Raw genomic sequence first — 57,671 nt, 5'->3', positions numbered from 1 at the left:
AAACCAAAAAAACAATCCTTACCAGGCTGACCCATACCATAGATATGATTTCAAACCAAATGCAAGTTTTTTCACCTTTCAAACTGTATTTGCTATTTAAGATTAATTAAGATTTGGGATTTGGATTGAATCCATCCAGGATTAAGTCCAACCCAAATTCAAAATCATGTTTTCCATTATATTTCTTAGTTGCCACATCTTTTGTTAGTTGGTAAAAGTATGGCAATTGATCCTTTGGGATCATTGGTAAGTATTCACTCGCTTTTTGCGAATACTCTTCAGTTTTAAATGGAAAATTCAATTCCTGTAGTGTAAATCCATAAATATGTGCATCAATGGCATTGATCATTTGGTCTGCTTGTTTATAGGAAAATCCTGCTTTCACCAAACAACCTAAAGTATCATTAAAATATTGGAGTAAATTTTCTCCAACATTCACTCTTGAAACAAGTAACATAGTCAACCATGGATGTAAAAGGAGGATTTTTCGTACAGATTTTGCACGTTTTTTCATCTCTTTTCGCCAATAACCACCTATCTTTGGATAGGCGATTTTTTTTACACAATCCTCAACCATCCCGTCTAACAACTCATCTTTATTTTGAATATGATTGTACAAAGACATGGCTTCAACACCTAACAGATTTGCCAAATTTCTCATGGATAGGGAATTGATCCCTTTTTTGTCAGCAAAAGAGATTGATGTCTCAATCAAAATTTCTTTCGAAAGTGACTTCTTCGGTTTTTGAATCTTTTTTTGGAAAGCCAAACCACTAATCTCCCTTTTTCATTTCAGTTACTAGAATAAATTTTAATCTACATTTATCATAAAATCCACTACTTATTAAAATTTTCATCCTTTCATTGGAAATATATTTTCTTGACAGACTTACACTGTAAGTTAATTTCATAGGAAGGAGTTTTCCCATTGAGAGTCATCACAAATAGAAAGTATGGACCACCTGAAGTATTAAAATTAGAAGAATGGGAAATCCCAATACCAGAAGATGATCAAATATTGATCCGGATTGTGAATACCTCGGTCAATTCTGCTGACTGGAGACTCCGAAAACCGGATCCAAAAGTAGTGCGTTTGTTTTTCGGAATCTTCAAACCTAGATCTGTTGTATTAGGCATAAGTTTTTCGGGAATCGTTGAAGCCGTTGGCAAGAAGGTTACAAAATTTCAGGTTGGAGACAAGGTACTCGGTTCACCGGGAATGAAGATGGGAACGTATGCTGAATATATTTGTGTATCTGAAAAATCCACGATCACAAAATTTACATCTGGAATCAGTTTTGCAGAAGGAGCAACTCTTTCCTTCGGTGGTCTCACTGCCATTGATTTCCTTCAAAAATGTAAGGTTCATACCAAACAGACAATCCTTATCTACGGAGCGTCAAGTTCTGTGGGAACATCTGCAATTCAAATTGCAAAACATTTCGGTGCAATTGTTACGACGGTTTGCAGTAAAGAAAATATACCACTTGTAAAATCATTAGGTGCTGACGAATCCATTGATTATGATCAATTTTATTCTCTACCTGATACTAACAAATATGATATCGTATTTGAATGTGTTGGTAAAACAACCATTGATAAAAATTTAAAACATTTAAAGGGAGGTGGTAATTTAGTTTTAGTAGGTGCTACATTTCGTCAAATGTGGGATGCATTTTATTTATCTCTTTTTAAGAGAAAAAAAATTCACTTTGGTCCCATTAAAGAAACATTAGAAAATTTGAATTTCCTTGTTTCCCTTGCCAATCTTGGCAAATACAAAACCTACATTGATAGGCATTATCCTTTAGAAGAAATGGTATTAGCCCACCACTATGTAGAAGCTGGCCATAAAAAGGGAAATGTTGTGATTGATGTTACAAAAGGTTGAACTGAATTTAGTAATCCCACCTAATTCAATTTAGGTAGGATTACAACCAAATCAATTGATCTTTATTTGTGAATGGTTTACCTGTTTTTTATTTCCACCGAATGTCAAATCAGTATACACTCGCTCTGATTTACACACCTTCACATTTGCGGCAGTCGAACAAGAAGCTGTTCCTGAGATTTTACATCCTTTGGCTTCACAAGTCTTGCGGTCTTTTCCCCGGCATTGTTGGCAACCATTTGTGCTTCCATTCCCACACAAAAAACAATCCTCCGCGAAGATTGCCGTTGATGAAAACAAAACCATCAAGGCAAAACTAAACGTGACCAATGTTCTCATATATTCTCCTACTTTTCCACCGTATGGCAGAGAAGAAGGGAAATTCTATGTTTCCAAAATATTTTGACAAACCAATTTTTTATTTTGGTACTGTTGGAATCACATAAAATAAAATCGCAAAAAAATGACAAACGCTCCCAGAAAGAACGAAGAGATGCCATATCGCATGATTCATTGGAAGACGGTCCCAAAGATAAAAAATCACACCAAACGTATAACTTAGTCCGCCGGCGACTAACCAAGACATACCACCAACTCCAATGGCAGCTCGGATGTCTTTCATCACAAAAATTGCAAGCCAACCCATGATGATATAAACTGCTACACGAAGGCCACTATACTTTCCAGGGAACAATAATAATAAAATAACCCCAATGAGTGCAAGGATCCAAATCACACCAAATAATACCCATCCCCATTCAGAATTTTCACGTAAACTAACAAGCGTAAATGGAGTATAAGTACCAGCGATTAACAAATAAATGGATGCGTGATCGATCACTTTAAATATTTTTTTTGTAGCAGTATGGTAGATACCATGATAAAGAGTAGAAGCTAAGTATAAAATGATCAGCGTTGCTCCATAAATGGCAGAACTTACGACATGCCAAATATCTCCATATAATACTGCCATGGTTAATAACAAAGAAAGACCAGCAATGCTTAAGCCCCCTCCAATTCCATGAGTCACTGCATTAGCAATTTCATGGCCGATGGAATATTCATGAACCGAATCAATCAGTTCTTTCATGGGATGAAGGTTTTCCTCACTTGCAGATTTTGTTTCAGAAATGGGCGGAGGATTGGTTCTATTTTTTTTCGAATTCACATGCGAAGTAGAAATAGATTTTTGATTCGAAAGTTTTTTGGATGTTGGTTTTTGTTTTTTAGGAGAAGGTTTCTGTTTTGCTTTCGCTTTTTTGACTTTCATTCGTTTTGACTGCTTGTATCACACTCTTAAATTGTAAGAAGGTCAATCCAAAGAAAGGTTTCAAAAAAAATGAATGAAAGGGAACAAATTGGTTTCTTTTTGCAAATACGAATCGTTTCGAATTCCAAAACTCCAGAATAACGGATATTTGGCTTTCATTCCAATGGAGAACCGTTTGACTCATTGTTTCCCCTTTGGAAAATTCCATAGGTAACAAATAAACGATCCTCCACGTAAAAGGCTTAAATCACTCTGAATCTTTGGTTTGGTCTTTTTCTTTCACTTGTTTTTTCTTTTCTTTGGCTTTATCCTTCATTTTCTCTTTTTGGTCCATACGTTTCTCTTTTAATTCTTCTAAAGAAACAGAACCGTCACCATCTTTGTCCAATTCTTGGAAAAAACCATCATGGAATTTTTGCCATTCTTCCTTTGACACTTTTTTATCGTCATTCGTGTCCATCTTTTTAAAATGTTCACCTGCCATTGGATGTTTTCCTTTGCCATCATGGTCATGGGCAAATACGGAACTTGTCACAAGGAAAGTTAGACAAACGAATAAGCTTAGAATTTTTTTCATAGAAAAACCTCTGCCGTATTGTTAAGCAGTTTTCCAACCAAGTCAACACCTTCATGAAAATTTTATGATATTCCTTTTTTTAAAATGATTCTATTTTTTTGATTTCCGAACGACAATTGTTTGTTTAAGCTTTTTCTAATGTAGTCATCGGCATTCCAAATGAAGTTCAAAAAATCTACCTTCCAAATCATTCTCTTCGCACTTACTTTCACTAACCCTAACATTCATTCGGAACCACCGAAGAGTCAAATTTGTCCGAAACCCATTTTAGATCGGGAGTGGCAAATCCTAACGAACATAGAAACAGAATTTGATCAAAATCAATTATGCGGGTATGTAAATGAAATTGCTTCCGAAGAAAGTGAATTCCATTCGTTTCTCATCGAAAGGCATGGGAAAATCGTAACTGAAGTATACAATACAAGACCAGATCATCCATTTAACAAACGCTATGGAACCAGGTTCCCATTTGACGGGGAAACTCAGTTTGATGCAAATACATTACATGATGTAAGGTCTGTTAGCAAATCCGTTGTTTCTCTGCTTTTTGGCATTGCTATCGATAAAAAAATAATCGATGGAGTGGATGTTTCAGTCCTTTCATACTATCCAGATTTACAAATTCCAAAAAACGATCCCAAACAAAACATTTCGTGGAAACACCTTCTAACGATGAGTAGTGGCCTTGATTGGGAAGAATGGAGGTATGGATTTTTATTCAGCGATGAAACACGACTTCTTTGGAAAAAAGACTTACCCCAATTCTTTTTTGACAGGGATTTGATCCATACACCAGGAACTAACTTCAATTATAATGGAGGAGGAACGTCTGTTATTTCTGATATCCTGACAAAAAAAACAAACAAATCCTTAAAAGAATTAGCGAAAGAATGGTTATTCAATCCTTTAGAGATCCACAACTTCGAATGGGTTGAGGACAGAAATGGAAGGGCACTTGCCCATGCAGGCCTTAGGTTAAAACCAAGGGATATGTTAAAATTAGGAAGGTTGGTCTTAAATGGAGGGAATTGGAAAGGAAAACAAATTATCTCAAAACAATGGTTAAATGATTCTTTCAAAAAACAAATCAATTCCCAGGTCAAAATATTCCGTAAGGATGGAAATCCCCTATTCTACGGATACCAATGGTGGCTTGGAGAAACCATTTTGGCAGAGAAAAAAATTCCGTGGTCAGTTGCACTTGGGAATGGGGGGCAACTTATTTTCGCCTTTCCTAGTTTCGATATGGTCATTGTCACAACCGCCGGTGGTTATGGAGATCCGACCACCATCCAAAGGATTTTGGAGGCGGTCGAAAAAATTTTAACCACCGTTAAATGATTTTCTAACCAATCGAATCAATCGAATCAATCGAAATATTGGATTCGATACAAGCAAGACTGAGCCGTAGCAGCACTATCAATTACATATGCACGGCAATCTTTTCGCCAAATTTCTTTGGTATCTGCATCTTTAATTTTTGAAATTGATTTTTCATATAACAAACTACAAAGGTATCTTGCCATTTGAATCATTAAGTTTTCTGCAACGGTTTCCTTTTTTACTTCTTCTTGGATGTTTCGCATCACTCGAATTGATTCTTCCAGTACACGTTCCTGTTCTAATAAAAAAGTAGATGGGGATACAATCTCTGCTTTAAGTGAATTCAGATACTTTCTAAAATTTCCATCACCTGCCATTCCTGCAAGGATTGCACCTGTTGCGATGCGCACATGAATTTGGGAAGTTCCTTCGTAAATGGTATTGATCCTTGAATCACGAAACATTCTAGAAATATCATAGTCTTCCGTATAACCAGCACCACCAAATACCTGTACAGCGATACTAGTATTTTTATGGCCTTCTTCCGAACTATAATATTTTGCGATAGGTGTTAAAATGGAAGCAAGTGTAGACCAGTATTTTACTTTTTCATCCTTTCTGATGTCACGATCTGGTTTTCCTTGTTTTTCTAAACGGATCTGATGGTGTTGGTACATGTCAATCACACGAGCGGTCTCAAGTGTCAGAAGTCGCATAGCGTTCGTTTCGCGTTTGATTTTATTCACCATCTCATAGACAGCGGGAATCTCATAAATTGGTTTTCCAAATTGGTTCCTTTCATTTGCATACTTCAAAGACTCATAATAAGCTGCAGCTCCTCCACCACAACCACCAGAGGCGCTAACAAGTCTCATAAAATTTGTCATTCCAGCGGTATAACGAGTGAGACCTAATCCTTCTTCTCCCAAAATTTCTCCGTAACTATTATCATAAACTATCTCGCAAGTTGGTGATCCATGGAGGCCCATCTTTTTCTCGATACCAGCAACGGAGATGTCAGAACTTTTGACTAAAAAAACAGAAAGTCCACGAGCACCACCATCAGGTTTTCCCGTTCTTGCAAGTGTCAAAAGAAGTGCTGGATACTCACCAAGACCACATCCTTGCGAAATAAATCGTTTTGTACCTGTTAAACGATAACTTCCATCTTCTTGTTTGACAGCGACTGTCCTGACACTATTTAAATCAGACCCAAAATCTGGCTCCGTGAGTGACATTGCGAATAAACACTCACCCGTTGCTGCCTTCGTGGCATATGTTTCGATTTGTTCTTCTGTACCAAACCTAGATACAATTTGTGCTAAATTTAAGAGTGTGGTTGTCATACAAAAAGCAACATCCGCACGAGCGATAATCATCGCATAAAATGCACCAACGGTTGCAGGGAAATTCAATCCACCTGCTTCTCTTGGAAGTGAATAACCCATAAGTCCCGTACTACGAAATTTTTCATAAATTTCTACAGTTTCTTTTGGGAAAATTACCTTTCCATTTTCATACTTTAATTCGTTTCGATCCATAATTTGAGATTTTTGAGAGACATCTTTGCCAAAAAAATCTCCCATTGCATCCAAACTGGAAGTGTATAATTCCATAGCTTCTTCTAAGGAAGAAGGTGCCATTTCGTATCGATTATTTTTGGTTTCATTATAAACTTTATGGTCAATAAAACCATCACCTTCTGTTTCTTTTACAATTGATTCCCAATCAATGAGTTGGTTATAAATTAATTGTAGGTCTTTATCATCTGAAAAATAGTTATTTGCGATCATATTTGTTTCCTTAAATGTTATAAGCTGCTTCTAGTCCTTCGAAAAATGCTCGTTTTGCATCGATGTTCTTAGCATCCTTTGCTCCACCGATTAAAATGATTTTTTGGTTTTGAGATTGTTTTACGTATTGTTCATACAATGAATCTTCTTTTTCCTGACCAACACATAAGATGATCGAATCACAAGGATATAAAAACTCTTCTCCATTTTTAAATACAACAACAAGTCCCTCTTTTGTGACTTCCTTATATGTTAAACCTTGGAAAAACTCAACCCCTTCTGATTCTAACTCTTGTTTTAATGCCCAGAATGTGGTTGGGCCTAATCCTGCGCCATGTTTTCCATTCCTACGAAAAACTCCTACCTTTCGTTTTGCTTTTACAGTTTGGATCACAGCATTTGTAAATGAATTTATATTGTATTTTTGATTGTATGATTCAATTGTCGGATCATTTTCTTCTGTTAAACGATGAGCAACGTCTACTCCAATTCCACCACCACCAATCACTGCAACCGCTTTTCCAGGAACTAATTTACCTGTTAAGTAATCTGCATAACTTCCATGAGGTAATAAATCTAATCCTTTTAAATGAAATTCACGCGGGATTACTCCACTTGCAAAGATAACCACATCCGAGTTTTTTGCTTTGATGTTTTCGATTGTTGCTTCGGTGTTTAAATGAATTTTGACTCCAATCGCATTCAGTTCATTTTTGAAATAACGAATGGTTTCATTAAACTCTGATTTTCCTGGAATATGTGATGCCAATTGGAACTGACCTCCAATTTGGTCTCTTTTTTCAAAGATGGTAACATCATGCCCTAATTCTTTTGCCACTCTTGCGGCTTCCAATCCAGCAGGTCCTGTTCCAATCACTAAAACGTTTTTTGGGTTAGTTGTTTTTTTGAAGTTATACTTATCTTCATTCATTGCCACAGGATTTACAATACAAGAAACATGTTTTTCTTGGAATGCATGGTCGAGGCATGCTTGGTTACAAGCAACACAAGTATTAATTCGTGCAGAGTTTCCATTTGATAATTTTTGAACAATAGATGGATCAGCTAAAAACGGTCTTGCCATTGAAATCATATCTACACTTTGTTCGGAAAATACTTTTTCAATTGTGGATGCATCATTTACACGATTGGAAGCAATGATCGGCACACCTGGAGTTTGTTCTTTGATACGACGTGCGATGGGAACCCAAGCTCCTCTTGGGACAAGTTGGCTAATGGTAGGGATTCTAGACTCATGCCATCCAATTCCAATATTGAGAGCGGTTACTTTTTCATCACGTAGGGCATTTGATAATCCGATCACTTCTTCGAAACTAGGATTCCCTGGTATCAGATCGATGCCTGACATTCGGAAAATAATCGGGAATCCTTCGGGAAGATTTTTTTTAACGACACGTAATACTTCGATCGAAAAGTTCATTCGGCGTTTGGCATCACCACCAAAATAATCATCACGGTGATTTGTCACTGGTGAAAAAAATTGATTTAATAAATAACCTTCACTCCCCATAATTTCCACAGCACCAAACCCTACTTCATGAGCGATTTTTGCGGAACGTCCAAAATCTTCGATGGTTCTCCAACATTCGTCTTCTGTTAACGCTCTTGGCACATAACGATTAATTGGTGCTCTTATGGCAGATGGAGCAACACAGTTTCGGTCAAATGCATATCGACCAGCATGAAATAACTGCGCACACATTACCCCTTTTCCTTTTAGGGCTTCGTTGAGTAGTTTGAGTTCATTTGCATGGAGTGGGTCTAAAAATTGAAAAAATGATTTTGATCCCTTCCCTTCTTCATTGACACTAATTCCGCCAGTGACAATCATTCCGACTCCACCATCAAAACGTTTGCCATAAAAGGTAGCCATTCTATGAGCAACTCCAGTCTCTCCTTCCACGCCTAAGTGCATAGAACCCATTAAAAATCGATTGGGTACTGTCACATTTCCTAGTTGGATCGGTGTAAAGGCTGTATTCATAAAACTCCCTCAAAAAACGAATTAATTTACCATCGGTAATATATTCAAATTTAGAAACAAGTATTAAATTACCAACGGTAAATAACTGGTAGTCATAAGATGGAAAACAATCCAAAATGGCAAAAAATGGTAGCAAAAAAACGAAAAGCGAAAGCTAAAACCATCACACGGGTTGGCCGCCCAAACAAAATGAACAGCGTTAATGTTCGTGAGGCACTGATCCAAGCGGGTGTCGAATTATTAGAAACCACTTCTCTGGAAGAAATTTCCTTACGAAAGGTTGCTGCAAAGGCAGGTGTCAGCCATGTAGCAAGTTACCATCATTTCGAAAACAAACATGCGTTATTTTCTGCAATTGCAGAGATTGGTTTTCAAAAATATTTTGAAACTTATCAAAAGGAATTAGAAAAAACAGAACAAGACTTCAAGGGTCGTTACCGAGCACTTGGTTGGACTTATTTTCAGTTCATCATGAATAATCGTCAATTCGCAAGGATTATGTTTGGTGGTATGGGAGTTGAATCTAACCTCAATCCCACATTGTCTTCTGTCTCAAGAAGAACCTATCGCCAATTACACGAAATCATCAGAATGGGACAAAACTTAGGTCATTTAGAAAAAGGACAAACAAGAGAAAAAACTTTAGCTTCCTGGGCCATGATCCATGGTATTGCTATGTTGTTTTTGGAAGGTCGATTACAATTGAAAAATGATATAAACGAGATGGAAAAGTTTATCCAAACTGTTACTGAATATGCATATAATGGAATGAAAACTTAATTATTTTCTTGGTTCACAAACTTCAGGAAAATAGTTTAATAAGTAAGATATTGTGGCTTTTTTTGCTTCTCCAACCATCCATGGCGTAAAGTCTCCGTATGTGCGATAAGAGAGTTTTAACAAAGAATCGGGAATCGAAATGGCGACACCAAATATTTGGTCAAGTGTATCTAAATTTGGTAACTGGAATCTATCAATTAAACCTTGTTTGGTGAGGTTTGCCAACTTTATATCTAACTCTTGGCCAACTAACCTCATTTCAGGATTACTCATTCTATACCCATAGATTAACCGAGGGAAGGCGATTTCAGAATTTGTTACTTCAATGGCCACATCAATGGATCTTTCAATGTATTCTTTCCAAGTTTTGAAAGTTTCCTTTTTTAAGGCAGTGAGTTTTTCGACCATACCTTCTGAATGTAACAATCGAATTCCATGGAAAATTGCCTCAACATTCGGGAAAAAATGGTAAGCGGAAGGCCTCGGAATTTTAGCTTTTTTGCAGATATCCGCAAAACTAATCTCTTCTGGTTTTTTTTCTTTTAAGAGTTCAAAAGCAATTGATAACAATTGGGCACGTCTGTTCCTTCCCTGTTTACTTGTGAATTTAAACGGCCTTGAAGCAAGGTCAGGAGAGAGGGATGCGTCTACCAATTTATCCATAGTACGATCATCTCTCGGAATCTCACCTAGTCAATCCCGTTGTAAAGAAAAAATCCTGACCCATTCCTGGGCCAGGCGAGGTGATTGTTCAGATATTCCTATTGGATCGTAAAATTGTTTGTCACTCCTTGGTAGGCACTGATGGCACCAGTCCAACCTGATTTCCAGTGCCCACGATGGCGAATGCGGTAAGTTCCTTTTGGATACGAAGTAGAATCCCAGGATGTTGTAATTTTCGAATATGCGATTCCATCACGTTGCCATCTATATGTGGTAGATGGATCGTTGTCTCGTGCAACAACTGTCCATGTGGAACCGTTTTGTCTTTCAATGTCAACAAAGCTACTTCCAATTAACATATTGTTTTTTGGATGAGCACCCCAGAAAACAGCCGTTACTTTAGATCCAATTGCATAACTAGGAGACGGTTGTGTGATCACATTTCCAAAACTTTTAAATAAAGGAACATCATCAAATACAACTCCAGTTTGGAATGTAGCTTGGTTATTTGTCAGATCGGCTGGGGTTGGACCATTCGGAACAGATACACCGTTTCGTAAAGCGGATGCTAATTTTCCAAATTCTTGTTCATACGCTTTTAGTGTATGTGGTCCAAATTGAGTAGAGGCACCTTCATACTGTTGGGAAGAATATTCTTCTCTTGTCGTGAGGTAGGAAGTGTATGAATTGGCTAATGCTGAAATGACAGTATAATCGTTTTGCATTATATTTTTTACAAGAGAACGAATCCTTCTCCCAGCCATCGTAGAGACCTCTGCAGGAATTGCTAAAATGGATAAATTTCCGATTTTGACAATTTGAATCGGAATGACAGGTGGTGTCCAAGGATTTCCGTCAAAACTTGCCACACCCGTTGGAATGAGAACTGGTTTTTCCGCATGACACAACTTATATGATTCACTCACTGAAGTTGGCCACAATACTCCTAGTGCTCCTCCAAGAAAACTCGCCTTAAATGCATCAGCAGTATTTGTATTCCAATCTAATGAATCTACAGTAGTTCCTTCATCAAAAAAATCGACTGAAACAGCATTGTCTTCAACACTACCAGCAGAAAAAGATGCACCCATACCTGCAGGACAAGTTGTGGTTCCTACACTACTAACATAAAGATTTGAAAAGTTAACAAATGTATGACGGAAATCAACGGATCCAGTCAATTGAGTATTTGCAGATTGGTATAAACTGACTGCTTTTTGGTATTGTTTATCTGCAATGATATTCTGCCTAATATAGTCATTCACACCATCAGCAGGTCCCCATAAATTTGGAGTTACATCACCTGCATTTGACTGAGCAAAGGCAGCAACAAAGGTTTGGTTTGCAGAATAGTTGGTTCCCTTTGTTTTCTCAAACAAATAAGAAGCCAATCCTTTGTTGTCTCCACCAATGAGTTTGTTTGAAGGTCCAACATTAGTTGGATGAACAGCAAACCAGTTCACCATCCCAAGTTCTCTTCCATCAGAAGCCACAAGTTTTAATAGAGTCATTGTTTGGTCGACATTGGATGAATAAAAATTACGTTCACTTGCAGGATTTTTATCATATGCCTCAACAGATCGGTTTTTACTCGCATCTGTAAGTTCTCCTTGGTTGATATAAACATTTCCTGGAACTAAATTCTGATGAGCCAATTTGATTGATTGGTAAATTCCATTTACGATGACATCAAAGTTTTCTTTAATGAAACCTGCAGTTGTAGCATTGTATAAAAAGTAATGAGAATAACCACCTGGCCCACTATGTGTATGTGTCGCAGATAATAAAACATTGGCTTCGGAATAATATGGTGCAAGTTCCCCATCAGTGGCAATTTTTTTGCTTACTGCTTGTTTGATGGATTGGAAAATCATTCCTAAATCAGCACTGACAAACACAACACGTTTGGATGCGTCGCCAATGATGTACGCTCTTGACCAAAGGCGCATATAAATCCCTTCCGTCTTTTGTGCAGTTTCTGCAAATCCCATCATACCAACTTCTGCTGCAGGCCCAGTAATGTCAGAGATTCCAACACCAACTAAGTAAGGAGAAGAACCGAGACTGGGAGCTACAGAACGACTGAGGCCAGAACCAGAATTAACTTCCGAATTCAAACCATTCGATTGTTCCAATTGGTCAGTTCCAACTAAACCAAGTATGGCGGACTGGGACGGCTTTTTATCTGAACAAGCCAGAACAAAAAGAAAGGACACGATGGATACACTCACGCGAACCAAGGGACTTATTTGGGATTTCATATACTCTCTCCGAATCTAAATTTCTCAATCATACATTTTTTCGCTTCTATCTGCCGAAGGAACCCTTGGGTCAAATCTGGGGATTAAGTCTAAATGGTGTTAAAAATATGGCAACAAATTAATCGACAATAGTCGGGTTTTATTTGACCAACGTTCAGAAATGCCTCTTTTCGCCGTTTTTGCGAGTCGATGGAATCTTTCCCGCTAATCTATGGTATTTCTATGTCATTTTTTACTCGACACATGTCGATTATTATGAAGGAACTGTCACCTAGTCACAATGAGGGATCAGAGGGGAAAGTATGGAACAACGAATCAAACGAAACTTTAAAAGGAGACAAATCATAAGTTACTTACTTGCAACCTTATTTTTGTTTTGTGCTCCAACGAGCGAAGGACCTAAACTCCTACTTCCATTTGTACAAACATCTCAAACGGAAACAAACTTTGGTGCTCAGACTTTCGGTAGTGGAAAGTCCATTACAGAACCTACAAATTTGATTCATGATCTAAATTATCTCAATTCCGCAGAAACTCGTGAGTTATTTGTATCCTATAAATCATTTGGAAATAACACGGATGCCATTTGGATTGATGGACTTGGACGTGAAACTACATTCAGAGGGTTTAATGTATCTGGTAATGTAAAATTAGTCGAACATGGATTCAAACCGTTTCAAAATGTAAATGATCTGGAAATTGCATTGAAAGGACTGACGAAGACAACTGGTTCCAATATCATTCGTTACACAATTGCATGGGAAGGTGTTCATCCTGATGTAGATAAAATTGATTATTCTTATTTGGATGAAGTGATTTCTCAAATTAAAAAAGTAACTTCGAAAAATATTTACGTCCTTCTTGATTACCACCAAGATTTGTTCTCAAGACACTTATTCAATCAGAACTCCTGGCATACAGGAAATGGTGCACCTTTATGGATTACTAAAAATGGAATTATCCAAAAGAATATTGTGGTATTGTATGTGCTAGTTGGAGTCAAAATAATTTAACAAACGAAGCAATTCGAAGAGCCTTTAGAAACTTTTGGAATAATGCTCCAGTGAATACTTCGTCTGGTGTCCGTTACATGCAAACAGAATACCTTTGGCAAATTGAAAAAACTGTTTCTTATATTAAAAATCAGTTATCATCAGAAGAGTTTTCTTACATCATAGGGTTAGATCCATTCAATGAACCAGTCGATGGTGGGATGGAAGGTTTAACCCCAAAACGATGGGATAATGAAAAACTCTGGCCCATGTACCAAAAAATTAGAACCATCCTCAATCAAAATGGCTGGGCAAACAAATGGGTATTTGCTGAACCACTTGTGTTTTGGAATACAAACATTGGTTCTGCGATTGCTCCTGCTACTGGTGGTGGGCATTTAAATGCTCCTCCCGGCCAAGGATTTGTCTTCAATTCACATTTTTATGATGCAGGGAGGATGGGAACAGATTTAACTGGAATCGACAATGCAACATATTTTAAATACTTAGATGAAATTAGAACAGATGCAAGGTTCTTAAAAATACCAATGTTTTTAAGTGAATTTGGCATGTGGTTAAAAGGAACTGGTGCCAAAGACACTCCTCGTATGATCAATGCAGTTTACCAAGCCATGGAAATTTCCGACAAAGAACAATCGACAAAAACCAGATTTGCCGATTTTTACAATCCGGTTGTTTCAGGTACTCAGTGGCATTGGGATTATTATTATGACCACCATGCTGAATACAAAAATGGGAATCCAAACAAACTCGTTACAACAAAAGATGCGTGGAATGATGAAGACTTCTCTGTGGTTGGAAATTATGGAACCAGTTTGAATGTTGATCCATTTGTCATCACAAGAGCCTATGTGCGTAAATCACAAGGCCGTCTATTCACCAGTCATTACAATGCCATTGGGTTTGATACTTGGAATAAAATGTTTTCTTGGGCATCAATCAAACCAGGAAACAATGAAGTCAAACAATTTGGAGACAAACGATTTTTAATCGTGATCTGGAGAGGAAGGTCTTCTGATGCACCTTCCGAATTTTATTTACCACCACATTTTGATCCTTCTAAAGTCATCGTGATGACTGAAAAAAAATTGTACTCTGGTGCGATACCAAATGTTCCAACAAACCAACCAAATGAAGTTGTGATTATGGCTGATCCAAAAAGGGAAATAGGATCTGGAAATGTTTTATACCTTTGGGATGATTTGGATTTAGATGAAAACCAATCTACTTCTTATCATTATGCACTCATTGTGAACAGGGAAAATACAACGTATCCAACTGCCACCTTACAAGAACTTCAATCTAAGTTAAACCAAAGGATTCTTGTTGAAGGAAAAAGTCCAATTTACCTCATCGGTAAGATGACTTACGGTGGATACCCGAACGAATGATACAATTCAAAATAGGAATGGTCTATCACCATTCCTATTTTATCCCAATGAAAATTACAAACTCCAAACTCCTGATTTTGCTGTTTCTTTTACATAATCTCTTAAATCTTTCGGTTTTCTTCCCATTGCAGATTCAAAATCATTTTGAATGAATTCATTTCTACCATCTAACACATTTTCAAACAAATACTGGATGAGCCAAATTGTATCCTTGGACAAACCAAGCTCACCTAACATCGAAATGTATTCTTCGAGTGGAATTTCCTCAAAAAGAATCGACTCCTTGATTTCATTTGCAATGATACGAAAGGTTTCCTCAAAATGATAAAGCGAAGGCCCAGTTAATTCATAAAGTTTTCCAACATGTTTCTGATTTACGAGAGCTTCAACTGCAAGATCTGTTATATCATCCAAATCAATAAATGGTTCTTTAAATTTGATTTTTGGAAAAATGATTTTCCTCTCTAAAATTGCATCCAGAAACATACCTTCACTGAAATTTTGAGAAAACCAACTCGAACGTAAAATTGTCCATTCCAATCCAGATCCCTGCACTATCTTTTCACAATTTATTGCCTCTGGTTCACCTCTACCTGACAGTAGTACAAGACGTTTGACCTTACATTTTTTAGCAAGATCAACTAATATTTGTATATGATGTATCGATTCTGGAACTGCTAAATCAGGTTGGTATGAAATGTAAATATGATCTACACCTTTTATCACTGCTTCCCAAGTTTCAGTTTTTTCCCAGTCAAAAGATGGATTGGTTTTTCTTGATCCCAACCGAATCGGCATTTCCAATTGGTTAAGTTTATTTACGATTCTAGATCCAGTTTTTCCACTGGAACCTAAAATTAAATTTAATGGTTTCATAACCATAGTTTACAAAAGAAAACAATTTAAAAATTGGACAAACCCGACATTGGATCGTTTTTTTCTCGAAATTGAAATGGTTTTTCTTTTGTAAAAGATTTGAACTGCCTGATAAAATGAGATTGATCTGCATATCCGATATTATATGCAATATCTGTTAACTTTGATTCCTTCTTTGCTTTCATTTCAAACAAACTAGTTTGGAAACGAATGATTGTTGCGAATTGTTTGGGAGTGAGTCCAACGTAATTTTGAAATTTCCGCTGTAATGTTCGTTCCGACATTTTTAGATCACTTGCGATTTTAAATATTTCACAGTTTCCGTTTGTATCGATGATTGTTTGTAAACAAGAATGTAAAACCAAATCAGGTAAAAAACCTTTCGACTTTTTGTGAAGATAATCTAAGATTGCTTCTTCTGCTATGATCGTTGAATTTTGTTGTATTGCCTTATGGAATTTTGTTTCACTTGTCCATTCTGATCTTTGAATCGTCCAACAGGAATTTGTTAGTTCTGTGATAGGAATTCCAAAGGATGATTCCACGAAACTTGGGAAGAGTTGCACCATCACAAAAAAATAAGGACCTTCAATTTCAATCTGAATTGGTTCTAAAGTTTGGCCGTAAATGAATACCGGATTCATAATTTTGGAAAGTTTGCCAACTATCACTTTTACAGGAGCAATCGAATGGAAAAAAACAAGTCCAGGAAAACCATCCGCAAAAAAAGGCAAAATTTCTTTTTTGGGAGTCATTGATTCAAAAACAAATATACCTTTTGCAATGAATTCTAAATCTTTTGGAATTTTTGGATTTGAAGCAGACATGAAACTTGTGGAATTATTGATCAGTTTCCTTTGTTGATTTTTTAAATGTCTTCTTAGACGAATTTAGAGAAACATTCGATTTTTTTTATTTTATTTTCCATAAAAAAACAAAGCCGGCTCACATAACAAGTGTATTTGAATTCTCTAATGAATCTACAATTCTAAATTTTCTACATTTACAGAAAATCACTCTTTCTGGGAATGTGATATCATACGTGAAACTTTCAATCTTAGATTTAGTTTTTATCAACCAAGGCCAGACAACAAAAGAAGCAATTCAAAATAGTGTGCGTGTGGCAAAGGCAGTAGAAACATTCGGTTATCATCGAATATGGATCGCAGAACATCATAATTTCCCTTCCATTGCGAGTGCTGCAACATCAGTCGTCATCGGCCATTTAGCGGAACAAACAAAATCCATCCGTGTCGGAGCTGGTGGCATCATGTTACCAAACCACTCCCCACTCGTGATTGCTGAACAGTTTGGAACATTAGAAAGTTTATATCCCAACCGCATTGATTTAGGGTTAGGCAGAGCTCCAGGGACAGACCAGCTCACCTTACGAGCATTACGTAGAGACCCGATGGCATCTCAACATTTCCCTGAAGATGTTAAAGAACTTTTAGAATATTTATCTTCTGACCGAAAAGAGGGAATGGTAAATGCAATCCCAGGTTATGGAACCAATGTTCCGGTTTGGATTTTGGGTTCTAGTTTATTTGGAGCACAACTAGCTGCGCTACTTGGTTTACCTTTTGCATTTGCATCTCATTTTGCCCCTACTCATTTAAAAGATGCTGTTACAATTTATAAAAAACAATTTCGTCCATCGCAATACTTACAATCTCCTTACGTAATGATTGCAATGAATGTTGTGGCAGCCGACACAGACGTAGAAGCGAATCATTTATTCACAAGTGTCGAACAGTCATTTCTTGGCATACTTAGAAATAAACGTGCTCCTTTTCCACCTCCAGTTTCTTCAATGGATGACTTATGGTCTGAACAAGAAAAACAAATGGCAAAACAAATGTTATCCGTATCAGCTGTCGGATCCAAAGAGACAATTGTCAAAAAAATAAACAAAATACAAGAAGAGATCCAAGCAAACGAATTGATTGTTGTATCTTCTGTTTATGACACAGATAAAAGGATCCGTTCGTTCGAAATCCTGATGGAAGTCCAAAACCAAATTTTTGATCCCTCTACCACGCGAGCTGTGAAAAATTAGTTTTGCTACCTTTCCCATTTGATAGTATTCTTTACAATCAGAGAAGATTCTTCTAACTTCGCCAGGGAGAAATATATGCCATTTCGAAAACGATTCTATTCATTGATTTTCATTGCACTTTGTGTTTTCACCATGGCTTCTTGTGAACGAGGTTTCATTCGTTCAACCCTCAAAGACAGGTTCCAGAAAAAAATCAGTGATTTGCCTGCTCCGAACGCGATAACTGATCTCACCCAACGCATTACAAATCCAGGTGATTATGTGTTTTCAATCATACACCAAGAGATTCCTCGTTATTATAAAATCCATGTTCCCATATCTTACAGTCAAGAGGCGACTGTCCCACTTTTATTTGTTTTTCATGGAGGTGGAGGTGATATGGAAATCCAATCAAAGGAAGAGTATTACCATCAAATTTCCAAATCAGAAGAATTAGGACACATCGTTGTATTTCCGAATGGATATAGTGTCTACAAATCAGGAAAGTTTGCGACCTGGAATGCAGGTAATTGTTGTGGAGAAGCAAAAAAGGCAAATATAGATGACCTTGGATTTGTAAAAGTTATCCTTGGCCACCTAACACAAAAGATGAACATCGACAAAAAAAGAATTTATTCCACTGGAATGTCAAATGGGGCAATGATGTCTTACCAAATTGCATGTTCAATGGCAGATCAATTTTCTGGGATCACTGCAGTGGCAGGAACTGATAATACAGTTGATTGCAAACCTTCCAAACCAATCTCCATTTTTCATATCCATGCTAAAAATGATGACAAGGTTTTATTTTATGGTGGAGCTGGTTCCAGTTTCACTGACAGAACACTCATAACGGATTTTGTTTCTGTTCCGAAAACTATATCCAAATGGGTACAATGGAACGGTTGTTATCCAACACCAAAAATTGTATTACAAAATAAAGATGTCACATGTGAAGAGTATCACGATTGCAAAGAAGGTGTGACAGTGAAACTCTGTGTGACGGAAGATGGTGGGCATTCTTGGCCAGGTGGGAAAAAACCTTCTCTACTGTTAGGTGGCGGACCACCGACAAAAGCGATCATTGCCAATGATGAAATGTGGGATTTTTTTAAATCCCATTCCAATCAGTAAACTATAATTTCTATATTCATATTTTCCAAGGTAAGTGAACTAACTTCTGGTTCACTCTGTATTCGAATGCCAATGTCTCCATACATTGGAAACACAAACAATCTGTATACTGAGTTGCCAAATATTCAGTTTCTTCTTTTGTCAATTGAACCTTCGTACATTGGCACAATTGAATGGAACCAACCTTACATTCAAAAATTCGCAAACAGTTGGGGCAAATTTTTTCCTCATGTTTCATCACTGACTCTTGGGAATTGTATACTGTTTTGATTCAGGCATTTGGTCTTTGAGTAATACTCCAGAGCGTTTTTGGGAAAAACTTTCTTGGATTAAATAAATTGTTTTATCACAGGCTAATGGTAATGGAAATCCAAGTGGTCTGACATTGGAAATACAATTTCTTGCTTCATCCGTTTTTCCTATTTTTGGTTCATATGTAAAGTAAAGTCCAAGGCTATCAGAGGAAGTAAGTCCTGGCCTTTCTCCAATGATCACTAAACACATTTTAGATTGTAAAATTTCGGATATTTCATCTCCGATCGCAACTCTACCCCATTGCACCACTACCAAAGGTGCAAGTTTAAGATGCAAAGTTTCAATTTTTGATAGAAATTCTTCTAAAAACAAAAGTAAGTTCTCATCAATTGCTTTCGCAGACAAACCATCTACACAAACAATACCTAAATCAAAACCTCTGTCCATTGCATCCAATTTGATTTTCGAATCTTCCGAAAGCCGTCTGCCTAGATCAGGTCTTAATAAATACTCTTGTTTAGAGGTTACTTGGCTTTTGACAAATTGGTGTTGGATACCATATAACTTTGTAAGCGATTTCAACTGATCAAAAATTGGATCCCAAGAGGGTTCCTTTACAACTGCATCTTTTGCCCTAGCATGGTCGAGCCGAAACTTTAACATATCTTTGGTGGAAATAGAAGCACCAAATCTTGTCAGGCCAATCCTTGCTTGTGTGAATTGTTTCCAGCGATCTAAATTTGACATATTTAATCCAACCTCATTTCTTTTTCAAACAGAGCAACCATTTGATTCTCAACAGGCAAAAACTGCTTTCCATTTGAAAAAATACCTTTCTGAACCAACCATTGCTCAAATTCAGGTGCCGGTTTTAATCCCAATACTTGTCTTAGATACAATGCATCATGAAATGAAGTACTTTGATATGATAACATCACATCGTCAGCACCAGGTATCCCCATGATAAAATTACAACCTGCCACTCCGAGTAGAGTTAATAAGGTATCCATATCATCTTGGTCTGCATCAGCATGGTTCGTATAACAAATGTCAACTCCCATTGGTAAACCCATTAGTTTTCCACAAAAATGATCTTCCAAACCTGCTCGAATGATTTGTTTTCCATTGTATAAATACTCAGGGCCGATAAACCCGACGACAGTATTCACAAGTAAGGGAGAAAATTTTCTAGCAACTGCATAGGCTCTCACTTCTAATGTTTGTTGGTCAATTCCATGATGTGCCCCAGCTGACAACGCACTGCCTTGCCCTGTTTCAAAATACATCACGTTATTTCCAATGGATCCTCTCTTCAAAGACAATGCCATATCTCTTGCTTCTGCTAATAGAGAAAGATTGATCCCAAAACTCTGATTCAAAGCTTCTGTTCCGCCGATGGATTGGAATACTAAGTCGAGTGGTGCTCCTTTTTGCATCACTTGCATTGAGGTGGTAACATGGGTAAGGATACATGATTGAGTTGGGATGGAATATGTTTGAATGATTTTATCTAACATTTCCAATAGTGAAATACAAGTGGGCACATGATCAGTGGCAGGGTTAATTCCTATCACAGCATCTCCACTACCAAGTAACAAACCATCTAAGATACTAGCTGCAATACCTTTCGGGTCATCGGTGGGATGGTTAGGTTGCAAACGAACTGACAACCTTCCGGGTAATCCTATTGTATTTCGAAACTTTGTGATAATTTTGATTTTTTGACTGACTAAAATTAAATCCTGATTGGACATGAGTTTCGAAACAGCAGCAACCATTTCTGGAGTAAGTCCCATACGAATGGATTCTAAAACAGATAGATCTGTTGTTTCCGATAGTAAAAAGTCCCGAAATCCTCCTACCGTTAAATGGGAAATCATCTTAAAAGCAGAAGGATCATGAGATTCTAAAATGAGTCTTGTCACCTCATCTTTGTTTGCCGGAATTAATTCGATATTTAAAAAATCTGATAAGTAAATATCAGCTAACACCATTTGGGCCGCAATTCTCTCTTCTTGGTTTTCTGCGGCAACTCCGCTCAAAATATCTCCTGAACGACGTGGAGATGCTTTTGCCAAAACTTCCTTTAAGTCACGGAACTGATATGTTTTTTTCCCGATGATGATTTGATAACTCACCCTTTTACTATACCTGATTTTTCTTTTAAGAATAGAACTTTTCCCAAACTTCGATTCTCATTTTTACAAACAGTTTTGTCTAAAAAATAGACAATGTATGAAAAAAGCCCTTCTCATCCTGGGAAACCAACTTTTCGATTTAGATTCGATTTTGCCCAAAGAAAAACGTTCCGAATACATAGTTTTTATACGAGAAGACAAAGAATTATGTACTTACTACCGCTTTCATAAACATAAAATTTTATTTTTCTTTTTAGCGATGAGAGCCTATTCAGAAGAACTAAAAGGATTAGGTTTTTTGGTTCACTACGAACCTTTTGATGTAAAATCCGAATCCTATGATGTGCAACTTTCAAATTTCCTTCTAAAGGAATCCATCGAAGAATTACATTACTTTGAAATCGAAGATCGTTTTTTTGAAAAAAGAATTCTATCGTTACTCCAAAAGACAAAAACAAAAGGGATCGAACATAGATCTCCTATGTTTCTCACAAAACGAAAAGATTTTGAATCCTATTTATTAACTCATAAAAAACCATTTATGAAAACTTTTTATGAATCACAAAGAAAAACATTAAATCTGTTAGTGAATGATAAAAAAGAACCTATTGGTGGGAAATGGAGTTTTGATACTGAAAATCGAAAAAAACTACCAAAATCCTACCAAGCACCAAATTTGCCCCAAATCAATTTTACAACCAAAGAGAAGGAAGTTTTTCATTTGGTGGAAACACATTTTCCAAACCATCCAGGAGAGACTGAAAATTTTTGGTTACCAACGTCTCGTAAGGGTGCCAAACATTGGTTAGAGAAATTTTTAAAAGAAAGATTAGATTTATTTGGTCCTTACGAAGATGCATTTTCACAAACCTTTCCCTTTTTGCAACATTCGGTACTCACACCCTTTTTAAATGTTGGTTTATTAACTCCAAAAGAAGTTATCGAAGCGACAATCGATCACGCAAAAAAAAATAAAATCCCAATTGAATCGTTGGAAGGTTTCATCCGACAAATCATCGGTTGGCGTGAATTCATTCGGGGAATCGATCAAAATTTTGGAGAGATCCAAGAATCAAAAAACCATTTTGGTCACAAACGGAAATTCACAAAACATTGGTTTGATGGTACTACTGGCATACCACCTCTCGATTTTGTCATAAAAAAGTGCAATCAATATGGATACGCACACCACATAGAAAGATTGATGGTACTTGGATCATTGATGGTGTTATTCGAAATCCATCCTAAAGAAGCTTACCGTTGGTTTATGGAGATGTTCATAGATTCGTCTGATTGGGTGATGGGACCCAATGTGTATGGGATGGCTCTCTTTAGTGACGGCGGAATTTTTGCCACCAAACCATACATATGCGGATCCAACTACTATCAAAAAATGGGCCAGTTCCCTAAGGGGGAATGGGAAGAAGCCGTGGATGGGTTGTACTGGTCGTTTATTGAAACGCATCAATCCGAGTTTTCCGAAAACCCACGAACCGCTGTCCTCGTTGGAAATTTACACCGAATGCAAAAAGAGAGGAAGGAAAAACTCTTTGAGACTGCCAAGATTTGGAAGGAAAAACTCACCTTAGGACCGTAAAAACTGGAAGAACGAAGGATTCGAAATAGGATCAGGACCCATCAGGTAGTTTCAGAACCAAAAAAAGGAGATTCACTGTATAAATTTAGAATGAATCTAAAAAATTTTGCTTGCCTCTGGGATTAGATTAAATCTAATTCTATACTAAATCTAGAAAGAGAAGGTTAGTATGAGAAATTTCAGACGTTTCACAATCGCTCTCCTTGTGTTGTTCCTTGGCCCAATCGGAGCCGCGGACACCAAAGAGAATCAAGGGATGGACCGCCAAAACACATCCAACCAATTTTGGTGGCCAGAACGCTTGGACTTGGCACCACTGCGCCAACACAGTGCAGAATCGAATCCTTTGGGCAGGCAGTACAATTATGCCAAAGAATTTCAGGAATTGGACATCCAAACCTTAAAACAAGAAATCAAAACCGTTATGACCACGTCCCAAGATTGGTGGCCAGCTGATTATGGACATTACGGCCCATTTTTTATCCGAATGGCCTGGCATAGTGCGGGAACCTATCGCATTTCCGATGGGCGTGGTGGTGCTGGCGGTGGACAACAACGTTTTGAACCACTCAATAGTTGGCCAGATAATGCAAACCTCGACAAAGCAAGAAGGTTGTTATGGCCGATCAAGAAAAAATATGGCAAAAAAATTTCCTGGGCTGACCTCATGGTTTTAACAGGGAACGTTGCACTGGAATCAATGGGATTCAAAACCTATGGATTTGCTGGTGGAAGGACTGATGATTGGGAAGCAGACCTAGTCTATTGGGGACCTGAAAAAAAATTCTTGGAAGACCAAAGATACAAAGGTAATCGCGAATTAAAAAACCCACTCGCTGCTGTTCAAATGGGACTTATCTATGTCAATCCAGAAGGACCTAATGGGAATCCTGACCCACTAGCAGCTGCTAAAGACATTCGTGAGACATTTGGTCGAATGGCGATGAATGACGAAGAAACTGTGGCACTGATTGCAGGTGGACATACATTCGGAAAAGCTCATGGTAAAGCAGATCCATCCAAACATGTTGGAAAAGAACCAGCAGCTGCTGGAATCGAAGAACAAGGGTTTGGTTGGAAAAACAATTATAAAAAGGGAAATGCTGAAGACACAATTACGAGTGGTCTTGAAGGAGCATGGACGGCAAACCCAACGAAATGGACAACTCAATACCTAAACAATCTATTTGGTTTTGAATGGGTTCAAACAAAAAGTCCTGCTGGTGCCATCCAATGGATTCCAAAAGATGGAGCAGGTGCAAACATGGTTCCAGATGCTCATGACAAATCTTTACGCCATGCACCTATCATGTTTACAACCGACTTGGCGTTAAAATTTGATCCAAGTTATAAATTGATCGCAAAACGATTCCAAGAAAACCCAAAAGAGTTTGAACTCGCATTTGCAAAAGCTTGGTTCAAATTGACTCACAGAGATATGGGTCCCCTCACCCGTTACATAGGAAAAGACCTTCCAAAAGAAGTATTAATTTGGCAAGATCCTGTTCCAAGTGTTTCTCACAAATTGGTAACTGCTAAGGAAATCGAAAGTCTGAAAGGAAAAATCCTTAAGTCTGGACTTACAATCCCACAACTTGTCAGAACTGCATGGGCGTCAGCATCTACGTTCCGAAGTACGGATATGCGAGGTGGTGCCAATGGTGCAAGGATCCGCCTAACACCTCAAAAAAATTGGGTGGCCAATGATCCAGAAGAGTTATCAAAAGTTCTAAATAAACTAGAACAAATCAAAGAGGACTTCAACAAGACTGGAAGTAAAATCTCTCTTGCTGACCTCATCGTTCTAGCTGGGAATGTTGCAATTGAAGAAGCGGCAAAAAAAGCAGGAATAAAAGTTTCTGTCCCATTTACTCCAGGTAGAACAGACGCCAGTTTAGAACAAACCGATGAGTATTCCTTCTCTGTATTAGAACCAAAAGCAGATGCATTTAGAAACTATTACGGACCAGGCAATTATATGTCACCAACTGAGATGTTAGTCGACAAAGCAAATATGTTGTCACTTTCCATCCCTGAGATGACTGTTTTACTTGGTGGAATGCGTGCATTAGATGCGAATACTGGTAAATCAAAACATGGAGTTTTCACTTCGAAACCAGGAGTTTTGACTAATGATTTTTTTGTGAACTTACTCGACATGTCTACCAAATGGCAAAAGTCAGAACAAACAGAAGGATTGTATGAAGGTCTCGATCGCAAAACAGGATCAAAACGATGGACTGCAACGTCTGTTGATTTGATCTTTGGCTCTCACTCAGAACTTCGTGCAGTTGCAGAAGTGTATGCCTCCGATGATGCCAAAGAAAAGTTTGTGAAAGATTTTGTTTCGGCTTGGAACAAAGTGATGATGTTAGATCGATTTGATGTGAAATAAAACATGAAGCCGTTCACGCGCAAACAATTTCTGAAACGTTCGATTGTTCTTGCGTCCACTCTCTTCCTTTTAGGGGGAGAGTGGAATTTATTTGCAAAAGGAACAAAAGAAGAAAAAATGACAGAGCCACCAGATGGCTTAAAACCAGTATCAGAAAATGATCCCACTGCACAGGCATTAGGTTTTCACCAAGACGCAAAGAATACCGATTATAATTTGTATCCAGAAAGAAAACACCCAAAAGCAAAAAACCAAGTTTGCCTCCAATGTGCCCAATTTACAAAACTCAATGAAGGTTGGGGAAAATGTTCTATATTGACGAATGGTGTTGTGGCAACAAAAGGTTGGTGTTCAGCGTTTTCTAAAAAAATGTAAGTTGAACTATGAACAGTTTTTGGTTCACTTCAATGGTTAAGCTTTTGGATTTGAACCAAAACTGGATTTTATCTCTATTGCCATTGGCACTGGCTGAGATCCACTCTTTCAAATGTCCATGGTTTATGTGCAAATTTTGCATTTTTATCTTCAATCAGATCAAAAGACTTTGATTGGGAATCCATACTCGTAAACACCAAATAAAATGGTGTGTCTTTCATTTTTGTCCGTTTCGGGCATAAGTCAACACCTTCCGATTTTAGGAATGGGTAATTGGTTCCCAACTCATCACGAAAAACCATTCCTTCCTTAAGAACACAAACTCGTTTCCAATCCTTTGTATGGAGTTTTAATTTTGTTTCAGTTTCACTCACACAAATTTGATCGAGCACCACGACTCCTAAAAACTCTGCAGAGAGTTTACAACACATCGGATTCACAGTCCAATTCCGTTCCATTACCTTCTCTTTTTCAAGTGTGGGAGAATCTGAGATTTGAGTAGGAGGAGAGGAACATGCAGAAAACAAAACAGAAAAAAACAGAATCCCGTAAATGATTGAACGAATGGATAACATGAACGCACCTAGTTACAAGAAATTTCAAAAAAATCCTGCATTTGAGAGTTTAAAATTCTATCTTTTTTTTCTGAATTTTTTCCCTTCCCCTCTATTTTGTCCTAGGTTTGCAGTAGGATAACCTTAATGAAGAGGTCAATTATGGATTACGTAGAATCACTTTTAGAAGAATACTTTGATGTTTCTAAGCAAATGGAAGATAGGACAAATGCAATTAGGGAATCAGAAAACGATCTTGAAAGTTTACTTGCCATTGAAGAAGAGATCTGCTTGGAATTTAATGTTCCACCTACTCATAAATTTAGAGATTTGTTTCGATTGATTCCAAATGGGATTACTAAAGAAAATTATGTAACCACTTCCGTTCAAAATCTTTCTAGGGAAAAAGCAAGATACTATTACAAACCTAGTGAGTTTGGTTTTGATCAATTTAAGGCAGCTTAAGTAGGTTAGTCGCTCATTAAACAAAGATCACAATTCCCACAAGAAATAAATGGGGAATCAAAATACTGGTGGATAAACTTTCTCCTACAATCATTTGTTTTGGTGTATTGGAGCATTTGGTAGAGTCGTTTTCCACCTTCCTTTTTTTTTGCTTCTAATTCTTCTCTTGAAAATAGAGAATCATCCCATTCATTTTCCAGTTGTAAGGTTCCTTGTTCTAAATCACCAGACACAAGACCCACACGCGATAATAAATTGATAGCGGTTTGAACTCTATGGTCTGACTTATTTTTATACGTCATGAAGGATTGGATTGTTTCGTAATCAAGGGCGGAAAGTTGGTCTTGTTTTTGGGATAACAACATATAGAGTTTTTTTAAGTAGGACACATCTGGATTTTGCCAATCTATAAAATCCATTTGGATCGCCAAATCGTCTTCCGTATAAAACAGTTTGCATTCAGAAGGTTTACCATCTCTCCCTGCCCTTCCAATTTCTTGGTAATAGGCTTCGATACTTCCGGGAATCTGTACATGGAAAACATTTCTGACATTCGGTTTATCAACTCCCATCCCAAATGCATTGGTAGCGAGTAACACAGCAGAATCTGATTTTAAAAATTTTGTGAGAGTCACACTTCGATCTTGGTTGGATCGTTTCCCATGATACACCAAATGAGGGAATCGTTTGGTATCCAACCATCGACTAAAATTTTCCAATTCCTGGATGAGACTAAAGTATAAAATAGAAACTCCATTTTTGGACTTTAATTCTTCTAACAACCGTTTGTATTTAGTTTCTACATCAAAACACTCTGCAACAGTCAAGTGCAAATTTGGTCGAAACAATCCATCATCAAAAATTTGGATTTCATGAGATTGTAGTCCCATTTGGTTCAAAATATCTTTTTGAACGCGACTCGAGGCAGTCGCAGTTAATGCAATTGTGGGTGGAAATTTTAAAATCTCACGGAACCAGTTAATTTTTGAATAATCAGGACGAAAGTCATGACCCCATTGGCTGATACAATGTGCTTCATCAATTGCCAATAGAGAAATTTGTAAATTGGACAGAACCTCTAAAAATTCTTTTTTTTGGAATCTTTCAGGAGAGACATATACAATTTTCAACTTACCAGCTCTTAGTGCTTCATACCGTTTTGTCCTTTCTGTGCGGTTTAAACTAGAATTGATATAAGTAGCCGAGATTCCTTTTTGCACCAAAGAATCCACTTGGTCTTTCATTAAGGCAATGAGAGGAGAGATGACAATACAAGTTCCTTGTAAAACCAAAGCAGGAATTTGGTAACAAATTGATTTCCCCATTCCTGTTGGCATAATGACCAAAGCATTCTTGCCACTGATTACGTGTTTTATGATCAATTCCTGATTCCCTCGGAATTCCGTAATTCCAAAAGTACCAAGCTGTAAGTCCGTTTTCATGATGATCCTTTCACCACAATCTAATTATGTTCATTCCATTGAGATCTTTTTTTCATACGATTTAGCTACTGATGAAATTTATTTGTAAAATGAATGGGAAAATTGATTCGTTAGTGATTAAAACCCAAACCAATAAAGCTAATTACTAATTAGTAATATACTTACCATTACTTCCATACATTCAAAACCTTACTCAATCCCTGAGTTTCCGTTTGACGATTCAATTGAAAAAATGAAATAACGAATGAAACTTTTAAGGATACTTGTATGAATCGAATCATTCACTCCATTTTATTCATCCTTATGTTTACCATACTAACTTGTGGCAAACATACAGGAGTCGTAGAAATTAAGTCCTATGTGCACCCACATGGACAACAAACAAAGGGAAAAATCCTAATGGTACTCAGTAGTCCAAGTGTATCCAAACAAACTGGTTGGCCCATTGGATTTTGGGCATCGGAACTCACACACCCAATGAGAGTCTTTATCGAATCTGGATACTCTGTTGAACTTGCTTCTACAGAAGGAGGAAAAGTTGAAATGGATTCTTATTCCAATCCAATCGATCCAAGTGGTTATTCTTCCCACGATGTAATCTCACTAGGTTACTTACAAAAAAAAGAATTCAAAGATTCCTTATCCAATACAAAAAAACTCTCCGATGTAAAGGCAGATGAGTATGTGGCGATTTTCCTAGTTGGAGGACAAGGACCAATGTTTACATACAAAGGAAATCAATTTTTACAAAACTTATTTGTTCAATTTTATGAAAACAATAAACCTGCTGTTGCCGTTTGCCACTCCACTACAATTCTTTTAGAAACGAAAAAGTCAAATGGTGAACTATTAGTAGATGGAAAAACTTGGACAGGATTTTCTGATGAAGAAGAAGACTATGCCGACAAAGCAGTGGGTCAAAAAATCCAACCGTATCGAATCCAAACAGAAGCAAAAAAATTAAAAAACACAACTTTCAAAGTCTCACCAGCTTTCTCGTCTTATGCGATCAGAGATGGTTTTTTGATCACAGGGCAACAACAAAATTCAGGAGAAGCAGCTGCAAAACTTCTCATTGATCTCCTAAATTAGTGATCCATTTCATAAAAACTACTTCTTCTAAAAATTGAAGAAGTAGTGAATCATCTATTTTTTCTTTGTTGTTTTTGCATTTGGAAATGAATCCAGATCTTCTGTATAAGCTCCCGAAGTTTTCATAAATGTAATGCCAAGCTCTCGTAACGAAATGATGATGGGGATTGTTTTTTTACCAAGTTCCGTAAGAGAGTATTCCGTACGGGGAGGGACAACCGCATACACCTTACGATGGACAAGACCATTTTCTTCCAGTTCACGAAGTGACTGTGCCAACATTTTATCGGAAATATGACTCAACGTTTTTTTGATTTCACTATACCGTAATGTTTTTTCTCTAAGTCTCCAAAGGATGGGCATCTTCCAAGCACCACCTATCCAAACTAATACAAATTCTACAGGATTATAGTACAATTTACCTTTATATTTAAATTCAGGCATATTCCTCCAATAACCTACCAATTGGTAAGTTTATTACCAAAAATGTTGGTATAGTCAAAAACTATTTATTTTCGATACAAATCGAATTGCAAATTCTAAAAATAGAACCCTTTATAGACTAAAAAAAGGAGTCTGGTGTATGAATATTGCGATCATTGGAACTGGAAATGTTGGTGGTGCCTTGGCGACGGGTTGGTCAAAAAAAGGGCATCAAATCTTTTTAGGTGTTCGTAACCCCGAGATTTTTAAAGGAAAAGAACTTCTCTCTCTTCCCAATATCTCTGCTTGTCCCATCGAAGAAGCCGTCAAACAATCTGAGGTGTTAGTGATTTGCACTCCAGCTAAAGAAACTTTGAATGTCATAAAATCGTTAGGTAGTACAACAGGCAAGATCATCATCGACACAATGAATACCATCCAAAAAAATAGTTCCAATTTGGACTCATCCACCTCAGAGACCATACTAAAAAACACACAATCCAAAGATGTTGTGAAGTGTTTTAATACAACAGGTGCCAATAATTTGTTAAATCCAAAATATGGTGAAACAAACCTCGATATGTTTATGGCTGGTGATTCCACAAGGGGGAAAGATATCGCAAAACATCTAACACTAGATTTAGGATTTACTAATTGTTATGATGTAGGTGGGAATGACAAATTTGCACTAATGGAAGAATTTGCTTTCTTTTGGATCAACATTGCTATGTTTCAAAAATTAGGCCGAGAAATTGGATTCAAATTACTAAAACGTTAAAATTGTATGATTATCCTTAAAAATAGAGTTAGATATTAACAATATCTATTAGCTCTCATACGCTTTTCATTTCCAGTAAGTGGAACGGAATCATAATGCAAACTGAAGCATTATTATCAAGGACTATCACTAACATTCTTTTTTGAGACAATCTCTATCAAAATACGGACTGCTTCAATTACATGTACACTTAGTACGCTTAACTCAACACAGCCCATTTATAACATCTGTTCAATAATAAAAGCAAAAAATAACATTAAAATAATTTAAATTATGAATTTACTATTTTTTTTGTACCATATAACATTGTATATACTATGCGGTTCATTTCCATCATCCTCGTTCTCTTTTGTTTCATAGGCTGCAGAAAAAAAGACAATTCTGATACAGAATTAACAATACTTGGCCTTTACCTTCTGACACCAAATGATGTCATCTTGGATTTGGGTTATCCTGGCTCCCAAAACCAATTACAAAACAGTGAACTTGTCGGGAAATTATCTGGGATAACTGTGAAAATTGGTGGAGTCACGGCAACGGGTGTTTCCGCTGTCTCTTCTGATACAATTCAATTCACCATGCCAAGCATTCCTGGGATCACAGAAAACCAAGCAGTCGATTTTGTGATCGAAAAAAGTGGGACCATACTCTTTTCGATTAAAGTACGGTATCGACCCATACTCAGTTGGTCAATTAACCAACCAGTCAACCTACTCCGTCCTATTGACGGAAGAGATAATAAAAGTTTTTTCCAAATCACTGCTACAAACGCAAACCATGTCTTTAATACCTTTGGTCATAATCTTTCCGACCTCGACCTTTACTACTTCACATCCCTAGGTGGTAATCCAATCCCATTTGCCGAAAAAAGAAGAACTGGTGCAGAATTTAACAAAGTATCATTAAATGCCGGGACTGTATACATAATGGTCAAACACATCAGTGGATTGGGTGGTACGTACAATTTACAAATTGCCAACAGTGGAGTTGTTGCTTCCAGTTCTGCCAAATTAACATACAGTGGTTGGACATTTAACTTATGTTATGATACAATGGGACTAGGACCTGTGACGGCTAATAACTGTGATGCGCAAATGGCAGCCTATAATCCAACAAGGACAGGACGATGTACCTATCCAAGTGACCAAGGATTAACAACACGTAATTATTATGATGAAGGTGGCTTTTCAACTGCTTACAGTGAAAACACTTGTTTAAATCCAGGAGGTGGATCACAAAACGAAGCAGAGTCAATCTTTATCCCCAATTGATGATCCAATCCATATACCATCTCCTCTTCTAAAAGATGTGATGGTAGGATTTTTTCCCTTCCATTCTTTTTCTCGTCAAAAAACAAACCTTTGTTTGGTTTTCTTTAGCTGAACGATATTCAGTCGTTGCACTAGCAATGAATTCAAATGGGAAATGAGTAAAATTTCCTATTTTTTACCTTCATTCGAAACAATGCTATACAAAAAGGGAATCTATTCCTCATTACGTTTGAATCCCATGCAAACATCAAAAAAATTCACATACTTCTTTGCTTTAGTAATCAGCGTTAGTTTCATCATCAGTTTCTTCTTATATGGAATTCAAAATAGTATCGCTGAAAACAATCCTCACGTAGAATTAAAACCCTTCTCCTATTCTAAAATCTTGTCTCGTACAACAACAGTCATCTTATTTATTTCTTTACTTTGGTTTCACAAAAGGATAGAAAAAAAACCAATTCGATCTCTCGGCTTGGAAAACATAAAAAAACGAAAGAAAGATTTAATTTTAGGATTCTTAGCTGGGATGGCATCACTTAGTTTTGTTGTTGTCACAAAGGTAATTTTTGGAGTGTCAACTTGGGCACCTAAAGAATTTTTAGCATTTGATTATTTGATCTCTCTATATTTTTTACTTTCTGTATTTTGTATTGCCTTCGTTGAAGAACTATTCTTTAGAGGTTATCTTCTTCAATCTTTTGTGGCCGAATGGGGTGAGAAAAAGGCAGCTATCTTTACTAGTTTGTTTTTTTCGATCACACATTTTATCCGGCCAATGTATGATATACTCATCTTGATTCCAGAATTCATAGGATTGTTTTTAGTAGGCTATGCATTGTCTTATGCTTGGATCTATACTCGATCCCTTTATCTGCCGATTGGGATTCATGCAGGTTGGGTGTATATTGTCAAAATGCAATCATTCTTTGTTTCTCCAATACCACACGACTATCATTGGTTATTCGGTGGTGAGAGACTAGTTACAGGTCTCATTTCATGGATGTTTATGTTTTTATTTTTAATTGGGCTCAAAAGTATTTTTGAACATATGTTAAAAAAAGACAAAATGCCAATTGGATAAGGGAATGTGGACGCATTTGAATCATGTTCATATATAGAATATTTGATTGAAAATCCAAACTTAAACAATTCAATTCAAATTATATTGACATAATCAATTGTATCAGCGAAAATTTTACAATTAGTCAATAAATTATCATTACTAAATTGTAATACTAAGTAAGGAATACAGCGAATTGAAAACCATCATCCCTTTATCAAAAACAAAACAATTCATTCAACTACTCGTTACTTATTTCATCATCTTCAATTGTAAGATGCCGGCTTTACATAACCCTTCTGATCCATTTTCTGATGAATACGGTAAAAATTTATTGTTATCGGAATTGGTAAGGTATTGGTTAAGAGATAAAGTTGTTCCAGATGGTCTCATTGTAGCTGTTTCCAAATCAGCTGTACCATACGAATCCGGAATTAGAATTTACAGAGTGGATCCTAATTTAGGGGTAACAACAGATTATGATAGTGATATCCGTTCTGCCAATGTAAATGCATTTCCTGGATGCCAACCAGTCAGGGTATCCGTTCCTCCTAACTCTAGAGACATCATTACATTTACAGGATCCGCTAGTGATCATATTGTTACTCATCGTTACGGAACTAATCGATCATTAATTCTTTTAAAAGATGAATTTTATTCTGGGATGATTCCCAGTATGGTGACTTTTAGTTCTGATAGTTCTACAATGTATGTTACTGATTTTTCGAATCCAAATAAAGTGCAGAGGCTCAATCGGGATCTAACGACTGGATCTACAAGCATTGGAAATGGAAGTGGTTATCCATTTGCTGTTGGATGTGCACCAATCTCTATCAAAACGAGTCATCTTGATAATCTGGTATTTGCGGTATCTAGTTCATATCTACCAATTGGTATCTATTCATTTAAAAATACTGGATCTGACTCAGGGGCAATCACAAGTGGGTCACCTTACAATTCAGGATCAAGTCCAAGCCAACAAAACAATTTATGTATATCAGAAAACGATAGGCTATTGTATATGACTTCAGTAAACGGAACCAATCCAATCTATGGAGTGAGGTATGATTCTGATGGGAATATGACTGCGCTACCTAACTCACCGTTTTCACCTGATTCGGGGTTCACTGCGCCAACAACAAATACGAATTATGCAACTTCATTGGTGATTGATCCACAGAATAAATTTTTAGCATTTCTATATTCTGCAGGTGGAACTTTCTACATACGACTTTTAGCAATTGATAAATCTTCTGGAAACCTAACACCAACTGACCAAAAAATTAGTGTAGGAAATTCTCCATTGCATTTAGATTGGGACAAGAGCGGAAAATTTATTTATCTCATTTCTGACACAGGTGGAACAACAAACAAATTCCAAATCGAATATTTTAAATTTACTTATGATGGAAAATTAACGAAAGGGACAAATTCTCCCATTACAATTGGAGCGATGTCTTCTGATTTTACACCTAGGCATATGACATCCATCCCACGTTATGATTAAATACGTTGTTAAACTCGATTGCAAAATTCAATCATACACAAAATTCACTACAGATTTAAAAAGTATTTAGGAAAATTCCGATTTAAGTTTATAGGGAAAACTCTAATCTTCAATTTTAATTGACAATTCTAGATTTTGATTTTAGAGTTTTAGATGTAGTCAAGAAATTGCACATACAAAAAGTATGTATTGTTCAAGTTCTAAGGACGAAACATACGGGCACATCAATGAATCACTTGATCAGAAATTTTTTACTCTTAGTATTCATATTCAGTCATTTGAAATGTTCAATGCCAGCTTTAAACAATCCTTCCGATCCATATTCAGATGAATATGGGAAGAATGTTTTATTATCAGAATTAGTAAATTACTGGCTTCGAGAAAAAATCGCACCGGATGGTCTTGTTGTATTACTTTCCAAAACTGCCGCGCCATATGAAGCAGGTTTTCGTATCTATCGAGTAGATTCCAGTTTAGGACTTACAACTGAATACGATAGTGATGTTAGATCCGCAGTAACCACTGCATTCCCAGGTTGTTCTCCGATTCGAGTGGCGATTCCGCCAAAATCCAGAGATATCATCACCATAACGGGAGCAGGCAGTGATCGAATTGCTGTCCACAGATATGGAATCGATCGTTCCTTATCACTGCTCCAAGATAAAAATGGGTATGGAGTTCCTACATTTATGAACTTCAATGAAAATGGAACAGATGCTTACATTACGAATACAGTAGCTAGTCCTAACGTTGTTTCTCGATTGATTAGGGACTCGACCAGCGGTGGTTTTACTGTAAACAATGGAACTAATTACCCATTTGGTATTGGTTGTGCACCAGTTTCGCTTAGAATTAGTAGCAAAGATGATATTGTTTTTGCTGTAAATGCATCCTTATCTCCAATTGGCATCAATGTTTTCAAAAATACTGGATCTAACTCTGGAATCGTAGTATCTGGATCACCATTTGGAACTGCAGACAATCCTAGCCAGCACAATAACCTCTGTTTATCGGAATCCAATAAATTAATTTATATGACTTCGAATAATGCGACTAATCCAATTTATGGTTATCGTTATGATTCGAATGGAAATATGACTATCTTACCAAGCTCCCCATTTTCACCTGATTCAGGTTATAGTAGTGGAGCCTCTAGCAATGACAATTTTTCAACTTCAATGGCAATTGATCCTAACGGAAAATATCTAGCGCATTTATACCAAGTAGGTGGAACTTATTTTATTCGCTTACTTTCGATTGATGTTACATCCGGAAATTTGACACAAACCGACCAGAAGTTAAGTGTTGGGAATGCACCGAAGATGATGGAGTGGGATGGTAGTGGGAGATTTATATATTTAGTATCTGATACAGGTGGAACGACGAACAATTACCAACTCGAATACTTTAATTTCTCAGCAGATGGTAAATTGGTTCGTGGTGTCAATTCACCGATTACAGTAAGCCCAATGACCAATGGATACTCTCCTCGTCATGTAAAAGCGATCCAAAGATATTACCAATAACGTTGCTTAGTTTTGAATCATTTTCTTTCCTTAAGTTGAAACAATTCCGCATTCCTCTCGTATTCGGAATTTCCATTTATGCTATACTCTTATTCGCATTTAACGGGGTTCCAGATGCGGATATCTTTTATCATTTTGCAATCGCAAAACTTTACCTAAAAGAAGGATTTGTATCCAAATTACCTTGGCCAGAAATCGCAATCCAATCTAAAGAATTTACTGATTATCATTTTCTATTTCACATCCTTCAGATTCCTTTTTTAATCTTACCTTTCGAAGAATCTATAGTAATCAAGCTATTCATTTTATGTTCGATTTCAGTTTTGTTATATACAGTATTATTGTATATACATTCCAAATCGCCGGAAACTTCTCCTTATTTGATTGTTACTTTTTTTATCCTAGGTTCTATCCTTTTCACGGGACGGATGTTATTTGGAAGAGGAAATTTAATTTTTTTTAGTCTTTACTTTTTATGTTTATACCATTGGCATCCAAAATTCATTTACCGAATATTTGTAATATCGTTTTTATCGGTATGGACTTATTCTGGATTCCCTTACCTAATTATTACCGCTACATGCATATTTTTTCTAGACCCTAATAAAGATAATTTCAAAATACTCATTTCAATTGCCAGTGGAATACTATTTGGCCTATTATGCCATCCATCTTTTCCCCATCAATTCAAAGGTTACTTTATCGAATTAGTTTTACAAACAATGCCTCCTAATGGTATTGAACCCATTGCGGAATGGTTGGCTCCAACTCGTGATATCATCATCCTTGGATTTGTTTTTATATTTCCGCTTCTTCTCCTTGCTTTTAAAAACTTACTTCAAAACAAATGGGAACCAACAAGTATCGTATTCTTATTTTTAGGAATCACCAATTTAATTTTTGCTGGCTCATCAATGAGAGTCTTTGAAATCAGCTGGCTTATGTTTTTTGTTTTTATTTTTTCGAATTTGAAACTTTCCCTTAATTATCAATTGGCAGTTACAATTCTATTATTTATTTTACAGTTCCCGATTGCTTATGATAAAATGGGACAACAATTTAAATCTTCAGAATCCAAGTATGGACAAATTGTAACAGATTGGATTCGATTTAATATTCCTAAGGGTGAACGCATTTTCTTATCTTGGGCAGATTATCCCTACTTTACCTTCAAGATACCCGAATATCGATTTTTATTTGGCTTGAATCCACTATATGCTTGGTCCTATGACCAAAATTCCTACTTCACACAAAAAGCATTCTTTGAAAGTAATGTCCAAGGTTTCGAAATGATCCCAAAAGTCATGAATTATAACACAGTAGTCATAAATAAACAGTACTATGGTTACACAGCTAAATCTTTTAGGGCAATATCAACTGACTATTTTTTAGCATTTGAAAACGAAAAGTATGCTATTTTTGTAAGAACAGAAACGACACAAAACAACACAAAGCAAAACAACATAAATCCCAAATAGATTTTCCCTGATAAAGGAGACAAGTTTGTAATATAATTTACATTCTGACTCTCTGGTCGTAAAGGAATTTGAAATTCTTTTGCTGAATCATCTAATAATATAATTCCATTTTCGAAATTTTTGGCTGAAAAATAGGATTGTATTCCTATAGTTTTATACTGCTCGTTCTGAGTTTTTGGAAGTTCCTTTAAAAGCAATTCCAAACTCCTTTCCGTTTGCATTTTGGAACTGGTGATACTAGAATCGACTAACAATAAACCAGGTTTTCCCTTTTTCTCCAATCCTTGCAACCAAGATTGTTCTCCCAATTGGTTATCATTCGATATTAAAATCAATGCAGAAAGATCAGGAAGAATCAAATCTAAAGATGATATATTTTCTCTATTGATGCGTATTATTTTTGTTTGGTAGCCCAAATTAGAAAGATACATTTGGAGTAAATTGCTAGTTCTTAAAAAAGATTGGTAACCATATTCTTTATTTTGATTTAAAGTATCTGCATGTAATAGTCCTATCGGCTTAACATACTTGGTATTCTTATTTGGCAAAACCTTAACAATTTTAAATGGTCCTTCTTCCCAAAAGACTGACAAACGATTCCTTTGCTTATCAATATACTCATTAAAATCTGGAGAAAATCCCATAAGATATTGAACACCGGAACGAAGTAAAAAATCCAAATAATATCCAGGATCATTATTTCCCTTTAAATAAACTAGGGAGTCCCTCCAATCTATATCGGTTCCCCAACGAAACGAATGTACAAAACCAAAGGATTGCCAATTGAATACTAAAGTTGAATAATACGAAGATTCTACAGTTAGTCCTAAATTATTTTTTATGCCAGATTGATAAAACAATGGAATCCAAAAATGGGGGCTTCCAAATACAGCTTTTGATTTGATAATCTCAGGTTGTACAATTGAATTTGGAGGTAATGTTTTTAATCCGAATGTAAGGCGATCATATAATTGTAATTCTTCTTTTGACCTTGCCTCTTTCCATAAAGGAGAATTGTATTCTTGGTATCTGAATGGATCAAAAATGATGAATAAGTAAACTTGTGTTATTAATATAAAAAATAAACTAGGAACTAAAGGTAATAACTGTTTTTGGATTCTAAGCGTAAAAACTATTAGAAATGGAGTAAGGATGGAAACGGCTATAAAAAAGGTATCAAAGGCTCTATAATTGTGAATTTTAATATTGGGTATGATATAACCAAAGGAATAATCTAGTGACATCCAAAAAAAAATGAGTAATACTATTGTAATAAATCGACTACGTAAATTATTTTGCAAATTTCTTAATTGAAACGTAAGTGCGATTAGAATGAATAAATACAACCAACGTCCAGAACGCAACAATTCAATCACAAATGCAAGAGTTAGATTTTCTCCTGATTGAGAAGCTTTAAAGGCCTTATCATATACATCTCTACTCAGGATTGATAAAATAGGTGGATAGGAATATCCATAGAACACTGAACTTGTATATTCCGAATATCGGAAAAAATTGTATAACACGGGGAGTATCAAGATAAAAATCGAAAAGAGCGAAATAACTAAAATTCGTTTATGTTGAATCCAAAAATTTCGATACACTACAAAGTATACAAACAAAATTAGTAAATAGAAAATAGAGCTTAGCAAGTGGGAATAAAAAACCAAGGCAGATAAACTAACAAATGCAATTAATCTTTTCCTATTTGGATCAATTCGATATCTGTCAATGATTATGACAGCAAAAAAGAATAATGCATGAGTAAAACTTGAAATTACAGTACCTTCTATAATACCAACGATACTTGTTCCCTGCAATCCTTCACCAGCATAATTGAAATAAAACAAGATCGAAATCATACCTAACAAAAGGCGGACCTGCAAAGGGTAACGTTTCCAAAAAAATTGGTTTCCAAATTGATAAATGGAGAAACCTAAAAAACAGATTGTAATAAAAACGGAAATGGAAAAAGCAAACTCAATAGGAATCAACAAAATTGAATGGATTCCATATACTAAAAAATAATAAAACGGGGGATAAAAATAAAAAACAGGGAACCCACCAAACCATACATCTGACCATCCTATGGCCACGCCACTTTCAATTATCTTGGCAAATTCTTTTGCTAATACAACATGCCCAGGTGTATCCCAGCCACTCAAAGTATCTCCACTGAATAGATAGTAAAACTTAGTGATAAATATAGATACAACGATTGATGTGATTAAGAAAACGCAAACTTTTGTCCAGAAAATCCTTGAAGTTATTTTTAAGAACATAAAGTTAAAAATCTCTTCTAGAATCTATTTTGTAAACCTATAATCTTCCTAAAACAAATTGTATCATCCCACTCACATCCTGATTCAATAATCCCAAAATTGAGAATATCAAATCAGGTGATCCCATTTTTTTGCAAAGAATTGTTTTCCTCTAATTTTGCCTGGAATAACAAAAATCCTAACGTTGCAATCACTCCTCCAAAAAAGATAAAAAGTTCAGGTCCAAAATCACCCGATTTCCAATTATCATGAGTTAACATTAAATAAAGGATTGGTGCTATGTATTGATTCACAAATAATCCAACAAAAATAAGTTGGTTAGCTCTCCCTGATTTTAAAAATTTCCATAAAAACAAATTTGGATTCGAAAGTATTGTGGAGAGGGCAAGGAGGGCCATAAAAGCCATTTCCAATAAAGAAATCCCAACTCTTGGATCGATCGACATACTTAAGTAGTTTGGATTTTGAAATAAATGACCAATCAAACTAAGTCCTCCAGGAACAAGCGCAAGGTGAATGAGAATATCATCCAAAATCCAAGATCGATTTGGAGTTCTTCTTAAATACAAAAGGATTTCATAAAAACTAAAAAAAATAAGTCCGATAGAAGTGGAAATTGAGGTCATAACTAGTGTTGACTTAGGATTGATGTGAACGGCAGGTGCAGACAACAACATCAAAATAGAAGAAATATTCCCTCCACCTACGATCATGAGAAATGCCAAATTTGCTGTAAATGGCCAAAGCTGAAAATGTCGAGTTGCTAATCGCAAACTAACAATCACTAGTAGGGAAATTGAAGTAAAAATGGAAAGGACTGGTCCATCTGCAAGGTAAAATAAGGGAACACCGAATATCCAAGCTACCAATGTGATACTTGATCCTATCAAAATCATAAAATCGAGTATTTCAGCCCATTTCAAAAACCGTGTTTCCATTTTGAGAACTCCTACATTATTAGCGGTAATGATTTGCTTCTAATAGATCCATTTTGCAATTCAAATTTAACTTGGATCAAAGAAAATTCTTGCGATAAACTTGAGGAGTGACTCCATATTTTTTTTGGAAAAGTGTATGAAATGCTGACTTAGAATTAAATCCAGAAGCATAAATAATACTGATGATTGTCATTCTTGGATTCTCTTTCAATAGTTTGGCAGCTGTCTGTAATCGATACTCATTTACATAATTTCGAAAGCCAACCCCTAATTTTAGATTTAGAATTTCAGACAATTGATGAGAATCTAAGTCTAAACGACTCGCCAAGGTTTTCAAAGTCAATTCTTCGTTTGTATATAACTGTTCTGTATTCATCAAATAATCCAATCGTTTGATCACATGTTGGATATCGATTCCTTTGGTTCTGCTTTCTTTGTAACGGGCAACACTTGTTTCCTTTTGGAAATTTGGGATCATTTCGAAACGATTTGTTCTCTTTAATAAAATATAAATGAGAAGGACTAGTAATCCACTACAAGCGATTAAAAATAATTCCATGTAAAGAATTTGAGCAATTAAAAACGAAAATGTGATCGAAGTGGTATATATGATTAATCGTAAAAACGGTGGGAATGAAGTTTTTAGATCCTCTTTGGATTGAATCCTCCATTTGATGAATTGGTAAAGGATTTGAGACGTATAAAAGAAAATCGACACAACACCGAGTCCCAACAATATCAAAACCCATTTTTCTGAGCTTTGACCTAAAAAATTCGATTCCCTCATCCCCAAAGCCTCATTCCCGTTAGTTGGACCAAGAACAAAAAGGAAACCAAATGAAAGAATTGAAGGAACCAAATGAATGAATGGGAAATGGTCAAGGGATCCATTACTCATTTTATGAAAGTAAAGGAAACAGAGTGGACCAATGAGTAATAGGAGTGGGATATGAAATCCAAAAAGGTAAGGGAAGGAAGAAAAACCATTATCAAATTCTGCAACTATATGAAACTGCACCAAGGAAACTGCTAAAAATAAAAAAGCTGAAGAATAATCATAGAGAAAGTTTGTTTTTAATTTTACCAACTTGAAAAAAGATTCATTTGAAAGATTTGTGATATTGTTATTTTGTTTTTCTTTCAATTGGTATGTTTCGAGCAAGTGGGATAAAAAAAGGAGAAATGATACAATTGCACCTGCAAAAGGAATTAAAATCATAAGTCTTTTTCTCCTACATTTTTCGAATGTCTATTTTTTTTAAAAAAAACCTTCGTTTCTGAGTCCATCTGTATCCAGAAGGACGACTGGACTTTTATTTTTTGCGATACTAAACTCTATGAACCAACGCCATTCACAATTCTTATACAACAATCGTAAATCAAAACAATTCCAATCAATCACAATGCGATTTCTATTGTGTCTATTTCTATTTGGAATTTTTTACACGAAGCTCATTGCAAATCCCTTTGGAACCAAACATAAATATTTAAACCAAATCCCAATCAAATCACAACACAAAAAACCCATCATCACAATCATAAGCGACAACGAATTTACCGAACTCACAGACTTCCTCGTGCCCTATGGAATTTTGAAACGAGCAGAGATTTCAGAACTCTATGCGTTAGCACCTGAAAGTGGGAAAGTCCAATTGTTCCCAGCATTATCAGTAGAGGTGGATACCTCCTTTGGTGTTTTTGACAAAGAACATCCTGAAGGAGCAGACATCGTGATTGTTCCTGCTCTTCATAATTCACAAAATCCAACAATTCTCAATTGGTTAAAAAAACAAAATGAAAAGGGTGCCACTTTCATTGGAATCTGTGATGGGGTTTGGACACTCGCCTATTCAGGATTGTTAGATAAAAGAGAAGCAACAGGACATTGGTATGCAAAGGATAAGTTAATCAAAACATTTCCAAATACAATTTGGACTAAAAACAAAAGGTATGTACATGACGATCGAATGATTACAACTTCAGGAGTCACTGCATCCATTCCAATCACCTTGGCATTAATCGAAACGTTAGTTGGAAAGAAAAAAGCTTCCGAAATGGCTGAATTGTATGGTGTTAAATCCTGGGACCCAAATCATAACAGTGATATGTTCGAATTCAAATGGAACCATTACCTAATCGCTACAAAGAACTATTTGTCTTTCTGGAATCATGAAACGATCGAAATTCCAATTTATGAAGGTATGGATGAGGTTTCTTTAGCGTTGGTAGCAGATGCCTATGCACGCACTTACCGATCAAATGTGAGTTCGATCGCTCCACAAACAAAACAAATCAAATCGAAGTCTGGCATTTCCATTTACGCGGATATAACCAATCCAGAAAGTAAGAGAATCAATGTACGAGTTATGATTCCCAATTCCGGGAAATCGTATCCCCTACTCACAGAAACGTTAGAAAACATTCAGAAAAGGTATGGGGAGACAACAATGGAATTTGTTACCCTGCAGATGGAATTTCCATTCCCATAAGTGATTTCAATTTCAGGAACAAGACAATCGGATGAGTCTCAATCCACCCTATTACACCAGTTAAAGACTGAAGATTTCAAATGATTGTTTTGTATACGGATATATCCTTAACTTTGAATTCGGTAAGTTCTACCACAGTTAACCTCAATTTGTCAATTATTTCTTTACGAAAGACTTCATCAGGCAAAAAGATGATTCATAGATGGAATATACCTACCAATTACCTAACATCGAATCCATTGGAGATACATGGACTTATTTTTGGTTACAACTTCCTTATGGAATTCCTGGGATTATCTCGCTTGTCGTTGGGTTCTTTTTAAGTGCATTCAGTTTTCGTAGGATTTTTCATACCAGTGGTGAAGACAGAATTCTTTCTCTCAATGTAGCCATATCCTTTTTTGGTTATGGCATCCTTGGTCTTGTGCTTTCTCTTAGAGCTTGGATCATGGACCGTGAACTCTTACTTGCACTCAACAATTGGCTTTATCTCTTTATCCTTCTCATTTTACCTTCTAACTTTTATATTTGTTATGCGCTCTCTCGAAAAAAAGTATTTCTTTATTACACTTATCTTTGTTGGATTAGTGTTATCTTTGGTTATGTAGGACTTTTCCAAGGACTCGGTTTTCATAATGAGTGGTTTGACTACCAATTTGGAAAGTATCCGAAAGCTACAAACTTCATTAAACCATTCGGAATCATACCTCTAGTCGGTTACTTTGTTTTAGTTTTGCCTTTTTTCACATTCCAATGGAAAATATTGTTAAAACGAATTCATAAATCATTGTTCATCGGCTATAATGTTTTGTTTCTAATGACAATTTCAAATGCGCCCGTTTTACTTGGGTACAATGTGTACCCTGGTTCCTTTTTTATTTTTATTCCACTGATTCTAATTGCTTACGGAATTTTTCGCTCCGATTTTCTCGATGTAAACGAACTTCTATTTGATCGAAACGGATTATTTTACATTCTCTTCGGTGTGGTTTCTTTTTCGCTGATTGTCCTCAGTGGAACAGTCGCACTAGGTTTAAGCCACAGTGCTTATTTGAATGACAATTGGTTTCCTCATGCTCTCCCTCCTACCATTTCTTTTTTTGTCGCTATTTTTATGGCAATCATTGTAGCGGGTAGTAACCCACAAGCAAAGATCAATCAATTATGTGCATTTTCACTCATCATCACTGCATTTTATAACTTACAATCCATCCCTACAAAACTCGAACTCAATTATTTAATTTTACTTCGCATATCACAGGTTAGTTTTTTAATTTTTTCTCTGGCACCAAGCATCTTATCACGTTTTGTTTTAAAAGCCATAGGAAGTGAAAGACCAAAGTCGTTACTGGTTGTCGATTTACTTTCAATTCTTTGCTCATTTTTATCCATCACACCTTACTTACACAATGGTTACTACCATTACGATTATGGAATCATCCACAAAAGTTCCTTAGTTCCTTACTTACTTGGTGTCGCTGGATTTTTAGCATTTATCATTGTCGGTAGAGAAATCCGTAAACGATGGAACATATTACCCAAGGAATCCAAAGTTGCGCTTGGTTCCGTTTTACTGTCTGGAGTATTTTTATTAACTGCATTTTTTCCATCGCATGGATTTGTGATTCCTCCTATTTCTGATTATTTATTCATTCCAACCACCTTACTTGGATTTGCTGTATTAAAATTAGGGGCATTTTCACTACCTGGGAGAACCATTCGATTCAGCCAAAAACTCGCCAATTTAGGTATCTTTTCTATCTTATTTGCTAGCTTATTACAAATGCCAAAGTTTTTAGAAAAACTAGCATTTGGAGAAAGTCTATTTCATATAACACTAGTGACTCTTCCTTTAGTATTATTCAATTATTTACTAGTTTATGTTTTTGCAAGACCACTAGCAGAAGAGTTAGATAGAAGTTATATCCTCTTAGAACAAGCCAAAAAAGAAGCAGAACTTGCTGGTGAAGAATCAGAAAAACTTTTGTTAAATATCCTTCCTAAGTCCGTTGCTGAAGAGATTAAAATCAATGGGTATTGTGAACCAAAATCTTATGACGAGGCAACCATCCTCTTCACTGATTTTCGAGGTTTTACAGAAGTTGCAAAAAACATGGAATCAAACGAACTCATCACGGAACTTGATGCTTGTTTCACCCAATTTGATGAAATCATATCAAGAAACCAATTGGAAAAACTCAAAACAATTGGGGACTCTTATATGTGCGCTGGTGGTTTACCAGATTCAAACTACACAAATCCAATAGACGCATGTCTTGCAGCACTTGAGATCCGATCGTTTATGGACCAAATGAAAGAAATCAAAACTCAGTTAAACTTACCTTATTGGGAACTACGAATTGGAATTCATACAGGTTCTGTAATCGCAGGAGTTGTTGGTCGATTTAAATTTGCTTACGACATTTGGGGGAGTAGTGTCAACACCGCTTCTCGTATGGAAAGTTCAGGAATCGTTGGTGAAATCAATATTTCACAATCTACTTATGACAAAGTACGATTTTTATTCCAATGTGAACACAGAGGAAAAATCGTAGATAAAAACGGTGAAAGGCGAGATATGTATCTATTGAAACACATCAAACCTAAATTTTCCAAAGACGGTCTTGTTCCCAATGAATTGTTTTGGTCCATTTATCAAAAAATCAAACAAGGCAGTAAAATTGTATTAAAATCAAAACTGGAAACAGAAAGGATCACCTAATCTATTTTCATTGTCACCAAGGAAATTAGATTCACGTTTATACTATGCCTTCTCAAAAAAGTTCCATTCCATTTTACAACCGTGTCCGGTGGCAAACTTTTAAAACATTTTGGAATTCTCTCAGAGCAAAAGAAATGATCCCTTTTTTAATCCGCTTTCTAAAAGAAAGATTCCGTTTGCAACGATCGACCTTTGGCAAGGAATGGAATGCAAAATGGCAATCCAATGCCAACAAATTGAATCCACTCGACCTCATTGCCTTTTTTATCGCTTACAAAGAAGTAACAAGCCATGAACGCGCGTTAATTTTACTGATTAAAATTCTCAAACAACAATCGACTGAAGCCTTTTTGGAAATGGTAGATGTATTTCGTAGGTATGGGATAAGGGTGTCCTGAATCATCTAGCAGAAACAAAAAAAAGATCTAGAATTTCTTCCCGAGTTTTTTCCAACATTTGTGTTCAACGAGACTTCTATCTTGCCCACTTCTCAATCAACTAATATTAGAAATTTTTGAATCAACATAATCCATCTAATTTGAAAAAAAGTTGAACTTGTATTGGCTTTTCCCTTTTATGGAAGAGTTTATTTTATGAGGTTGTTTATCATGTTAAAAATTAATTTTCTATTTTTATTATTATTAACCTTAGGTTGTAATTCAGTTGAGTATAGAATTCAGAACCCGAGTAAAACTGAAGAAAAAAATCAAACTCTTGTAGGATTTCTAATACTCGACGATTATAAATTTAACGCAAAAGACCCAAACTTATCGGAAGTGGACTTAAGCTCGATTGCACCTTCTGATTTTGTCATATATGATTATAAGACAAAAAGTCCTGAATTGAGCCTCCTCATAGACAAGAAAAATCCGAAATATGTAGAAGAAGATGGAGAAAAAATATCTTACGGAAAAAGTTTGGACCTGCTAGAAGCTGCCTATCTTCTCGATTCAAAGAAAGAATATTATCTGGGATTCCTACAATGGAATCGATTTTGTAATTTCTGTAATAATCCAGTTCGCGCGAAATTGGTTTTAGAACCGCAAAAAAGTTTCTCTACTTTAAAAATAAAAGGCAAACCTGGTGAAATCGTTTTCCTTGGGATCTACACCGTAGCGATGAAAAAGGAAGAGAAAGAAGTTTCTTTACGCTCCTTTTTCTCGCTCTCAAGCGAAGATCCTAATATGATAGTAGAGTTTGATCGGGCAAATCCAGATTCTCCAATTTGGAAGAAAAAATGGTCTCATTTTTCATCTTTTTTACACTTCGATCGTGAACATGGTTTCAACGAACGGTCTGCAGAGATCGCATTCTTAAAAAAAATAATTAAAACTCAAAATAAAGGATATTGGAAAGATAAGGCTGAAAAACGTTTAAATGAGATTTTAGCCTCTAAGAAATAGGTTTTACTCAATTCTCAGATACGACTCACACATTGTTAGAAATCTGGATTCAAACACAAGCTCATACACTAACCAACATTAGGCTATCGAGAAGAAATGCAAAGGGATCCAGAGCTCACATTGAATGCGGTTACAGTTTTGGGCGTTCCCGATTTGGTTGGAAAATTCAATATGAAATGAGTAAGGGTCGGGCTCTCCCTCGACGAGGGCGCTCGGTCGATCCCTAACGCGGATTTCATTTTTAAAGCCTCTACTGAATAAAACCACCAACTCTCACTTCAAACTCGCAAGCACCTGGCGAAAATTTGCTAAACCTGCTTCCATATTTTCGATGATCTCTTCCGCAATCACATCGGGATCTGGTAAATTGTCTAAGTCTGCGAGAGATTTATCCTTAATCCAAGTGATATCGAGAGAGGTTTTGTCTCGGGCGATGATTTCTTGGTAGGTGAATTTTCTCCACCTTCCTTCTGGATTCTTTTCAGGATGGTAGGTTTCTTTTCTTTTGGCACGATTGCCTGATTTGTAGGCATCGACGAAGTCTTTCAAATCATCGAATTTTAAAGGATTCTTCTTTAAGGTATGATGAATATTGGTTCGGTAATCATAAATCCAAATCTCTTTTGTCCAGGGTTCTTTTCGGGCGGGATGGTTGTCAAAGAAGATGACATTTGCTTTTACACCTTGTGCATAAAAGATACCCGTTGGTAAACGAAGGATGGTGTGAAGATCCGTAGTTTCCAAAAGTTTTTTTCGAACGGTCTCACCAGCCCCACCTTCAAAGAGAACGTTATCGGGAACAACTACGGAAGCAATACCGGTTGATTTCAACAGAGAACGAATGTGTTGCACAAAGTTTAGCTGTTTGTTGGAAGTAGTTGCCCAAAAGTCTTGTCGATTGTAGGTTAAATCTTCCTTTTCCAATTCGCCTTCTTGGTTGGTAAAGGTTTGCGAACTCTTTTTTCCAAAGGGAGGATTGGCAAGCACATAATCATAAGTAGTTGAAGGAGGCGCAATCAATGCATCCGCAGGAGAGATAAAGTTATCACTGTCCAAATCTCCGATGTTATGAAGAAAGAGATTCATAAGAGCAAGTCTTCGAGTGCCTGCCACAATCTCGTTACCATAGAAGGTTTTGTGCTTGAGAAATTTGTTTTGGTCTTTGTCTAGTTTATGATTTTGCACCAAATAGTCGTAAGCGGCAAGAAAAAACCCTCCCGTCCCACAACTTGGATCGGCTATGGTTTTCATGGGTTCAGGTTGTACACATTCCACCATAGCCCGAATGAGAGCCCTCGGTGTGAAGTACTGTCCTGCCCCACTCTTCACGTCTTCGGCATTTTTTTCGAGGAGTCCTTCGTAGATGTCGCCTTTGACATCGGCACCCATCACAAGCCAATTCTCCTCTCCAATCATCTGAATCACTTTCGATAACATGGCAGGATCTTGGATTTTGTTTTGGCTTTTTGTAAAAATTTGACCGAGAATTCCTTTTTGCTTACTTAGTTCACGTAGAAGTGTAGAATAGTGAGTTTCTAAATCGGCACCTTTTAATCCGACTAAACTTTCCCAATTATATACATCAGGGATAGACAATTTACGATTGTGAGGCGGTTTGCTATACTCATCCGCCATTTTTAAGAACAAAAGATACGTTAGTTGTTCTAAATAATCCCCATACCCGACTCCCACATCCCGAAGCGGATTGCAATAACTCCAAACTTTACTTACGATGGTTGATGTTGACATATATTTTTACTCATTTACTCTTTTAAAAATAGAAATTTGATTTCTAATAATTCGGGAAATTTGATTGCTTATAGGTTTCACTATCATTATTTGTAAACTTCAATCATATCTTTCTTAATCTTGAAACTACTAATGTATTTCAACTTTTTCAATGTTTTCAAAAGAGTTTCCATGTCTTCATCGTAAGGTACGACAATTTCTCCATCACTTAGTAAACTGGAATATTCATTTCCAAGAGATGATAAAACTGCTGGAACTTTATCTTTTTCAAATCCGTCAGAATACTTTTCTAAAATAGCGACTGTCTCTTGTACTGATATAACAGGTGAAACTAATACCTGGAAGAGCAAATCATCATTTAAAGTAAAACTAACCCCTGAAATCAAAATCTCCACCAAAGATTCTAAGACAGGCTGGTTAGAAACGATTTCCCCAGAGCTAAATTTCTTGAGTAGAACCTGCTTTTCTTCAATTTCCCATTCTGTAGATTTAAGCATCTTCTCTAAATCGCTTAATGATAGTTCATAATTAGCTATATTATATACAAATTCCTGTTTATGATTTTTAGCCAACTCAAGATGGAATTCCTTTTCCATATTCTTCAATTGTGTATAATTATGATTATTTAGCGGAACTAGATTTTTCGTAAGTAAGAATGATATTTTTTCTGTGGAAAATTCATGAAAATTAAATTGAATTTTCACAAAATCCAAAAGAGGCGCAAAAAGCTTAAACGAAGTTATTGAAAGTTCCTTTTGAACTATCAATTGGTTTAGCAATTGTTCAGAATCTTCTTCTTTATCATAAGTCTTAACGATCTCCTGAAGTTCTTTTTCAGAGAATCGATTAAGGAATTCACAAACAATAGGTAAGTTCTCTTTTTTATCATCACTGAACTTGAAAATATTGATCCAATCAGCTTTCACCTTCTTTTCTTCAAAGAACATAGTCTGAATTTCAAAAGTTTCAATTTTGGAAATATCAGAAACTTGCGTTTTAGATTTTTCGATTACTTTTTTGATCAGTTCTAGAGGCAATTCCTCCTGGTTACAAAGTTTCAATAAAAACTCTTCATCTTCTTCAAAAGAATCCGTAAGACATAAATACAAATTACTTACATATTCCTCGATATTATCATTTACCAACTCAATAAGTTCAGTAATTTCAGACTTCTGTATGAGAGTATAATTTTTACGCAGAAATGCCGACTCTTCATACTTGGAATATGCCTTCAGAAAGGTTGAGACCATTTCTGGATTAATTTTAAACCACTCATTTTTTAAAATCTCTTTGTATACATCTATATACTTAGGATTAAAATTTAATTTTTTGAAAGTTGGTTTCGTATTCTCTAAAAAGAAATTTATTCTTTCATTGGATTCAAACAAATCAAAAAAATTAGGATCATTTAAAACCATTTCTCGGAAGGCTGGATCATCAAAAAGAATACGAAGGATACCTCCATCGCATTGGTTTAGTATAGCAATAAATAAGTTTTTTTTCTGAATATCAGAATTCAAAGATGCATTCTGTGAAATGGAACTCCACGAGTTCGCCCAGCTATCAAATACGAAATTTAAAAATATTTTAACTGATTTTGTTTTTTCTAAAAATGCAAAGAGAAATTCGGTCGGTTTTTGTTTACCTGAATTTAATAAAACTTTTAATGACTGTCTCTCTTCAATTAAATTTGAATCTTTAAGTAGATATTCCGCTAATCGAAAATTCAGAATAGCATTTGTCTCAAAAAAATTTGAACTTATTTTCTTAACTAGAAGATTCACCTTCTGGATCGGTAAATCAAACTCCGATTCTACACCAGATTTCAAATTCAAAAGATATTCGTAATCAATCCTGGCCAAAGAATTTTCACTTTCATGAAATATGGAAATATAATCATGATACGATTCGTCGATATACCCGCCTTTAAATAAGGCAAAAATCAACTTTGACTTTCTTCCATAACTACTCTCACAAATTTTATTTACGTAATCGATGGAAATCAATTCTCGCAATGGAATCTTTTGCAAAAGAAAGATCGACCTTTGTTTTTTTTCTATCTGTAACAGAATTTTTTGTTTCTCTTCTTCAGTCTTGAAATGAATTAAATTAGCACGATCTTTATAACCCTTATCGCCAATCACCTTTTCAACTTTATCCAATCCTACTAAATTGACTCTACCTCCATAGCTTTGAATCAAATCGGCCATAGGATTACCTATAAGCCAAGTTTCGAAGTCATCTGAATCTAAAATCTGATGAAAATTTATAGTTCGATTATTAACATATACTGTTTGAAGATAGATGTAGTTTTTAAAAATCTCAAACAAATAAATTCTTCTTAAATCTTTAATATCAGAAATACTATGTTTTTCAACCTCTGAAAGTTTATTTTTTAAAGTTAAAACTTCATCTTCAATATTCTGAATTTCTAGTTCGACTAAATCTGTTTTTTTTAAAACCAATTCATGCAAAATCCCGTCATTCTGAAGAGACTTCGAATACTCACCAGGGAATAAATTTTTAAAAACAATAATTGCCAACAACTTATCAGGCACTAACTGTTTCGACAGCTTACCTTTATAAATCATAAACTCATTCATAATGTTATGCAGAAGTCGCATATCCCCAACAAACAGGGAAATTGTATCCAATAGATCTTCAGAAAACCTCAGGTTGTATTGAGAAGCTTTCTTTTTGAAGATCGTAATGGAATTGGAAGGATTGACAATCGGTATGACCGGAATGATAAAATCAAAGAATTTTGTTCGTTCGATCTCTTCTTTAAATATCTCATCCCTTATAGCATAAATAAAAATTACTTGTTTATCAACATAAGCCGAAGAATTAATCAGAAGATTAATTTCCCGTAGCTTTGTAAAAATTTCTGTCTGCTGAAACCGATCTAAATCCTCGATGATCAAAACATTGTAATCCGTACTTTTAAAAAAGTATAGAATTTCATCAATATTCAAATTAAGGTAAGATTCAGACTGGGAATGATTGAATTTGACTTCTGTATCCTGGAATTTGAATGAATCAATACTTAATTTTCCAAAAAAACCAACGGCTTTAAACAGTAAATACGCAAGACCAAAGGTAAAAAAGATAGTAGTAATTATATTTATGTGATTTTGATTTTCTCTAACAAATGTTATATTAAAATAAAAATAAGGAAGTAGATCAGGGAAATATAAATTTGCTACTGAAAATAGAAAGAGAAAAAAGAAACCAGAATAAAAAAACATTTTACGGAAACTTAAAGGCTGAATCCCTCTAAATTTTGAATGCGGGACTTTATTTCCATCGACGTGATATAGAATTTGTTGTAAAATACTAAGTTCAATTTTTCTTAGAAGTTCATTTTGACTTGGTTCATCTTTTTCTTTTGACAATTCTTCTTTAAATGTGGCTAAGGAAACAGTTAACTCTTTAAATCCTTTCGGTCGGTACTTATGAAAATATGTTTTTATTGTAGAAGTTTTCCCAGCACCATAAGGCCCGGTGATTGCTATATTCTGAATGAAATGCTTCTTTGAGTTGATTAATGCGTAATCGAGAGCTTGTTTATAACCATCCACAATATCCGCATCAGAAATTGGCGAAAGAGGTTCGAAATCTAGCTGTAATCGAGAAATAGACTGCTCTATACTTATTTTTAATTGTACCAACCAGTTGATTACATAACCTAATATTAAAACTACAATAGATCTCATCCCCTCACCAACTTCCCCTCAAACGCCTGTTTCAAAATACTCTGGCGCAAAACATCTGCTTGGGCTAACGATTGTTGGATGGTCTCTTCAATTTTGTCGCAGACAGTGAGTTTGGATTCCAGGATTTGGACGATTAGTTTTTGTTCTTTCACTTCACCACATGGAATTGGAGTCAAGCTCAAATCTTTGGGTGATAGGTTTGGCTGGAGAGTTTCAGAAAACTTTGAACGAATGTATTCTTTGAAACCACTCGATTGCATAAATATATAAACATATTCTTTTTCAACCTTTAGATCCTTTATCAATGCAACTCGTTGATTTAATAATCCTGTTGGCGAATCCTCTGGATAAAGGCAAACTTTAGTTGTGTCATTAGTAATAGGTCTCGTTAGAGCAACTAACAAATCTCCACCTTTCACCTGGAAATCAATTTTTTGGTTTAAAAACTTTTTATCTAAAAATTCTTGATCTTTCCACAAAAATTCCGAATATCCAATGTTTGAAATTTTGACCACTGGAACTCCTTTAGCAAGGAAGTCGTTACTCTTGAAAGCATAACCAGATACTAGCTTCCCGACTTCCCCCAACTTCACCCACATCCAACCATCGGGCAACTCCCCTTCTTTCACATCTGGATGTGTCAACTTTCCTGAAAACGCAGCTTGCAACAAACTCTGCCGATACACCTTCAATTGGGCAAGGGCTGTCTCCAATTGTTCCTTTCCTTTTTCGAGTTCGCTAAAGAGCTCTTCGATTTTGGCAACGATGGATTGTTGTTCGGCGAGGGGCGGGAGGGGGATGGGGATTTGAATATAATCGGGAAATTTCAAATTTCTTAGATTATTACTTCCCGCTTGAAATTTTGTTATCTCACCAGTTTTATAAAAAAAGGTCAAAAAATAGTTTAAATACGAAGCTGAAACATCTTGGGAAGGCCTGATTAATCTGAAAAAATTTGTACATATCTTTGGGATTTCTGGTTTAAAAGAAAGCACAGAATTATCTATTACTACAGTCCGTCCAACGGGTTGCTCTGGGCCTCCACCTGAAATTTCTAAAATTATATCATTTAATTGAAGTTTTCTTTTCTCCAGATTACTTTTCTTTATTTTACGTAAAGCAGCCGTCTGTCCTCTTGATTCGTTCCAATTTTTTATTTCAGTTCCTCGAATACATAAAGCAAAGTCATAATCGTCATCATCATAAGATTCATCCTTCCCCCAATCTCCTCCTATTACATATTCGAGAAGCTGTTCGAGTTTTTTCACTTCCCAATGTTTAGGAATCTTATCTTTCCATGTTTCTAAATCTTGATCCTTCAATGGCAATTAATCATCCTTACACTAGCTATTTCGCCTTGCTCTTGTTTATTGGCATTTCGTCCCAAGTTTTGCCATCCAAAAGCCGTCCTGCTTTTTTTTTGTTGGTTCCGCCCCATTGTTTGAAAAAGAAAGCTACCTTTGCTGTTTGGCATTGTTTCTTAATCTCAAATACCCATTCTGATTGCATAGGTCTTGGCTTTCTTCCACTCTCCCCACCGACTATCACCCAATCGATTCCTTTTAAGTTCATGTTCGGAAAGGGGCCAATGAGTGGTTCACAAGATAAAAACTTTGTCCTTGCCTTGGTATTACGTAAGTCATCAATGCGGTGTTTGACCTTCTCGTCTTCTACAGAGACTCCCATCCAGATATTATAAGACCAATCCAAGAGTCCTTCCCTGTCATATTGCAAAAGGAGGTCAGACCGTTTGGTCAACACTTGGAATACATGTTGGGGATTGTCTCGCATCACTTGGAATACCTTTTGGATAAAGGAAACGGGAACTTTTTTATGAAACAAATCACTCATGGAATTGACAAATACCACTCGGGGTTTTTTCCATTGGTAGGGCAACTCCAGGTCTTTTTCATGGGTTCTGATGGAAAATCCTTGGTCGTATTTTTCCACTCCCATGGCTTGCAGGCGCCGAGTCATGACTTCCGCATAACAATTTTTACATCCAGCAGAGATCTTATTGCATCCCGTAGTGGGATTCCAAGTCATATCGGTCCATTCAATGGAGGATTGTGCCATTAGGAGATTACCTCGATTGTATATATGTCACTGTCTTTCAATTTGTGAATGCCTGTTGTTTTTCTATTAAATTTGCCAATGATTTTCACACGAGGATTATTTTCTGAAAGTTCCTCAATTACTTCAACATAGACTTTCGGTAGCATAGAATTTTTGAGTGCATGATGTAAGCCTGCCTTATTATTCTTAACTTTACCTTCCAGAATTTCATGAACAAGAACTGATTTATATTTTTCTTTTTTTATTGTATTATTTTCAGTATAAAACAACGAACTTTTATCAAAATCACCGTGTATGTAAAAATTTGACTCACCAGCTTGCGGGTCTTTCTCCCAACAAACTTTCAGAAATTTTTCCATTCCCAATGAATGATTTGTTCCAAAGATCAACCCGTAATAATTGGAACCTTTCTTAATTGTAAAATGATGTATGAAATATTCTTTTGAAAGAGGAATAAGACTTCTATAGTAATCTGCAACTACGCTGTGACAATATTTGGGCTCAGATTCGTTGAAATCAATTCGATTGCTCTCAAAATACTTTTGTATATAAGGATGTTCCTGGAACCGTTTCAAGAAGGAAGACGTGATAAAAAAAATAAAATCTGTAGTTGGAGAAGCTACTAATTTAGAAAAAACTTGCTCATCAATTTCTTTAAATCCGTATTGATCTAACAGAACGAATTTAGCAATTTTCGGATCCCGAAGGATACGATTCATATCTTCTGCCAAAAATAAATCTCGAAACTTGTTTCGTTTAACCTTTATATCGTAAACGCATTGATCTAGTTTACAATTATCCAAACATGTTTCGATGTATGAATTTACATTTGCATTAAGAAGTTCTGATTTTTTCTTTCTGATTTCATTAAAGACAAATTTTACCTTTTTTGCACTGTCACGAGAACAGTGCATTCTGTTCTCACCCATTGCTTCTTTTAACAATATCAATGGGCTTCCAAAATTTCCGTCAGAATCTATACCACTTCCAGCGAAGAAGTCAAAAACATATAATTTTTCGCAGTATATATTGTGTAATAATGTGGGAAACCATTCCTTAAAGCAATTTTGGAATAAATCCAATTTATCTTTGGTTGCATCATCAAATGGATTTGCATTTATATCTTCCGACATCCCCTACGCAACCAACTTCTCATTCATTTCATCGAGTAGCGTTTCCGTTTCGGCACCAAACAACTGCCACATTTTTCCAAGACCACCTTTCGCGTTGAACGGATTGTAGTCGAAGTCTTCCTTTTCGATATGAAAGCTATTCGTGATATAATCCTTCACCATCCGAAGCCATTCCATTTGTTCCTCAGTGAATCGGTTGTGTTTTCCTGCGTTTTTGGCAAAAATCCATTTTTGGAAATTGCGATCCACGATGCTATCATAGGATGTAAGCGTACCGTCTAGTTCTGTGACTCGGCGTATGAGTGATACAATCGCAATCAGTTCATTTTTAGGTGAACCATTGGCTGTCTCTAGTATTTCGTAAGCTTTCCATACTTGCAAGGGACTGATTCTTGGTTTGTCTTCTTTCAACCGTTCCAGAACTTCTTGGATCATCCGAAAGGTAACTTCTCTTCGTCGGAAAGGTTGGTTGTAAAAGATTTGGAGAGCAAGGATCTCATCCTTATGGTCTTCCAACCATTGCCGAAACTCTGATACTAAGGCTTGCGCTTTTTCCTTTTGGTCAGCTTCCCAACCGGAATGAATGACTGTATCAGGTGTTTGCAAATCCAGTTTTTGTTCGTGAACCTTTCTCACTTTTTCAATCCAATCGTTGAGTTCGCCTGTAAAGATTTGAGCAGGTTTATCTTGGATTTGTTTGATTGCATTCCCTAAGGCTCTCGCTTTTTCTTCGGGACTTGCCTTCGTCATAGTGGATTCGATGGTTGTCTCGATTTCCTCTTTTGTATCAGGATGGAAAGCAAGAAGTAAGTCTTTGGCAACTTGAGAAATCAATGTACCATTTGTTAGCTGATAAAATTGTGACCGTTCTTTCTCTGTCAATTGTTTGTCGAGTCGGGAAAGCCGATTGGCAAGACTTGTATAAAGTTCCTCATCCCTCGCTCCCACAGCAATTGCTTGCAAAAGATCCTTTAAAGGAACACTGGGTTTTTTCTCCAAAGGTCGGCTATCGGTTTTCAAACTTTTGGTAACGCCAATGGCATCTACGATCACAAAATGATCCTTAGCATGTTTTGCCGTTGGTGTCACCTTACGCAAATCATCCAAAGAAATAGTTCTCGTACCACGACCTTTCATTTGCTCAAAATAATTTCGACTTTTAATATCTCTCATAAACAAAAGACATTCCAAAGGACGCACATCAGTACCAGTAGCAATCATATCCACAGTGACAGCGATCCGAGGCAAGTAGGCATTCCGAAACTCAGTTAAGGTACCTTTGGGGTCTTCTGCATTATAGGTGATCTTTTTACAGAAATGGTTCTCTTCGGCGAACTCTTCTCGAATGATATCAATAATATCGTTGGCGTGACTATCCGTCTTCGCAAAGACCAATGTTTTAGGGACTTCAAAATTTCCATCTTTGTCAAAACGATCCGGGAAAATCTGTGGCAATCTGGATTTAAATTCTTTAACAACAGTTCGTATCTGATTGGGGTTTACGATTTCTTTATCAAGTTGTTTATTTGAGTAAGCTTCGTCTTCATCCTGCAATTCTCTTCTTTTTTTACGAGTCATCCTTTCTCGTAAATCTACATACTGCCCACCCCAAATCACTCCACCAGACTTAGTGACTTGAGTTTCGATCTGGTAAACATCATAGCCAACATTTACCCCATCGGCTACAGCCATTTCATGAGAATACTCACTCACTAAATTTTGGTTAAAATAACCTATCGTTCTTTTATCGGGAGTCGCCGTTAGTCCAATCTCAAACGCATCAAAATATTCT

Annotated in this window: 46 protein-coding genes and 1 pseudogene (2 of these 47 only partly in view); 22 read left to right on the top strand and 25 right to left on the bottom strand. The window is 36.2% G+C overall.

Going from position 1 to position 57,671, the window contains the following annotated elements; genetic code table 11:
* A protein-coding gene (locus ND855_RS04165; protein WP_265357317.1) for an alginate export family protein crosses the window boundary here: on the top strand, positions 1-100 show its 3' portion. The gene continues 1,745 nt to the left of window position 1, outside the view; 100 of the gene's 1,845 nt are visible here — the last part of the coding sequence; the start codon falls outside the window, past its left edge; it ends in the stop codon at positions 98-100.
* Positions 101-106: 6 nt separating this feature from the next.
* Here the strand turns inward: ND855_RS04165 and ND855_RS04160 are convergent, their stop codons facing one another.
* Positions 107-769, bottom strand: a complete 663-nt coding sequence (locus tag ND855_RS04160) for a TetR/AcrR family transcriptional regulator C-terminal domain-containing protein (RefSeq protein ID WP_265357316.1) — start codon at positions 767-769, stop codon at positions 107-109.
* Positions 770-928: 159 nt separating this feature from the next.
* Here ND855_RS04160 and ND855_RS04155 point away from each other — a divergent pair, with 159 nt between their 5' ends.
* Positions 929-1,891: an NAD(P)-dependent alcohol dehydrogenase gene (locus tag ND855_RS04155; protein ID WP_265357315.1), complete on the top strand. Its 963-nt coding sequence runs from the start codon at positions 929-931 to the stop codon at positions 1,889-1,891.
* Positions 1,892-1,942: 51 nt separating this feature from the next.
* Here the strand turns inward: ND855_RS04155 and ND855_RS04150 are convergent, their stop codons facing one another.
* The 3 genes from ND855_RS04150 to ND855_RS04140 form a co-directional block, all read right to left on the bottom strand.
* Complete coding sequence (locus tag ND855_RS04150; protein ID WP_265357314.1) at positions 1,943-2,230, bottom strand: hypothetical protein; 288 nt, start codon at positions 2,228-2,230, stop codon at positions 1,943-1,945.
* A 79-nt stretch (positions 2,231-2,309) separates the two neighbouring features.
* Positions 2,310-2,981 (bottom strand): PAQR family membrane homeostasis protein TrhA, encoded by a 672-nt coding sequence (gene trhA, locus ND855_RS04145; protein WP_407658734.1) that lies wholly within the window; start codon positions 2,979-2,981, stop codon positions 2,310-2,312.
* Positions 2,982-3,408: 427 nt separating this feature from the next.
* Positions 3,409-3,738 (bottom strand): EF-hand domain-containing protein, encoded by a 330-nt coding sequence (locus ND855_RS04140; protein WP_265357312.1) that lies wholly within the window; start codon positions 3,736-3,738, stop codon positions 3,409-3,411.
* 159 nt (positions 3,739-3,897) lie between these two features.
* On the opposite strand from ND855_RS04140, the gene ND855_RS04135 reads away from it, so the two are divergent.
* Positions 3,898-5,079, top strand: a complete 1,182-nt coding sequence (locus tag ND855_RS04135) for a serine hydrolase domain-containing protein (protein ID WP_265357311.1) — start codon at positions 3,898-3,900, stop codon at positions 5,077-5,079.
* 26 nt (positions 5,080-5,105) lie between these two features.
* Here ND855_RS04135 and ND855_RS04130 read toward each other — a convergent pair whose 3' ends face one another.
* Together ND855_RS04130 and ND855_RS04125 are read right to left on the bottom strand one after the other, a co-directional pair.
* Positions 5,106-6,854, bottom strand: a complete 1,749-nt coding sequence (locus ND855_RS04130) for an acyl-CoA dehydrogenase family protein (RefSeq protein WP_265357310.1) — start codon at positions 6,852-6,854, stop codon at positions 5,106-5,108.
* 10 nt (positions 6,855-6,864) lie between these two features.
* On the bottom strand, positions 6,865-8,859 hold the full coding sequence (locus ND855_RS04125) for an NADPH-dependent 2,4-dienoyl-CoA reductase (protein ID WP_265357309.1): 1,995 nt from the start codon (positions 8,857-8,859) through the stop codon (positions 6,865-6,867).
* Positions 8,860-8,985: 126 nt separating this feature from the next.
* Here ND855_RS04125 and ND855_RS04120 point away from each other — a divergent pair, with 126 nt between their 5' ends.
* Positions 8,986-9,639, top strand: coding sequence for a TetR/AcrR family transcriptional regulator (locus ND855_RS04120; protein ID WP_265359335.1), 654 nt, complete (start codon positions 8,986-8,988; stop codon positions 9,637-9,639).
* On the opposite strand, the gene ND855_RS04115 is transcribed toward ND855_RS04120, so the two are convergent.
* Complete coding sequence (locus ND855_RS04115) at positions 9,640-10,302, bottom strand: TetR/AcrR family transcriptional regulator (protein WP_265357308.1); 663 nt, start codon at positions 10,300-10,302, stop codon at positions 9,640-9,642.
* Positions 10,303-10,400: 98 nt separating this feature from the next.
* Positions 10,401-12,563, bottom strand: a complete 2,163-nt coding sequence (locus ND855_RS04110; RefSeq protein WP_265357307.1) for a neutral/alkaline ceramidase — start codon at positions 12,561-12,563, stop codon at positions 10,401-10,403.
* A gap of 302 nt (positions 12,564-12,865) precedes the next feature.
* On the opposite strand from ND855_RS04110, the pseudogene ND855_RS04105 reads away from it, so the two are divergent.
* Positions 12,866-14,967, top strand: a pseudogene (locus ND855_RS04105) (cellulase family glycosylhydrolase).
* Between the two features lie 54 nt (positions 14,968-15,021).
* On the opposite strand, the gene ND855_RS04100 reads toward ND855_RS04105, so the two are convergent.
* The gene (locus tag ND855_RS04100; protein ID WP_265357306.1) at positions 15,022-15,843 is read right to left on the bottom strand and encodes a Rossmann-fold NAD(P)-binding domain-containing protein; all 822 of its coding nucleotides are present in this window, start codon (positions 15,841-15,843) and stop codon (positions 15,022-15,024) included.
* Positions 15,844-15,869: 26 nt separating this feature from the next.
* Complete coding sequence (locus ND855_RS04095; protein ID WP_265357305.1) at positions 15,870-16,670, bottom strand: helix-turn-helix domain-containing protein; 801 nt, start codon at positions 16,668-16,670, stop codon at positions 15,870-15,872.
* A gap of 215 nt (positions 16,671-16,885) precedes the next feature.
* Between ND855_RS04095 and ND855_RS04090 the strand changes: the two genes are divergently transcribed.
* Together ND855_RS04090 and ND855_RS04085 are read left to right on the top strand one after the other, a co-directional pair.
* On the top strand, positions 16,886-17,902 hold the full coding sequence (locus ND855_RS04090; protein ID WP_265357304.1) for an LLM class flavin-dependent oxidoreductase: 1,017 nt from the start codon (positions 16,886-16,888) through the stop codon (positions 17,900-17,902).
* Positions 17,903-17,977: 75 nt separating this feature from the next.
* Positions 17,978-19,015 carry an alpha/beta hydrolase family esterase gene (locus ND855_RS04085; RefSeq protein WP_265357303.1) on the top strand — a complete coding sequence of 346 codons (1,038 nt, stop codon included), beginning with the start codon at positions 17,978-17,980 and terminating at the stop codon, positions 19,013-19,015.
* Between the two features lie 16 nt (positions 19,016-19,031).
* On the opposite strand, the gene ND855_RS04080 is transcribed toward ND855_RS04085, so the two are convergent.
* From ND855_RS04080 to ND855_RS04070, 3 genes are read right to left on the bottom strand one after another with little or no spacing between them, the layout of a single operon-like run.
* Positions 19,032-19,253: a cysteine-rich CWC family protein gene (locus ND855_RS04080; RefSeq protein ID WP_265357302.1), complete on the bottom strand. Its 222-nt coding sequence runs from the start codon at positions 19,251-19,253 to the stop codon at positions 19,032-19,034.
* Positions 19,253-20,017, bottom strand: coding sequence for an ethanolamine ammonia-lyase subunit EutC (gene eutC / locus ND855_RS04075; RefSeq protein ID WP_265357301.1), 765 nt, complete (start codon positions 20,015-20,017; stop codon positions 19,253-19,255). Before eutC ends, ND855_RS04080 begins: the two co-directional genes overlap by 1 nt.
* Before the next feature lie 2 nt (positions 20,018-20,019).
* Positions 20,020-21,408 carry an ethanolamine ammonia-lyase subunit EutB gene (locus tag ND855_RS04070; protein ID WP_265357300.1) on the bottom strand — a complete coding sequence of 463 codons (1,389 nt, stop codon included), beginning with the start codon at positions 21,406-21,408 and terminating at the stop codon, positions 20,020-20,022.
* Between the two features lie 97 nt (positions 21,409-21,505).
* Between ND855_RS04070 and ND855_RS04065 the strand changes: the two genes are divergently transcribed.
* The 3 genes from ND855_RS04065 (at position 21,506) to ND855_RS04055 (ending at position 25,775) form a co-directional block, all read left to right on the top strand.
* On the top strand, positions 21,506-23,005 hold the full coding sequence (locus ND855_RS04065) for a cryptochrome/photolyase family protein (RefSeq protein ID WP_265357299.1): 1,500 nt from the start codon (positions 21,506-21,508) through the stop codon (positions 23,003-23,005).
* 169 nt (positions 23,006-23,174) lie between these two features.
* A complete protein-coding gene (gene katG, locus ND855_RS04060; RefSeq protein WP_265357298.1) occupies positions 23,175-25,400 on the top strand; it encodes a catalase/peroxidase HPI in 2,226 nt (741 codons plus the stop codon).
* A 3-nt stretch (positions 25,401-25,403) separates the two neighbouring features.
* A complete protein-coding gene (locus ND855_RS04055; RefSeq protein ID WP_265357297.1) occupies positions 25,404-25,775 on the top strand; it encodes a high-potential iron-sulfur protein in 372 nt (123 codons plus the stop codon).
* 74 nt (positions 25,776-25,849) lie between these two features.
* Here ND855_RS04055 and ND855_RS04050 read toward each other — a convergent pair whose 3' ends face one another.
* Positions 25,850-26,350 carry a hypothetical protein gene (locus ND855_RS04050; RefSeq protein ID WP_265357296.1) on the bottom strand — a complete coding sequence of 167 codons (501 nt, stop codon included), beginning with the start codon at positions 26,348-26,350 and terminating at the stop codon, positions 25,850-25,852.
* A 141-nt stretch (positions 26,351-26,491) separates the two neighbouring features.
* On the opposite strand from ND855_RS04050, the gene ND855_RS04045 reads away from it, so the two are divergent.
* Positions 26,492-26,794, top strand: a complete 303-nt coding sequence (locus ND855_RS04045) for a hypothetical protein (RefSeq protein ID WP_265357295.1) — start codon at positions 26,492-26,494, stop codon at positions 26,792-26,794.
* Positions 26,795-26,799: 5 nt separating this feature from the next.
* Here the strand turns inward: ND855_RS04045 and ND855_RS04040 are convergent, their stop codons facing one another.
* Positions 26,800-28,236: a RecQ family ATP-dependent DNA helicase gene (locus tag ND855_RS04040; protein ID WP_265357294.1), complete on the bottom strand. Its 1,437-nt coding sequence runs from the start codon at positions 28,234-28,236 to the stop codon at positions 26,800-26,802.
* Positions 28,237-28,503: 267 nt separating this feature from the next.
* Here ND855_RS04040 and ND855_RS04035 point away from each other — a divergent pair, with 267 nt between their 5' ends.
* Complete coding sequence (locus ND855_RS04035) at positions 28,504-29,328, top strand: type 1 glutamine amidotransferase domain-containing protein (protein WP_265357293.1); 825 nt, start codon at positions 28,504-28,506, stop codon at positions 29,326-29,328.
* Positions 29,329-29,382: 54 nt separating this feature from the next.
* Here ND855_RS04035 and ND855_RS04030 read toward each other — a convergent pair whose 3' ends face one another.
* Entirely contained in the window at positions 29,383-29,772 is a 390-nt protein-coding gene (locus tag ND855_RS04030) for a winged helix-turn-helix transcriptional regulator (RefSeq protein ID WP_265357292.1), read from the bottom strand.
* Positions 29,773-29,911: 139 nt separating this feature from the next.
* Here ND855_RS04030 and ND855_RS04025 point away from each other — a divergent pair, with 139 nt between their 5' ends.
* The 6 genes from ND855_RS04025 (at position 29,912) to ND855_RS04000 (ending at position 37,371) form a co-directional block, all read left to right on the top strand.
* On the top strand, positions 29,912-30,529 hold the full coding sequence (locus ND855_RS04025) for an NADPH-dependent F420 reductase (RefSeq protein ID WP_265357291.1): 618 nt from the start codon (positions 29,912-29,914) through the stop codon (positions 30,527-30,529).
* A gap of 317 nt (positions 30,530-30,846) precedes the next feature.
* Entirely contained in the window at positions 30,847-31,800 is a 954-nt protein-coding gene (locus ND855_RS04020; RefSeq protein WP_265357290.1) for a hypothetical protein, read from the top strand.
* 154 nt (positions 31,801-31,954) lie between these two features.
* Positions 31,955-32,881 carry a CPBP family intramembrane glutamic endopeptidase gene (locus ND855_RS04015; RefSeq protein WP_265357289.1) on the top strand — a complete coding sequence of 309 codons (927 nt, stop codon included), beginning with the start codon at positions 31,955-31,957 and terminating at the stop codon, positions 32,879-32,881.
* A 175-nt stretch (positions 32,882-33,056) separates the two neighbouring features.
* Complete coding sequence (locus tag ND855_RS04010) at positions 33,057-34,367, top strand: beta-propeller fold lactonase family protein (RefSeq protein WP_265357288.1); 1,311 nt, start codon at positions 33,057-33,059, stop codon at positions 34,365-34,367.
* 290 nt (positions 34,368-34,657) lie between these two features.
* A complete protein-coding gene (locus tag ND855_RS04005) occupies positions 34,658-35,893 on the top strand; it encodes a lactonase family protein (protein ID WP_265357287.1) in 1,236 nt (411 codons plus the stop codon).
* Between the two features lie 35 nt (positions 35,894-35,928).
* Positions 35,929-37,371: a hypothetical protein gene (locus tag ND855_RS04000; protein ID WP_265357286.1), complete on the top strand. Its 1,443-nt coding sequence runs from the start codon at positions 35,929-35,931 to the stop codon at positions 37,369-37,371.
* Here the strand turns inward: ND855_RS04000 and ND855_RS03995 are convergent.
* From ND855_RS03995 to ND855_RS03985, 3 genes are all read right to left on the bottom strand, one after another.
* On the bottom strand, positions 37,275-39,536 hold the full coding sequence (locus ND855_RS03995) for a hypothetical protein (RefSeq protein ID WP_265357285.1): 2,262 nt from the start codon (positions 39,534-39,536) through the stop codon (positions 37,275-37,277). The genes ND855_RS04000 and ND855_RS03995 overlap by 97 nt on opposite strands.
* Positions 39,537-39,766: 230 nt before the next feature.
* Positions 39,767-40,591, bottom strand: coding sequence for a hypothetical protein (locus tag ND855_RS03990; protein WP_265357284.1), 825 nt, complete (start codon positions 40,589-40,591; stop codon positions 39,767-39,769).
* 76 nt (positions 40,592-40,667) lie between these two features.
* Complete coding sequence (locus tag ND855_RS03985; protein ID WP_265357283.1) at positions 40,668-41,810, bottom strand: helix-turn-helix domain-containing protein; 1,143 nt, start codon at positions 41,808-41,810, stop codon at positions 40,668-40,670.
* 118 nt (positions 41,811-41,928) lie between these two features.
* On the opposite strand from ND855_RS03985, the gene ND855_RS03980 reads away from it, so the two are divergent.
* From ND855_RS03980 to ND855_RS03965, 4 genes are all read left to right on the top strand, one after another.
* Positions 41,929-43,080 (top strand): DJ-1/PfpI family protein, encoded by a 1,152-nt coding sequence (locus ND855_RS03980; RefSeq protein ID WP_265357282.1) that lies wholly within the window; start codon positions 41,929-41,931, stop codon positions 43,078-43,080.
* A 202-nt stretch (positions 43,081-43,282) separates the two neighbouring features.
* On the top strand, positions 43,283-45,802 hold the full coding sequence (locus ND855_RS03975) for an adenylate/guanylate cyclase domain-containing protein (RefSeq protein ID WP_265357281.1): 2,520 nt from the start codon (positions 43,283-43,285) through the stop codon (positions 45,800-45,802).
* Positions 45,803-45,846: 44 nt separating this feature from the next.
* A complete protein-coding gene (locus tag ND855_RS03970; protein WP_265357280.1) occupies positions 45,847-46,200 on the top strand; it encodes a hypothetical protein in 354 nt (117 codons plus the stop codon).
* 210 nt (positions 46,201-46,410) lie between these two features.
* Complete coding sequence (locus tag ND855_RS03965) at positions 46,411-47,205, top strand: hypothetical protein (protein ID WP_265357279.1); 795 nt, start codon at positions 46,411-46,413, stop codon at positions 47,203-47,205.
* Positions 47,206-47,478: 273 nt separating this feature from the next.
* Here ND855_RS03965 and ND855_RS03960 read toward each other — a convergent pair whose 3' ends face one another.
* The 6 genes from ND855_RS03960 to ND855_RS03935 form a co-directional block, all read right to left on the bottom strand.
* Positions 47,479-48,954, bottom strand: a complete 1,476-nt coding sequence (locus tag ND855_RS03960; protein WP_265357278.1) for a class I SAM-dependent DNA methyltransferase — start codon at positions 48,952-48,954, stop codon at positions 47,479-47,481.
* Between the two features lie 86 nt (positions 48,955-49,040).
* Positions 49,041-52,670 carry a YobI family P-loop NTPase gene (locus tag ND855_RS03955; protein WP_265357277.1) on the bottom strand — a complete coding sequence of 1,210 codons (3,630 nt, stop codon included), beginning with the start codon at positions 52,668-52,670 and terminating at the stop codon, positions 49,041-49,043.
* Positions 52,667-53,998, bottom strand: a complete 1,332-nt coding sequence (locus ND855_RS03950; RefSeq protein ID WP_265357276.1) for a restriction endonuclease subunit S — start codon at positions 53,996-53,998, stop codon at positions 52,667-52,669. Before ND855_RS03950 ends, ND855_RS03955 begins: the two co-directional genes overlap by 4 nt.
* Positions 53,999-54,017: 19 nt before the next feature.
* A complete protein-coding gene (locus ND855_RS03945; RefSeq protein WP_265357275.1) occupies positions 54,018-54,746 on the bottom strand; it encodes a DUF5131 family protein in 729 nt (242 codons plus the stop codon).
* Positions 54,746-55,879 (bottom strand): three-Cys-motif partner protein TcmP, encoded by a 1,134-nt coding sequence (gene tcmP, locus ND855_RS03940; protein WP_265357274.1) that lies wholly within the window; start codon positions 55,877-55,879, stop codon positions 54,746-54,748. Before tcmP ends, ND855_RS03945 begins: the two co-directional genes overlap by 1 nt.
* 3 nt (positions 55,880-55,882) lie before the next feature.
* Positions 55,883-57,671, bottom strand: partial view of a type I restriction endonuclease subunit R gene (locus tag ND855_RS03935; RefSeq protein ID WP_265357273.1) — the 3' portion only. 989 nt of this gene lie beyond the right edge of the window; the window shows 1,789 of its 2,778 coding nt (coding positions 990-2,778); its start codon lies beyond the right edge, outside the window; the stop codon is at positions 55,883-55,885.

The sequence above is a fragment of the Leptospira paudalimensis genome, assembly GCF_026151345.1.
GTDB classification, from domain to species: Bacteria; Spirochaetota; Leptospiria; order Leptospirales; family Leptospiraceae; genus Leptospira_A; species Leptospira_A paudalimensis.
Note: the sequence above shows the minus strand (reverse complement) of the source record. Positions and strands in the feature narration are given on the sequence as shown.

What these genes read in the sequence shown, in the direction of transcription:
- ND855_RS04150 (WP_265357314.1), bottom strand. Translation starts at nt 2,230, where the DNA reads ATGAGAACATTGGTCACGTTTAGTTTTGCCTTGATGGTTTTGTTTTCA.
- trhA (WP_407658734.1), bottom strand. Translation starts at nt 2,981, where the DNA reads ATGAAAGAACTGATTGATTCGGTTCATGAATATTCCATCGGCCATGAA.
- ND855_RS04140 (WP_265357312.1), bottom strand. Translation starts at nt 3,738, where the DNA reads ATGAAAAAAATTCTAAGCTTATTCGTTTGTCTAACTTTCCTTGTGACA.
- ND855_RS04135 (WP_265357311.1), top strand. Translation starts at nt 3,898, where the DNA reads ATGAAGTTCAAAAAATCTACCTTCCAAATCATTCTCTTCGCACTTACT.
- ND855_RS04130 (WP_265357310.1), bottom strand. Translation starts at nt 6,854, where the DNA reads ATGATCGCAAATAACTATTTTTCAGATGATAAAGACCTACAATTAATT.
- ND855_RS04125 (WP_265357309.1), bottom strand. Translation starts at nt 8,859, where the DNA reads ATGAATACAGCCTTTACACCGATCCAACTAGGAAATGTGACAGTACCC.
- ND855_RS04120 (WP_265359335.1), top strand. Translation starts at nt 8,986, where the DNA reads ATGGTAGCAAAAAAACGAAAAGCGAAAGCTAAAACCATCACACGGGTT.
- ND855_RS04115 (WP_265357308.1), bottom strand. Translation starts at nt 10,302, where the DNA reads ATGGATAAATTGGTAGACGCATCCCTCTCTCCTGACCTTGCTTCAAGG.
- ND855_RS04110 (WP_265357307.1), bottom strand. Translation starts at nt 12,563, where the DNA reads ATGAAATCCCAAATAAGTCCCTTGGTTCGCGTGAGTGTATCCATCGTG.
- ND855_RS04100 (WP_265357306.1), bottom strand. Translation starts at nt 15,843, where the DNA reads ATGAAACCATTAAATTTAATTTTAGGTTCCAGTGGAAAAACTGGATCT.
- ND855_RS04095 (WP_265357305.1), bottom strand. Translation starts at nt 16,670, where the DNA reads ATGTCTGCTTCAAATCCAAAAATTCCAAAAGATTTAGAATTCATTGCA.
- ND855_RS04085 (WP_265357303.1), top strand. Translation starts at nt 17,978, where the DNA reads ATGCCATTTCGAAAACGATTCTATTCATTGATTTTCATTGCACTTTGT.
- ND855_RS04080 (WP_265357302.1), bottom strand. Translation starts at nt 19,253, where the DNA reads ATGAAACATGAGGAAAAAATTTGCCCCAACTGTTTGCGAATTTTTGAA.
- eutC (WP_265357301.1), bottom strand. Translation starts at nt 20,017, where the DNA reads ATGTCAAATTTAGATCGCTGGAAACAATTCACACAAGCAAGGATTGGC.
- ND855_RS04065 (WP_265357299.1), top strand. Translation starts at nt 21,506, where the DNA reads ATGAAAAAAGCCCTTCTCATCCTGGGAAACCAACTTTTCGATTTAGAT.
- katG (WP_265357298.1), top strand. Translation starts at nt 23,175, where the DNA reads ATGAGAAATTTCAGACGTTTCACAATCGCTCTCCTTGTGTTGTTCCTT.
- ND855_RS04055 (WP_265357297.1), top strand. Translation starts at nt 25,404, where the DNA reads ATGAAGCCGTTCACGCGCAAACAATTTCTGAAACGTTCGATTGTTCTT.
- ND855_RS04050 (WP_265357296.1), bottom strand. Translation starts at nt 26,350, where the DNA reads ATGTTATCCATTCGTTCAATCATTTACGGGATTCTGTTTTTTTCTGTT.
- ND855_RS04045 (WP_265357295.1), top strand. Translation starts at nt 26,492, where the DNA reads ATGGATTACGTAGAATCACTTTTAGAAGAATACTTTGATGTTTCTAAG.
- ND855_RS04040 (WP_265357294.1), bottom strand. Translation starts at nt 28,236, where the DNA reads ATGAAAACGGACTTACAGCTTGGTACTTTTGGAATTACGGAATTCCGA.
- ND855_RS04035 (WP_265357293.1), top strand. Translation starts at nt 28,504, where the DNA reads ATGAATCGAATCATTCACTCCATTTTATTCATCCTTATGTTTACCATA.
- ND855_RS04030 (WP_265357292.1), bottom strand. Translation starts at nt 29,772, where the DNA reads ATGCCTGAATTTAAATATAAAGGTAAATTGTACTATAATCCTGTAGAA.
- ND855_RS04025 (WP_265357291.1), top strand. Translation starts at nt 29,912, where the DNA reads ATGAATATTGCGATCATTGGAACTGGAAATGTTGGTGGTGCCTTGGCG.
- ND855_RS04020 (WP_265357290.1), top strand. Translation starts at nt 30,847, where the DNA reads ATGCGGTTCATTTCCATCATCCTCGTTCTCTTTTGTTTCATAGGCTGC.
- ND855_RS04015 (WP_265357289.1), top strand. Translation starts at nt 31,955, where the DNA reads ATGAGTAAAATTTCCTATTTTTTACCTTCATTCGAAACAATGCTATAC.
- ND855_RS04005 (WP_265357287.1), top strand. Translation starts at nt 34,658, where the DNA reads ATGCCAGCTTTAAACAATCCTTCCGATCCATATTCAGATGAATATGGG.
- ND855_RS03990 (WP_265357284.1), bottom strand. Translation starts at nt 40,591, where the DNA reads ATGGAAACACGGTTTTTGAAATGGGCTGAAATACTCGATTTTATGATT.
- ND855_RS03985 (WP_265357283.1), bottom strand. Translation starts at nt 41,810, where the DNA reads ATGATTTTAATTCCTTTTGCAGGTGCAATTGTATCATTTCTCCTTTTT.
- ND855_RS03980 (WP_265357282.1), top strand. Translation starts at nt 41,929, where the DNA reads ATGAACCAACGCCATTCACAATTCTTATACAACAATCGTAAATCAAAA.
- ND855_RS03975 (WP_265357281.1), top strand. Translation starts at nt 43,283, where the DNA reads ATGGAATATACCTACCAATTACCTAACATCGAATCCATTGGAGATACA.
- ND855_RS03970 (WP_265357280.1), top strand. Translation starts at nt 45,847, where the DNA reads ATGCCTTCTCAAAAAAGTTCCATTCCATTTTACAACCGTGTCCGGTGG.
- ND855_RS03965 (WP_265357279.1), top strand. Translation starts at nt 46,411, where the DNA reads ATGTTAAAAATTAATTTTCTATTTTTATTATTATTAACCTTAGGTTGT.
- ND855_RS03960 (WP_265357278.1), bottom strand. Translation starts at nt 48,954, where the DNA reads ATGTCAACATCAACCATCGTAAGTAAAGTTTGGAGTTATTGCAATCCG.
- ND855_RS03955 (WP_265357277.1), bottom strand. Translation starts at nt 52,670, where the DNA reads ATGAGATCTATTGTAGTTTTAATATTAGGTTATGTAATCAACTGGTTG.
- ND855_RS03945 (WP_265357275.1), bottom strand. Translation starts at nt 54,746, where the DNA reads ATGGCACAATCCTCCATTGAATGGACCGATATGACTTGGAATCCCACT.
- tcmP (WP_265357274.1), bottom strand. Translation starts at nt 55,879, where the DNA reads ATGTCGGAAGATATAAATGCAAATCCATTTGATGATGCAACCAAAGAT.